The sequence below is a fragment of the Streptomyces sp. NPDC048664 genome (assembly GCF_040650555.1).
Classification (GTDB): Bacteria; Actinomycetota; Actinomycetes; order Streptomycetales; family Streptomycetaceae; genus Streptomyces.
Map to the genome: position 1 here is coordinate 1 of NZ_JBEZHK010000015.1, position 54,904 is coordinate 54,904.

Genomic DNA, 54,904 nt, shown 5'->3' on the forward strand with positions numbered 1-54,904 from the left:
TCATCGGCCAGGTCCGCTTCCCCCCCATCGGAGAACTCCCCTACCTCCTCACCCTCGCAGGCCACGGCTTCTACTGGTTCCGCCTACGCAAGGACGTCCCCGCCGCCACCAAGGTCAACCTGTTCGTCGGCAGTTGACACCTGGCCGCCACTGATCCGACGGCCGCCACGGAAAGGACGTGACGCCATGCCGAAGACCCAGACCGCCACGCTCCGCCCGGACAGCCTCGACTCCGCCGCGCTGCTCCCCTCGCTGTCGGGCCTGCTGCGCCACTGGCTGCCGCGCCAGCGGTGGTTCGCGGGCAAGGGGTGCGCCGTCACGGACCTGGCGCTCCTGTCGGTGACCGAACTGCGGCCGGACTGCCTGCATCTGCTCCTGCGCGCCGAACACGCCGAGCTGCCCGGGTCGGGACGGCCGGGCGGCGGCGCGGCCCATGACTGCTACCAACTCCTCCTCGGCATCAGGGAATCGCTGCCACCGCGGCTCGCCCCGGCAGCCGTCCTCGGCCGGGTGACCGAGGGGCCGCTCGCCGGACTGCTGGTGTACGACGCCCTGCAGGATCCGTGCTCGGCGTCTCTGCTCCTGGAACTGCTGCGCGCCCCGGGCACCACGGGCGCCCTGCGCTTCGAGAGCGACCGGCGCGTGGCGATCCCCTCCGGGCTCCAGCCGCGCCTTCTCGAAGCCGAGCAGTCCAACTCCTCGCTGGTGTACGGCGACACGTACATCCTGAAGATCTTCCGCCGAGTGCGGCCCGGCATCAACCCGGACCTGGAGGTGCCCTGGGCGCTGGCCCGTCAGGGCTGCACCCGGGTGCCCGCGCCGGTGGCCTGGTTCCGTACGTCGAGCCCGTGGGACGCGACGCTCGGCGTGCTCCAGCCGTTCCTGCCCGGCGGGGTCGACGGCTGGGCACTGGCGCTCACGGCCCTGGCGGCGGAACGTGACTTCACCGAGGAGGCGTACGAGATGGGGCGGGCCACGGCCGAGGTGCATCTGGCGCTCGCCGCCGCGTTCCCCGTCCAGTTCCAGGGCGCGCCCGAGAGCCGACGGCTGGCGTCCGGCATGGCCGGGCGGCTGCGGGACGCCACCCATGCCGTACCGGAACTGCTGCCGTACGCCTCCGGGTTGCGCTCGGCCTTCACCGAACTGGCCTCACTGGCCACGCCACGGCCCGCCCAGCGCATCCACGGCGATCTGCATCTCGGGCAGGTGCTGCGGGCGGAACGGCATTGGCACGTCATCGACTTCGAGGGCGAACCGGCGCGCCCGCTGCCCGAGCGGCGCCGCGCGCAGTCACCCGTACGCGATGTCGCGGGCATGCTCCGCTCCTTCGAGTACGCCGCCCACGCCCGCCGCCCCTGGCGCCCGGACTGGGCGCTGCGCTGCCGCGAGGCCTACTGCGCGGGCTACGCGGCCGAGGCCGGCTGGGACCCCCGGGCCGAACCGGAACTGCTGCGCGCCTACGAGACGGACCGTGCCGTGTACGAGGTCCTGTACGAGGCCCGGCACCGCCCCGACTGGCTGCCCGTGCCGATGGCGGCGATCGAGCGCCTCGCCGAACGCCCCGCCCTGAGGAGGCTGACACCGTGACCGCACCCCTCGCGGACCGACCACCCTTCACCTCGGCACGGCTGGCCACCCCGAGCCCCGCCCCCGTCGAGCAGGGGGACAGGGACCGGCTGCTGTCGGGAACCCACCACGATCCGCACGCGGTGCTCGGCGCGCACCCGGTGCCCGACGGGGTGGTCCTGCGGGTGCTGCGTCCCGGCGCGCTCTCGGTCACCGTCGTGATGGGCGACGCGTGGTGCGAGTTGTACGCCGACGGAGACGGCTTCTTCTCCGGGCTGCCGGCGCTGGCGGGCGTGCCGGACTACCGGCTTCTGGTGGCCTACGCGGACGGCGTGGTGGAGAGCGACGACTCCTACCGGTTCCTGCCGGCGTTGGGGGCGCGGGTGATGACGCACGCCGGGGTGTCGGGGCCCGGTTCACGGTGTGGGCGCCGAACGCCCGCGGAGTACGGGTGTGCGGGAGTTTCAACTTCTGGAACGGGACCGGGCACCCGATGCGGTCGCCCGCCTTCCTCTGCCACGACGCCACCGGTACCCTCCCCCCACTCACCACCCTCTGGCTCACACCAGCATGAACGCGTGCACCTCGGAAGCCGCGTAAGGAAAGTCGCGTACGGAATCCGCTTGAATTCACTCGGTAATCGCCCGGTAATGCGGCGGGAATTCCCGTGGGAATCGACGTGGAATTTGTTTGGCGCGGCGGTATTCGGGAATATGCCGGGCAGTGCTTCGGACAGGAGGCACGTCCGTGGGAGCCGGCCCATCAGGCCCCGGGTGTGCCCCGTGTGCGCGGTGAGCGCGTCCTCCCATGGCGACTGTCCCAGTCACCCCCCTGGGGAGTTGAGCACCATGCGCATCACCGTCAAAGCGAAGCAGCACCCGCACGACGACGCCCCCGACACCACCGCCGCCTTCGAACGTCTGCACGAGCTGGGTGAGGGACCGGAACGGCGGGCGCAGCGCGACGCCATCGTCCGGTCGTGGCTCCCCATGGCGGAGCGCATCGCCCGCCGCTACCGCGGCCGGGGCGAGTCCGTCGAGGACCTGTGCCAGGTCGCGGCGCTGGGCCTGGTCAAGGCGGTCGACCGCTACGAACCGGCGCGTGGCTACGCCTTCGAGAGCTATGCGATCCCGACCATCACCGGCGAGATAAAGCGCCACTTCCGCGACCACATGTGGGTGCTCCATGTGCCCCGCCGCGTCCAGGACCTGCGCAACCGGGTGCGTACGGCCATGAAGGAGATGTCGCAGGAGCCTCCGGGGCGCGGCCCGACCGTCGCCGAGATCGCCGCCTACGCGCAGCTGAGTGAGGACGACGTCCGGGTGGGGCTGGAGGCGATGGAGAGCTTCACCGCGCTCTCCCTGGACGCGGAGGTGTCGGGCAGCGACGACGGATACGCGCTCGGCGACGCCCTGGGCGACTCCGACTCGGGGTACGACCTGATAGTCGACCGCGAGGCCGTCAAACCGTGCCTGCGGGCCCTGCCGGAGCGTGAACGCACCATCCTCTACCTGCGCTACTTCCGAGGGATGACCCAGAGCCGCATCGCGGACCAGCTCGGCATCTCCCAGATGCACGTCTCACGTCTGCTGACCGGCTGCTGCGCGCGGGTGCGGGAGGAGGCCCTCGCCGACCGCTCCTGAGGGCGGACGGCTCCTGGGGCGGGGACGGCGCAGCCCGCGCGGCCGACGCCTGGGAAGGCGGGGCCGGCGGGCATCCGGCCGTCCGGTCCGCTCGCCGACCGGGCGGCCGTTTGCGGCGGGCTCACTGCCGAACCCTCCCGGGAACGGTTGGGCCAGTGTGCCGACACCTTCCGGACTATCCGCGAGGGGACTTTTGAAACACGGGGCCGCGGCGCGCAACGAGGTGGAACCGGAAGCCGATTGGCCCGGCGGGTCGGGCGGCACCCCCGGTCTCAGCGCGCCGGCGGATCCTCCGGAAGCTGCGCGGGACCGCAGCGGTCGAGGGTGTCCTCCAGGAGGGCGCGGAGATCCTCCGGCAGGCTTCCGCCCCGACCCCAGACGAGTATCATCTCCGCGACATTGCGCAGCTTGATGTTGGCGTGCTGGGAGACCTCGCGGAGCACCTCCCACCCCTGATCGGGGGTGACGTGCCCGAGGGCCACGAGCATCCCGATGGCCTGGTCCACGACCGCGTGCGAGGCCACCGCCTCCTTGAGCTGGCCGACCTCCTCCTCCAGCTGGAGGATCCGCGACGCCTCGGCGTTCGCGGTGGTGTCCGGCTCATCCTGTCCCGGACAGGCATTCGAGGTCATCGTTCCCTCCGGGTGGCCGTGGCGATCGACGAGGGCGAAGCCCTGTTCCTGCTCATCGTCACCATACGACCAGGTGCGCGCGAGCCGGGGGAAGGGGCACATCCGGACACGCGCGGTCCACGGCGCCCGGTGACGCCCCAACGGGCCAGCCCAACGCGCACGCCCGGTGACCTGCCGGTGCAATGGACCCGTGAGCACGCCCCCGCGGGACTGCCTCGCCCGCAACGACTGGATCTGCGGAGCCTATCTGCGCACCCGCCGCCACATCCTCCTGGACGCGGCGCTCCAGCATCTGCGGCTGACCGCCCTGTCCGTGCTCATCGGCCTCGCCGTGGCCGTCCCGCTCGCCCTGGCGGCCCGGCGCTGGAAGTGGGCCGCCCCGCCCGTCCTCGCCCTCACCACGGTCCTCTACACGATTCCCTCGCTGGCGATGTTCTCGCTGCTCCTGCCGCTGTACGGGCTCTCGGCGGCGCTGGTCGTCGCCGGTCTCGTGCTCTACTCGCTGACCCTGCTCGTACGGAACATCCTCGCCGGGCTGCGGGCCGTTCCCGAGGAGACCCGGCAGGCCGCCCGCGGCCTCGGATACGGTCCCGTCCGGCTGCTGCTCACCGTCGAGCTGCCGCTCGCCCTGCCCGCCGCCATGGCCGGCCTGCGCATCGCCACCGTCTCGGCCGTCTCCCTGGTCACGGTGGGGGCCATCGTCGGCTTCGGCGGCCTCGGGAACCTGATCTACGCGGGCATGAACACCTACTTCAAGGCGCAGGTGCTGACCGCGTCCGTCCTGTGCGTGGTGATCGCGGTGGCGGCCGATCTGCTGCTCCTCGGGGTCCAGTGGCTGATCACCCCCTGGGCCAGGGGGAGACGCCGATGAGGACGCTCGGCGACACCTGGCGCTGGCTCACCGACCCCGCGCACTGGGCGGGCGACGACGGCATCGGGCACCGGCTGGCGCAGCACGCCCTCCTGACCTGCGGGTGCCTCGTGATCAGCTGCCTGATCGCCCTGCCGGTCGCCCTGGTCCTCGGGCACCTCGGCAAAGGAGGCGCGCTCGCGATCAACATCTCCAACATCGGCCGTGCGATCCCCACCTTCGCCGTGCTGGTGCTCCTTCTGCTCACCCCCGTCGGTGCCTGGGGCCAGGGACCGACCGTCGTCGCCCTCGTGCTGTTCGCCGTGCCCCCGCTGCTCACCAACGCGTACGTCGGCATGCGGGAGGTCGACCGCGACGTGGTGCGGGCGGCGCGGGGGATGGGCATGACCGGGCGGCAGGCGCTGATGCGGGTGGAACTGCCCCTGTCCCTCCCCATGCTCCTGAACGGGGTACGGCTCGCGGCGGTGCAACTCGTCGCGACCGCCACCCTCGCCGCGCTCGCGGGGGGCGGGGGACTGGGCCGCATCATCACCGCGGGTTTCAACCTGGCCAGTACGCCACAGGTCGTGGCCGGGGCCGTCCTGGTGGCCGTGTTCGCGCTGGCCGTGGAAGGAGCCTTCGAGACCGTCGAGAGGCTGGTGCCGCGCCGGTCGGGAGGCCCGCGGTGAGGCGGCGGGCTGCGCTCGTGTGCCTGCTGCTGGTCTGCGGGTGCGCCTCCGGCCCCTCGCTGGAGACCCGCGACCGGGTCACCGCGCCCCCCGGTGACAGCCGGCATCTGACCGTGGGATCCGCCGGGTTCACCGGCAGCGACCTGCTCGCCCACATGTACGCGCTGCTGCTGGACCAGGCCGGCTACACGACGTCCCTGACCACCGTCGCCAACCGCGAACTGTACGAACCCGCCCTGGAGTCGGGGCAGATCGATGTCGTCCCGGAGTACGCGGCCACCTTCGCCGACTGGCTGAACGCCAAGACCCATGGCGCGCGGGCCGCTCCGGTCGGCTCGCCCGACCTGGCCGCCACCATGAAGGCCCTGCGCAGCCTGGCCGCACCCCGCGGACTCACGGTGCTCGACCCGGGCCGTGCCATGGACCAGAACGCCTTCGCCGTCAGCCGGGCCTACGCCCGCCGGCACCGTCTGAGGACGCTGAGCGACCTCGGGCGTTCAGGGCTGCGGGTGCGGCTCGCGGCCGGCGACGAATGCGTACGGCGGGCGTACTGCGCACCGGGTCTGAAGGCGGTGTACGGCATCGACATCACCGGTGTCGACCCCAAGGGCGTCGGCACCACCCCGGCCAAGCGCGCCGTGCAGGGCGGCCAGGACCAGATGGTGCTCACCACCACGACGGACGCGACACTCGACGACTTCGGCCTGGTCCTGCTCGACGACGACAGGCATCTGCAGAACGCGGACCACGTCGTCCCGGTCGTCAACCGCTCCCGCGCCGGCGCCGCGCGCGCCACCAGGGCACTCGACGCCCTCAACGCGGTCCTCACCACACAGGACCTGACCTCGCTGACCAGGCAGGTGGACGACTGGCGGCGCCTGCCCGAGGACGTGGCCCGCACCTACCTCCGGGACAAGGGCCTGCTGAGGTGACGGCGTCCTCAGCCGACCGCCGGGGTGGGGGAGGGGGAGGCGGTCCGGATGTTCAGGTCGGGGCGGGGGGTGAGGACGACCATCGGGGCACCCGGCTGCGGCGGGGGCGGGGTGACCTGGTCCTTCGGGAGCTTCGGCGGAGTGCTCTGCTGGAACAGCACCTGCTCGAAGTCGACCGTGCCCGTCTTCTCCAGCACGGTGATGTGGTCCAGGACGGTGTCGTTGGCCAGGTCGGCGAGCTGCCGTACCAGCGTGTTCTTGGTGGTGGCCCGGACCTTGGCGATGGCCGGGAAGATCTGGCCGTGCGTGATCCGCATGATGGTGGCGGCGGTGCTGTCGAACTCCTTGCCGGAGGCGGCCGAGGACGTCGCCACGAACTGCTGCTGCTGCGGGGTGGCCTGGTTGGGCAGGGTGACGCCCAGCTCCGGGGCGATCTTCCGGCACATCGCGTCCAGCCCCGCATGCCCCACGATCAGGTGCTTGCCCGCCTCCCGCATCTGAGGCGTGGAGCCCTTGCGCAGCGCGATCTCGCCCAACGGGTACTCCCACAGTCCGGCGGACCGCACCTTGACCACGAAGTCCCGGTCGGTCTCGGTGAGCGGGCCGTAGCGGGTGTCGGCGATGACCCGGTCCGGTGAGCTGGACGCGGTCTGCACGCCGAGCATGGCGGGGTAGACGAGGGCGGCGACGGTCAGTCCCAGCGCACCGGCCACGAAGACGGTTCCTGCCATGCTGCGGGAGATGGGCATGCTGCCTCCATGAGCGAACGTTCCTACGCCCCTGGATACGTACGCCGAGCCCGGATCGATCACTCCCCGGCAAAATTTCTTCAAGCCCCGGCAAAGCCCGGTGGGGGTGCGGTGCCGACGACCCGGGGTCGGGGCGTATCCCCGTCACACGGTCCGCCGTACGTGGTCGCGCACCACCCCGCCCGCCCCGAGGTCCCCGGACCCCACCCACCCGCACAGCTCCCCGTCCTCGTCGACCACCACCGCCCACCGCACCCCCTGCCCCCGCATCCGCCCCACCGCCCGCCCGGCGGTGTCGTCGAGCCGTACGACGGCCGGCCGCCGCGGCTCGCGGTCCGTGCCCAGGAAGCGGGCGACCTCCGGCGTCGCGGGCGCCCCCAGCACCGTGCCCGGCGTGTCGAACTGCGCGATCCGGCCCTGCCCGTACACTGCGACCCGGTCGCCGAGCCGCACCGCCTCACCGATGTCGTGCGTCACGAGCAGCACCGTCCTGCGCAGCGTGGACTGCATCCGCAGGAACTCGTCCTGCAGTTGCTCCCGCACCACGGGGTCGACCGCCCCGAACGGCTCGTCCATCAGCAGCACCGGCGGATCCGCCGCCAACGCCCTCGCCACCCCCACCCGTTGCCGCTGCCCGCCCGACAACTGGTCCGGGTAGCGCGGCCCGTACGTCGCGGGGTCCAGGCCCACCAGGGAGAGCAACTCGGCCGCGCGCTCCCGGGCCTTCGCTTTCCTCCAGCCGAGCAGGGAGGGCACGGTCGCCGTGTTGTCCAGCACGGTCCGGTGCGGGAACAGGCCCACCTGCTGGATCACATAGCCGATCCGGCGCCGCAGCCGTACCGGGTCGAGAGCCGCGACGTCCTCGCCGTCCACGAGGACCCTTCCGGCGGTGGGCTCGATGAGCCGGTTCACCATCATCATCGTGGTCGTCTTGCCGCAGCCCGACGGCCCCACGAGCGCGACCAGCTCGCCCTCGGCCACCTCGAAGGACAGATCCGCCACGGCCGTCGTGCCGTCCGGATAGCGCTTGGTGACCGCCTCGAACCGGATCATCCCCTCACGCTAGCCGCGGCGCCCGCTCCCCGCTCACCAGCACCACCTCCAGGGTGCGCGGACCGTGCACCCCCTCCACCCGGTCCAACTCGATGTCACTCGTCGCGGACGGCCCCGAGATCCAGGTCAGCGGGCGGGTCGCGGCGAGCCGCTCCAGCGCCTGCGGGACGGAGTCCACGACCTGGTCGGGCACCCGTACGACGCACACGTGGTGGTCGGGGACCAGGGTGATGCGGCGGCGGCCCTGGTCGGGCGAGCCGTCCAGGACGAGGGTCCCGGTCTCGGCCACCGCGACCGCGCAGCCGGTGACCACGCTGTCGACCAGGTCCAGTTCGCGAGGGGTGCTCTCCAGGCGGTCGGGAACCCGCTCGACGCCGGTCAGCCAGTGGGACGGCAGCCCCGGCGGCACCAGCACGGTCCGTGCGCCGCGCGCGGCGAGCAGCCGCGCCAGCACGCCGGGCAGCCCGGGGCCGTCGGCGCGGTGCACGATCGCCCGGTAGTCCGCCAGGTTCTCCGCCAGCAGTTCCACCGTCTCCCGGGCGGTGCGCTCACCGTGCCGGCGCAGGTAGTCCCGGGACACGGCACGCGCATACGGCGGGTCGTCCGCCGCGTCGCCGTCCCCGGTGCCCGCGAGCGCGCGCCGCACCCGGCCGAGCACCAGCTCCCTGCCGTTCATCGCGGTCCTCCTCCGCTCTCCTCGCGTGTGCGCCGCCACCAGTCCCGGAAGGGTTCCGCGGGCAGCGGGGGCAGATCCCGGCTCGCGCTCCACGCCCGTCCGGGGCCCGGCAGCGTCCGAGGCGCGAAGCGACGCGACCGGGACGCCATCCGCTGACCCGCGCGCAGAACCCCCGGATGGCTGAACGCCCAGCGGGCCGCCCGCATCGCCGCCCGCTCGGCGGCATGCCCCTTGGCAGGCCGCAGCACCACCTTGTTGCCCGCCCGGGTCACGGGCCCGCCCTCCACCACCCGCTCCCTCAGGTGCACCAGCACCTCGGGGATGTCGATCGCCACCGGGCACACCTCGTAGCACGCGCCGCAGAGCGAGGAGGCGTACGGCAGCGAGGCGTCGATCTCGCTCCGCGTGCCGCGCAGTTGCGGGCTGAGGATGGCGCCGATCGGGCCGGGGTACACCGAGCCGTAGGCGTGGCCGCCCGCCCTCTCGTACACGGGGCAGACGTTCAGGCAGGCCGAGCAGCGGATGCAGCGCAGCGCCTGGCGCCCGACCCGGTCGGCGAGGGTGTCGGTGCGGCCGTTGTCGAGCAGGACCAGGTGGAAGCTCCGCGGGCCGTCGCCGTCCGGATCGTCCACCGTCCCCGTCCACATGCTCGTGTACGGGTTCATGCGCTCGGCGGTGGAGGAGCGGGGCAGCGTCTGCAGGAACACCTCCAGGTCCCGCCAGGTCGGCACGACCTTCTCGATGCCGACGACCGCGATCAGTGTCTCGGGCAGGGTGAGGCACATCCGCCCGTTGCCCTCCGACTCGACGACGACCAGGGTGCCGGTCTCGGCGACCATGAAGTTGGCACCGCAGACGCCCACCTTCGCGCGCAGGAACTTCTCCCGCAGGTGGAGTCGGGCCGCCTCGGCCAGTTCGGCCGGCGAGTCGGTGAGGCCCTCGGGTGCCGGCCGGCCCCAGTCGCCCATCTCGGAGGCGAAGATGTCGCGGATCTCCCCGCGGTTGCGGTGGATCGCGGGGACCAGGATGTGGGAGGGCCGGTCCCGGCCCAACTGCACGATCAGTTCGGCGAGATCGGTCTCGTACGCCCGGATGCCCCGCGCCCGCAGCGCCTCGTTGAGGCCGATCTCCTGGGTGGCCATCGACTTGACCTTGACGACCTCCGACTCGCCGGTCGCCCTGACCAGGTCGCCCACGATCCGGTTGGCCTCCTCCGCGTCGGCGGCCCAGTGCACGACGCCGCCGGCGGCGGTCACCGCCTCCTCCAACTGCACCAGGTAGCGGTCCAGGTGGCGCAGTGTGTGGTCCTTGATCTGCCGTCCCGCCTCGCGCAGCGCCGCCCAGTCGGACAGCTCCGCGACCGCCTGGGCGCGCTTGGCGCGGATGGTGTGCGTGGCGTGCCGCAGATTGCCGCGCAGGGTCGTGTCCCGGACCGCCTCCCGTGCCGCCTCGGGGAACGCGGGCATGCCGAGGAACGTCCCGCTCATGCGCGGACCTCCTGGCCGTCGAGGCGGCTCATCCCCATGGCTCCTCCTCCGTGCTCGCCAGGATCTCCGCGATGTGCACCGGGCGCATCCCCGCCTCCATCCGTGCCATCGTGCCGCCGAGGTGCATCAGGCAGGAACTGTCGGCAGCGCACAGCACCTCGGCGCCCGTGGACCGGGCGGCGCGGACCTTGTCGGCCCCCATGGCGGCCGAGACGTCCGGGTTCTTCACCGCGAACGTGCCGCCGAAGCCGCAGCACTCCTCGGCGCCCGGCAACTCGGCCAACTCCAGCCCCCGCACGGCCCGCAGCAGCCGCGCCGGACGGTCGCCCAGGCCGAGTCCGCGCAGTCCGTGGCACGTCGGGTGGTAGGTCACCCGGTGCGGGTAGTAGGCGCCCACGTCCGTCACGTCGAGCACGTCCACCAGGAACTCGGTGAGTTCGAAGGTCTTGGGGACCACGGGGGCCAGGGCGTCCGCGAGGGACTCTCCCCGCCCTTCCTCCCGCGCCCGCCGGCCCAGGCGCGGATACAGCTCCCTCACCATCGCCGCGCAGGAGCCGGACGGGGTCACGACGGCGTCGTACTCCCGGAAGACGTCGGCGTACCTCACCGCGAGCGGCTCCGCCTGGCGGCGGTATCCGGTGTTGTAGTGGGCCTGCCCGCAACAGGTCTGCGCCATCGGGAAGTCGACGTCCACGCCCAGCCTGGTCAGCAGCCTCACCACGGCCCGGCCGGTGTCCGGACAGAGCGTGTCGTTGACGCAGGTGAGGAACAGAGCGACACGCATCGCGCCCCCGCTGGTCGATCGACGGACGAGTGCAGGGTAGTCGGTCGGTGCGCCCTGGTGCCGGACACGGCGCGGCGAGCCGGGCCCGGGCGTTCCACCGCGCCCCGGGGAGCCGTTCGAGACGTGTTCGCCCCGCATGGGCGGGTTCGCCGTAGGGGTGGTGACGGTAATGTGAAGACAGCCCGCCGCTTCTAGCCGCTTCGCTTCCTGGAGGTCCCCGCTCGATGACCCAGTCGGTGGGTATCAAGGACGTCGCCCGCGCCGCCGGAGTCTCCGTGGGCACGGTCTCGAACGTCATCAACCGCCCCGAGACGGTCGCGACCGAGACCCGGGCCCGGGTGCAGTCCGCGATCGACCGGCTCGGCTATGTGCGCAGCGAGTCGGCGCGCCAGCTGCGGGCCGGCCGCAGCCGGATCATGGGGCTGCTCGTCCTGGACATGGGAAACCCGTTCTTCGTGGACGTGGCCCGCGGCGCCGAGCGTGCCGCCCGCGGCGCGGGGCTCGGCGTGATGGTCTGCAACAGTGCGCAGAACCCCGCCGAGGAGGCCGACTACCTGGCGCTCTTCGCGGAGCAGCGGGTGCGTGGGGTCCTGCTCACCCCGGCCGACGCCACCGGCCGCAACATCGAGGCGTTCCGGCGCCACGGCATCCCGTTCGTGCTGGTGGACCGGGTGGCGGAGGGCACCACCGAGTGCTCGGTGTCGGTCGACGACATCGCGGGCGGCGCCCTGGCCGTACGGCATCTGATCGACGCCGGGCACCGCTCCCTCGCCTACGTCAGCGGGCCTCCCGGGCTCCACCAGGTCCGGGACCGTCGGACGGGCGCCCTGAACGCGCTGGCCGAGGCGGGGCTCGGCCCCGAGGTGCTGCGGGAGCTGCCCACCGAGCGCCTCGACGTCGCGGCGGGCCGGGACGCCGGTGCCCGGCTCCTCGGGCTCGTGCGGCGTCCGAGCGCCGTCTTCTGCGCCAACGACCTGCTCGCGCTCGGCGTGCTCCAGGCGATGTACGCGGCGGGTGTCAGCGTTCCCGACGAACTCGCCATCGTCGGCTACGACGACATCGAGTTCGCGGCGGCGGCCGCCGTCCCGCTCACGTCCGTACGGCAGCCCGCCATCACCATGGGCACGCTCGCCGCGGAGCTGCTGCTGGAGGAGACGGCGGCGCGCCCCGGGGCGCGCGCGCACGAGCACCGACGGGTCGTGCTCCAGCCGGAACTGGTCGTACGCCGCTCCAGTCTCGTGCCGCGCCAGGCTCCCTGACGCGTGGCACCGGGCGCGGGCGGCGTGCTTGGATCGGTGCGGCACCCGCGCGGGGCGGGTCGGGGAGACGGGGGACCGATGGGGGACGAGGATCTGCTGGCCGAGCGCTTCGAGGAGCACCGTGGGCAGCTGCGCGCCGTGGCCTACCGGATGCTGGGCTCGCTGAGCGAGGCGGAGGACGCGGTCCAGGAGGCCTGGCTGCGGCTCGGCCGCACCGACCTGGCCCAGGTGCGCAATCTCGGGGGGTGGCTCACCACGGTCGTCGGCCGGATCTGCCTCGACACGCTCCGTTTCCGCGGCGCGCACCGCGAGGAACCCCTCACGGACACCTTCGTGCCGGACCCGGTCGTCACCGACCTGGGGCGGGTCGACCCGGAGGGCGAGGCGCTGTTGGCCGACTCGGTCGGGATCGCCCTGCTCGTGGTGCTCCAGGCGCTGGATCCCGCCGAGCGGCTGGCCTTCGTGCTGCACGACATGTTCGCGGTGCCCTTCGAGGACATCGCGCCCATCGTGGACCGCACGACCGCCGCGACCCGGCAGCTGGCGAGCCGCGCCCGCCGCAGGGTCCGCGGCGCGCAGCCCGCGGCCGACCCGGATCTCGGCCGGCAGCGGGAGGCCGTGGAGGCGTTCCTCGCGGCGTCCCGCGCGGGCGACTTCGAGGCCCTGGTCGCCGTCCTGGACCCGGACGTCGTCCTGCGCGCGGACTCGGGACCTCTGGTCACCGGTCTCGCCGCGTCCAAGGTGGCCCGCGGCGCGGAGACCGTGGCCAGGGGCGCGTTCCTGTTCCGGCAGTACTCCCCGCACGCGCGGCTCGTGCTGGTCAACGGCGCGATCGGGGTCGTCACGGCGCCCGAGGGCCGGGCGATGTCGGTCATGACCGCCACCGTGGCGAACGGCAGGATCACCGCCCTCTACATCCTGTCGGACCCCGAGCGCCTGAAGCGGCTGGACCTTCCGACGGCGGCGTGATCGCACGTCCTCGCCCGCGTGTCCGTCCGCGACCTCGGATCGCCGTGGGCATGAGCTTGGCGCGCACCTCGAACTCCGATAAGTTAGGCAAGGCTTACCTAAGGAGGTTGGGATGGCTGACCGTCATGCCTGGACGGCCGCGCCCTCCGCGGCCCAGCGTGCCCGCTCGGTGTCGGCCGTGGCGTCGTCCTGCGCGGTGACCGCGGAGAGCGGGCGGGAAGAGCTGATCGCCGCGCACACCGTCACCGAGGACGGCCGGATGCTGCTGCGCCCGCCCGCGGACAGCGTGCTGTTCACCGCCGCGATCTGCACACCGCGCTCGGAGCCGTGCGCCGTGCTGGAGTTCGCCGATGTGGCGCCCGTCCCCATGCGGTCCCGCATCCGTGCCCGACTCTGGCTGGCCGGCCGCCTCGTGCGCGAGGACGACCGGCTCGCCTTCGAACCGACCCGGGTGGCGCTGCGCCGCTCGAACGGTGTCGCCGTGGTGGATCTCCAGGAGTACGCCACCGCCGAGCCCGACCCGCTCGCCGAGGCCGAGGCCCGGCTGCTCACCCATCTGGCCGACGCCCACCCGGACGCCGTCGAACGGCTCGCCGGCCTCGTCGACCCCGACTGCCTGCAGGGCGCCGTCCGCGTACGGCCGCTGGCCGTCGACCGCCATGGCCTGACCCTGCGCGTCGAACGGGCCGGGGACCACGGCGACGCCCGGTTGACGTTCCATCAGCCCGCCGAGGACGTGGCCCAGCTGACCGAGCGCATGCAGGTGCTGCTCGCCCAGGCGGGACGGGCCGCCTGCCCCCGTGCGCTCCAGCGGCAGCGCACGGACGACGAGTGGTGAGGTGAACGGCCGGCGCGCGGTCTCTACGGTGAACGCCCGGGCGGGGTCGCGCGGTTGCGGCCGCCCGGCCACAGCCCGCGCAGCCGTGCGAGGCGCGGGGTGCCGACGAGGTCCCGCAGCCTGGCCAGGCGCGGGTTGCGCTCGCGCTGTTCGCGGCCGCTGCGGTCCAACTCCTCCAGCAGGCGGCGGGTGCGGTGCTCCGTGTCCAGCTCGTCCAGGATGCGGTTGACCTCGGTCAGGACCGCGCCGTGGAACTGCCACTGGCGGGGGTCGTGCCGGACCTCCTCCAGCAGCAGCCGGGCCAGGGCGTCGCGGGTCGCGCCCGCCGTGGCCAGTTCCTCGGCCAGTCGGCTCTCCGCCGACTCGGCGCTGCGGCTGACGTCCGTCGTCACCAGCACCGCGAAGCTGACCACCGCGTCGCCGATCTCGGACAGCAGCCGCCCGAGGACGGGCCCGATCTCGGGTCCGAACAGGGGCTTGGGCTCCCGTGCCTTGGCGAGGTCGGCGAGTGTGCGGGCGATCACCCGCAGCACGACCGTGACGATCTCCAGTGTGTCGAGGCCGGTACGCAGCACGATGCGGTGCAGCAGGCCCTCGCGGACCCGGGGGTTGAGCTTGAGGCTGTCCTCCGCCTGCCGCAGCGCCGCGTCCACCTCGACGATCTCGTGGTCGAGCCGGCGCGCCTCGTACAGCCTCGCGGTCGCCTGAACGGGGGGCGCGGTGCCCGTGGCGTCCTCCGCGACCCTCAGCATCAGCTGGCGCACCCGGCGGGCGAGGCCCTCGATGGACTCACCGGCGACCCCCACCCACACGGGGGGCGCGAAGAACAGGTTGGTCCCCAGGCCCACCGCGGCGCCGATCAGGGTCTCCAGGACCCGCGCCCAGGCCGCGCCGCCCACCTGGGTCACCCCGAGGATCAGCATCGCGCTGATCGCCACCTCGGGCACGAACTCGTGGACGCGCACCAGATGGCCGACGGCCAGCGAGGCGAGGATCACGAGGGCGAGGCTCCACCAGGTCAGGCCGACCAGGCCGCTGAACCCGATGGCGATGACGACACCGGCGACGACGGAGTTGACCCGCCGCACCCCGCTCGTGATCGTCGCGTACAGGGTCACCTGGACGACCAGCAGGGCGGTCAGCGGGGCCGTCAGGGGAGCGGGCTCCGGGCTGACGCGTACGGCGATCACGTACGCCACGGTCGCGGCCGCGGTCGAACGCACCGCCTGGACGACCTCGGGCAGCCGACGCCACCTCGCGATCCGCTCCCTGACCTGGCTCAGGATCCCCGAGAGGGCCGCGGCCCTCGTGTCACGCACATCTCGCATCCCTTGGGCCCTTCCCGCTCACCCGGTCCCTGAACGTACCCGCGGTCACGAGGACTTCCGGTGAGCACCGCCCGTGTCAGGAGTGGAGCTTGTCGAGGAAGGAGGACAGGTTGCCCACCGTCCGGGCGATCCGCTCCCGCGTGCTCAGCGTCTCCTCCATGCGCAGCGTGGCCTCGGGCGTCCTTCGGCCGCGCACGTAGAGGGAGCACGCGAGGTCGGCGCACATGTAGACGCCCACCGAGTTGCCCTCGCGACCCGCCGTGCCCGCCTTGCGGGCCGTCATCAGCGACACGCCGCTGCCGGGATGGGTGGTCAGGCACAGGGAGCACATGCTCCGATGCAGAAACCCGCGCTGCGACGAGGGAAAGCGCAGCGCGACCGCGACGAGCCGACCACCGTGCTCGGCCGCCAGGTAACTGCGATCGGGTGCGCCCGGATCCCGCCAGCCGAGGAAGTCCAGATCGTCCCAGGGGCGCTCCTCCAGGTCGCGGGGGATCGACAGGCGCTTGGCCTCGCCCTTGGAGCAGTTGATGAACGAGCTGCGGATGTCCTGCTCGGTGAGCGGCCTCATGACGGGTGTCCTTCCGGGTGCGGAACCCAGGGGTACGGCGGGGTGTGACACCCAGGAACCTAGGATCATTAGCTTCGGGCCTAAGGTATCCAGCCCCTTCGGGCGGGGCCAACGGGTTTTCGACCCGGCCGTGGGCCCCGCGGGGGAGCGGTCGCGCGGGAGCGATGTCGGACCCTCGTCCTAGGGTGAGCGCCATGGAGAGCACCGACGTGTGGCGGGTGAGGCTCGACCCGTGGGGCGAGGACGACTTCTGGCTGCTGCGCAGGAACAACAGCGCGGAGATGACGGAGCATCTGGGCGGCCCGGAGACCGAGGAGCGACTGGCGGCGCGGCACCGGCGCTACCTGGGGCTCGACTCCGGGCGGATGTACCGCGTCACCCTGGCGGACACCGGCCAGGCGGTGGGGGTCGTCGGCTTCTGGGAGCGGACGTGGGAGGGGGCGGCGGTCTGGGAGACGGGGTGGGGAGTGCTGCCCGAGTTCCAGGGGCGGGGCCTCGCGGCACGGGCGGCGCGCGCGATCGTGACGGAGGCGGCGGCCGCCGGCTCGCGCCGGTACCTGTACGCGTTCCCGAGTGTGCTCCATCACGCCTCGAACGCGGTCTGCCGGAAGGCCGGCTTCGAACTGATGGGGACGGCCGACTTCGAGTACCCCGAGGGGCACTGGATCACGTCCCACGTCTGGAGGGCCGACCTGGGCCCTCGGTGACGGGCCTGCCCCACGCGGCGCGGGGCCGCCCAGGACGGCGGACACCGACTCGGGCCTCCCGCCGGTGCCGGCGCGACGCGTCAGGCGCCCTGGGTCGGCTTCCCGGCGTGCGCGCTCACCTCCTGCTCCACCTCGCCGCGGATCCGGCCGTGCTCCTTCGCGTACTCCGTCATCTCGCCCTGGAGGTCGCGCTCGAGGTCCCGCCAGGCACGGATCGCGGTCTCGTACATGTCGCTCTGCTGCCTGGTCCACGGGGTGACGGTGGGAGGGCCGTACTGGTCGCGCAGCTCCGAGGCTCTCGCCTGTGCCTCGTTCGTCGCACGCTGCTTCTCCACGAGTACTTCGAAGGTGGTCGCCACGGCCCCGGATCCTAGGCGCGGTGGACCCTCGGTCCGGGCTGCGACCCGCGGGACCACCCCGCGGATCGACCGGTCGGCTCCGTGGGGCCCGGTCGGCCGCATCCGGCGGTTTCGCTCCCCGGGCCCCGCGGTACTCGGCGGCTGACCGGGGACAGGCCCGCGCCCCCGCGTGCGGCACGTCGCCTCGGCCGAGGAGGTCTGCCGTGACCGATCGACGTCACCGGGATCCTGGCCGGAAGAAGGGGCCGATCCCCCGCGACATGCCCGATCAGCAGGCCGGCGGGGGTGATGAGCGGCGGCGGGGCGAGGGCGACCGCGGCACGGAGCCGACGGAGCCCGTCGCACGGGCCGAACCCGAGGAGCCCTCGGACTGAGCAGGCCGTGCCCGGCCGGAAAAGGGCCTCGGCCGCGACGGGGGAATCGCGGCCGAGGCAGTCCTTGGTGGTACAGCTTGTTCAACTCAAAACTACCGGTCGGTGTTCCGGGAGACGGAACGCGGGGCTGTGACGTGTGTCACCTGTCGTGACTCAGGAGGCGGGCGTCGTCCGATCGCGTGTCCACTCCCGCACCTGCTCCGCGGTCCAGGCGGTGATCACCCGTTCGGGGGGCACCCCGCACTCCTCCGCGCGGGCGCAGCCGTGGATCTGCCAGTCCAGCTGGCCCGGCGCGTGCGCGTCCGTGTCGATCGAGAACAGCACCCCCGCGTCGACGGCCCGGCGCAGCAGCCGACGCGGCGGATCCAGCCGCTCGGGCCGGCTGTTGATCTCCACCGCCGTGCCCGACGCGGCGCAGGCCGCGAACACGGCGTCGGCGTCGAACCGGGACTCGGGGCGACCGCGCCCGGTGACCAGCCGTCCCGTGCAGTGCCCGAGCACGTCGGAGCGCGGATCGCGGACCGCGGCGATCATGCGGCGCGTCATGGGGCCCGCGTCCATGCGGAGCTTGGAGTGCACCGACACCACCACGACATCGAGGCGGTCCAGGAGATCCGGCTCCTGGTCGAGGGAGCCGTCGTCCAGGATGTCGCACTCGATACCGGTCAGCAGCCGAAACGGCGCCCAGCGCGCGTTGAGCTCCTCCACCACGGCGAGCTGCTCACGCAGCCGCTCGGCGGACAGCCCCCGGGCCACGGTGAGCCGGGGCGAGTGGTCCGTGAGCACCGCCCACTCATGTCCGAGCCGTGCCGCCGTACGGCCCATCTCCTCGATCGGGCTGCCGCCGTCCGACCAGTCGGAGTGCAGATGGCAGTCACCGCGCTGAAGGGCCCGCAGCCGCTCCCCACCGGCCCCGGCCGGATACCGGGCCTCTTGCTCCGCCTTCGCCAGGTAGGCCGGCGTCGTCCCGGCCAGCGCCTCACGCACCACCTGGGCCGTCTTGGGGCCGATGCCCCGCAGGGACTCCAGCGTCCCGGCGGCCGCGCGGGCGGCGACCTCGTCCGCCGGCAGCGCCGCCAGCACCCCCACGGCCGTGCGGAAGGCCCGCACGCGATACGTCGGCGCCCCGGCCCGCTCCAGCAGGAACGCGATCCGGTCCAGGGCCGCGACGGGATCCATCCGCACCTCCTCCACCCAGCGTTGCCCAGACGTCCCGGGTGCGCACCCGGGACGCGGCCGGGTACGTCCCGTCCGTCGAGCCGCTGAGTCGCGTGAGGGGCTCTACGCTCTATGCATGACCGAAATCTCCAGCCCGCACATCTCCCATCCGCGAATCATGGTGCTCGGTGTGCAGCCGGGCGAGCCGCCGTTCCGGATCGTGCAGGTGGACGGTGAGATGGTGGGTCGGGCGACGTCTCTGGTGGATGTGCTCGACGTGGCCTCGCAGGCCGGTGTCCCGGTCCATGACCTCGACGACCCCGACGTGGTGCGCTGGGTGGGCGGCGACAAGCTGACCTGGACACCGCGCCACGAGCCCGGACACCACGAGCGCGACCGCGGGGAACACCGGCCCCGCGGGTTCGGCCGCCGTCAGGAGCCCGCCGGTCCCGAGAGCGGGTGACGGCGCGCGGCCGCGCGCGGTCGGGGACGCAGGGTCAGGCCGTACGCGGCCTTCGGGCGTGCACGGCGCGCCCGAGCCGGCGGCCCAGCAGGAGGTAACCGAGCAGCGCGCCCGTGGTGTTGAGGATGACGTCGTCGATGTCGAAGGCGCGGCCGGTGATGAGCGCCCCCTGGACCAGTTCGACCGCCAGCATCACGATCGCGGTGATGAGGCCCACGCGCAGGAAGCGACGGGTCGCCGGGGCGAGGACCGGCAGGATCACCCCGAAGGGAACGCCGAGCAGGATGTTGCCGCCGATCTGCTTGACCGCGTCCCGCAGGGCGGGCTGCTCCAGATAGGCGCGCATCGAACGCCCGGGATGCAGATTGCTGTGGACCAGGGCCTGGGAAGCGGGCGAGGGTTCCAGCGTCGCCCGGGCCAGCGCCGCGGCGAAGGCCACCATCGCGGCGAACGCGACCACCATCGCCAGCAGGCGCAGGGGGAGCGGCAGCGGCCGCCGCTCCCCGGCCGCCGGCGCCGGGCCTCGCCCGCGGCCGGTCTTCGTGAGGCGGGCGCTCAATGCCGTGCGTGCCATGCGATCCTCCTGGTTTCACCATGGCCATGGACAACAGCGGATACCCGCGACACGGGCTCTGACTCCGGGCCGGTGAGGGGGCCCTGTGGAGGGGGCGCTCAGGTGCCGTACGACACCTTGACGTCCGTGAAGCCGAGGGACTTGAGGAGTCCTTCGAGCATGCTGGTGGTGTTCGCCTCGGCGCGGGTGGTCAGTTCGCTCTCCTTCGCCGCCTCGCCGATGTGCCGGACCGCCAGTTGCTGCACCGCACGCTCGTTGTTCGGGTTGTCCGAGAACAGGTCGCCGATCCGGTCCAGCAGGCCCCGCTGCTTGGACACGGCGTACGAGTGGTCGGGGTCGAGGGCCGCCTTGCCCAGCACCGCGTGCGGAAGCCGGAGCGTGGCCGCGGTGCGGTCGCCGTTGACGGTGACGTCCCGCCCGCCGACCTTGCCGAGGTCGACGTACGCGTCGACCGAGCCGGCGCCCACGTACAGCGTGCGGGTGCCGCGGATCGCCGACGGCAGGTACCTGGAGTCCTTCTCCAGGTCCACCACCACCTGGAAGTTGCCCGAGGCGGCCTCGTAGCGGCTCATGTCCTGGATGGACCGCAGGAGCGCCGGTCCCGAGCGGTCGTGCGTCTGCTCCCCGAACAGGTCGCGCAGACCCAGGGTCACGCTCAACCCCAGCCCGGCGACCAGCACGGCCAGAACCGCGACAAGGGCGATGACCGCCTTGACCCAGCCGGGCACCGGCCGCCTCGCGGTCGTCGGCGAGGGGTCACGTTTCGTGGACGTCGTCATGTCGAACGCCCTCCCTTCCCTTCCTCGATTGCCCACCATCTCCACCTCCACAACGCCCGGTTGGCTGAATTCACGCGCCCGTCGCGCAGCCGCCGCAGCGGCCGGCCGGCGTATGGGGTTGCGGTGAATCCGTGAGGCGTTTGAACACGGTCGCCGCCGGCTCCGTACACAGAGCAGGGATTCATCTGCCGTGACGGCCAGGACGTGGAGGAGTACTCCCTTGACACGCAATTCGCGCAGACGCCCAACAGGCGCGCGCCGCGCGACCTTCGGGGCGATCGCGCTGATACTGGGCGGAGGCGGCCTGGTGGCGGCCAATGTCTACGCCTCGGCGGCCGAGGGCGGCTGGGGCGGTTCGGGCGACGGCGACCAGGTGAAGTCGGCGACCGCCACCATCGACTGCCCCGACGTGGGCAGCAGGTTGACCGCGGTGCCGCAGCGGGCCAAGCCCGCCGTCGACAAGGAACTCGCCCTGCTCGACCAGCAGATCACCGAGGCCTACGCCCGGCTGGCCTCCACACGCCAGGCCCAGGCCGGCGACACGGGGTATGTGCAGAACGCGATCCTCGGACCGCTGCGGGACAAGCGCGGCGCCGTGCTCGACCGGATCGAGGCGGACTACCAGCAGGCCGGCGGCAGCGCGCCGGGCGACATGGACGGCCTGGCTCCCTGCACCGGGATGCCCGCCGACCAGGCGCAGCCCGGGGCCGGCGGCCAGAGCGCGTCGGGCGCGCCCGGTGACGGCGCCACGCAGCCGGGCGAAAGCGGCCAGAACAACGGCGGTCAGGACAACGGCCAGCAGCAGGGCACCGGCCAGCAGCAGGGCACCGGCGGCCAGGCGGCGGCCAGTGGCCCGGTCGCCTCGGACTTCGTGGACATCACCACCGTGCAGCCGAACGTCCGCAGGCCCCAGCAGCAGGCGAACGCCTCCACCGGTGGCTTCGTCACCAGGTGCGGCGTGAACGAGAACGGCAAGCACAACACCGACAACGTGATCGTGGCACCCGGCGTGACCAACGGCGCGCACCACCTGCACGACTACGTGGGCAACCAGTCCAACGACGCCTTCGCCACCAACGACACCTTCGCCGCGGCGCAGACGAGCTGCGAGAACCAGGGCGACAAGTCGTCGTACTACTGGCCGGTGGTCCGGGTCCAGGACGGCACGCAGGACTTCGACCAGAACGCGGACGGCGGCGGCAAGGAAGGCAACGTCGGCCGGATCCTGGTCGCCAAGCAGGCCGAGATCAAGTACGTGGGCAGCCCCACCGCCAAGGTCGTCGCGATGCCCCGGTTCCTGCGGATCATCACCGGTGACGCCAAGGCCTTCACCAACGGGCCGGGCAACGCCAACGCGCACTGGAGCTGCACCGGCTTCGAGGACAAGGTCCAGCTGACGGACAAGTACCCGATCTGCCCGCAGGGCAGCCAGGTGGTGCGGTCCTTCGCCTTCCAGAGCTGCTGGGACGGCCAGAACATCGACAGCGCCAACCACCGCACGCACGTGGCGTTCGCCGACGCGGACGGCAACTGCCAGAACGGGTTCAAGGCGATCCCGCAGCTGACGATGCGGCTGGTGTACGACATCCCGCGGCCCACCGTCGAGAACGGCCAGGTCAAGAACCCCTACGCGGTGGACGGCTTCCCCGAGCAGCTGCACAAGCCGATCACCGACCACGACGACTTCATCAACGTCATGGACGACGGCCTGATGAACCAGGTGGTCGACTGCGTCAACACCGGCCGGCAGTGCGGCGGCGGTTCGGACGGCGGCGGCTCCGGCAACGGTGACAACGGCGGCACGGGCAACGGTGGCGACAACGGCTCCGGCTCCGGCGCCGGTGACACCGGCAACGGCACCGGCACGGGCGGCAACGGCGCCGGTACCGGCACCGGCGCTGACACCGGCAACGGCGCGGACGGCAACGGCGGCAGCGGCACCGGCGGCGACCAGACCGCACAGCCCCCGGCCGCCAGGCCGGGCACGGTCGTGACCGACGCCCCGGAGAGCGCGACCTCGGGCGCGGGCTCCGCCGGCGGTCATGGCCACGCCGCCGCCACCCCCAAGGCGGCCCAGGGCGGTGCGTCCGTCACACCGGAGAGCGCCACGGACAGCGGCAGCGGTGCCCGGTCGGCCCAGTCGAACCAGACCGCGCCTGCGAACGAGGCCGCCGCGGCGCCGGCCGCGTCGCAGACGGCCGCCGTCGGCGGCGGCAGCCCGGCGGTCCCGGTGCAGACCGAGCCGCAGGCGTCGGGCGGCGGCCTCGCCGAGACCGGCGCGCACCTGTGGCCGGCCGCGATCGGCGCGGTCTTCGTCGGCGCGGGACTCCTGCTCCTGCGCCGGATCGGACGCCGTTCCCTCTGACGGCCTGCCCGACCCACCCGACCCGCACGCGCACGCCGAGGCGGCGCGCCCCGTTCACTCCCGGGACGCGCCGCCTCGGCGTGCGCCATGAGCCGCCTCAGTCCATCAGCAGGACCAGCTTGCCCGTGGTCCGGCCGGTGTCGCCGAGCTCGTGCGCCGTGGCGGCCTCGGCCAGCGGGAACGTCCCGGCGAGGGTGGCGCGCAGCTCGCCCCGCTCCACGAGGTCCGCGATCCGTGTCATGCCGTGGTGGTCGGCGTCGACCAGCATCTCCGTCGCCCGCACCCCGAGCTTCTCCGCCTCCAGCGGCAGTTCCTTCGAGCCGCGCGGCAGGATGGTGACCAGGATCCCGCCCTTGCGCAGGGTCCGCAGGGAACGCTGGACGTAGTCGCCGCCGATCGTGTCCAGGACGACGTCGACGTCCCGGACCGCCTCGGCGAAGTCCGTCTCGCGGTAGTCGACGAGTTCGTCGGCGCCCAGGCCGCGCACGAAGTCGTGCTTGCCCGCGCTGGCCGTACCGATCACATACGCGCCCCGCGCCTTCGCGATCTGCACGGCCACATGGCCGACCCCGCCGGCGGCCGCGTGGATCAGGACCCGCTGCCCCGGCTGGACGTCCGCCGTCTCGACCAGCGCCTGCCAGGCGGTCAGCGCGACCAGGGGGAGCGCACCCGCCTGGGCGTGGTCGACGGACCGGGGCTTGTGGGCGAAGGCGTGCGCGGGGGCCGTGACGTACTCGGCGTGGGAGCCGTGCCCGAACGGATACGCCAGCATGCCGAAGACCTCGTCGCCGGGCTGGAAGAGGGCGACGCCGATCCCGGTCTCCTCGACGACCCCGGAGACGTCCCAGCCGAGGACGAAGGGGGGCTCGCCGAGGAATCCGCCGTTCTCGCGGTGCTTCCAGTCGGTGGGGTTGACGCCGGCGGCGCGTACCCGGATCAGGATCTCGTTGGGGCGCGGGGCGGGACGCTCGACCTCGACGACCCGCAGGACGTCGGGACCGCCGAGGACGTCCTGGCTGATGGCGCGCATGGTGTTCACAGTGCTCATGGTGAACCAGCCTGCCCGGGTCCGCCCGAGGGGAAAATGGCAGAATGGACAACCTTCGATATGATCCTGCCATGCATGTGGAACGGATCGTGGTCCTGGCGCTGGACGGCGCGTACCCCTTCGAGCTGGGCATCCCCAGCCGGATCTTCGGCGCCGCCGACGGGAGGTACGAGGTGCTCACCTGTTCGGTGGACGGCGGCCCGGTGCGGACGAACGCGGACTTCTCCGTCGTGGTCGAGCACGGCCCCGAGATCCTCGCCACCGCCGACACGGTGGTGGTCACCTCCATGCCCACCACGCACATCACCACGGAGCTCCCCGACGAGGTCGCCGCCGCGCTCGCGCGCATCCGCCCCGACGCGCGCATCGTGTCGATCTGCACGGCCGCCTTCGTGCTGGCCGCCGCCGGGTTCCTCGACGGCCGCAGGGCGACCACGCACTGGCAGGTGGTCGACCTGTTCCGCCGGATGCACCCCCAGGTCGACCTCGACCCCGACGTCCTCTTCGTCGAGGACGGACGGGTGCTCACCTCGGCCGGCGCGGCCTCCGGGGTCGACATCTGCCTGCACATCGTGCGCACGGACCACGGCAGCGAACTGGCCAACGCGGTGGCCCGCCGCTGCGTGGTGCCGCCGTTCCGGGACGGCGGCCAGGCGCAGTACATCGAGCAGCCGGTTCCCGCGCAGGGTGTCGCGAGCACGGCGGACGCCCGCGCCTGGGCCCTCGACCACCTCGGCGAGCCCATCGCGCTGTCGGAGCTGGCCCGCCGGTCGGGTATGAGCCTGCGCACCTTCGCCCGCCGGTTCAACGAGGAGGTGGGCCTGAGCCCCGGCCGCTGGCTCATCCAGCAGCGCGTCGTGCGGGCCCGCCATCTGCTGGAGTCCACCGATCTGCAGGTCGACCAGATCGCGGGCGAGGTCGGCTTCGCCACGGGTGCCTCACTGCGGCAGCACCTGCATTCGGCCATCGGTGTTTCCCCGCAGGCCTACCGGCGCACGTTCCAGGCGGCCCACTGACCTCCGCCCCCTGCTCGCGGGTAACGTGGCAGCGTTTTGCCGTTGTCACAGGGGGAGTCGACGTGTCGGGCAGCCTCGCGCCGGTCGGGTGGGGACAGAGCGAGCAGGCGATGTGGGCGGCCTACCGCCGTGGCGAGTGGTACGCGGGCGGCCCGGACATCCGGGCCGAGGCGATCCGGCGGCTGCTGCTCGCGCCACCGCCGGCCGAGCCGGGACACCTGGCCCGGCTGCGCCTCGAGGGCGTCCGAGTCACCGGGCGCCTCGACCTCGCCGAGGCGCACGTCGAGGGCACCCTGAAGTTCCGCGACTGCCGGTTCGAGCGGGCGCCGCATCTGGAGGGGGCGTCGCTCGGCGCGCTGGAGCTGCGCGACTGCGAAGTGCCGGGCGTGTCGGCGGCGGGTGTGTCGATCGGCTGGAAGTGGGAGCTGACCGGCTGCCGGCTGACCGGCCCCCTGAACCTGTCGGGCGCGGACATCGGCGGCACGCTGCGCCTCACGGACAGCGAGCTGGACGGCGGCGTCGATCTGCGGGACGCCTCGGTCCAGGGCAGCGTCGACCTGCGCGCCAGCACCCTGCGGGTGCCGCGGGGGACCGCGCTACGGGGCAACCGGTTGCGCGTCGGAGGGGATCTGGACTGCCGGGGCGGGCTGGTCGCCGAGGGCGCGGTGGACCTGTGCGACGCCCGGCTCGGCGGCGGCGCGCTCTTCGAGGGCGCGACCCTCAGCCGCGCGGACGGACCGGCGCTGCGCGCCCACGGCATAGACGTGGGCGCCGAGTTCGACTGCCGCGGCGGTTTCACCGCGCACGGCAGGATCTCACTGAGCAACATCACCGTGCGCAGCCGTATCTCCTTCGACGACGCCGTCATCGACGTCCCCGCCGGACAGCCCGCGCTGACCTGCCGGCGCACCGTCGCCGCCGAACTCGACCTCGGCACCCGCGAACCCGTGCACGGTACCGTCGACCTCAGCCACACCCGCGTCACGGTCCTGCGCGCGGCACCCGGGCGCGGACCGCGCGCCCTGCGCCTCGAAGGGGCCGTCTACGACACCCTGCTGCCCCAACTCCCCGCCGCCCAGAGGCTCCCGCTGCTGGCCGGCGACCCCGAGGGCTTCACCCCGCAGCCGTACGAACGCCTGGCGGCCGTGTACCGGCAGCACGGCAGGGACGCCGACGCGCGCACCGTGCTGCTCGCCAAACAGCGCCGACTGCGCGGCACGTTGGCCCGGCCGGGCAGGGTGTGGAGCGCGCTGCAGGACATCACCGTCGGCTACGGCTACCAGCCGCTGCGTGCCGTGTGGTGGCTCGTCGCCATGATGCTCACCGGCACGCTGCTCTTCAGCACATGGCCGCCGCGGCCCGTCGAAGCGGGCAAGGGGCCGCACTTCCAGGCGGCCATCTACACCTTCGATCTCCTGCTGCCGCTCGTCGACTTCGGGCAGGAACAGGCGTACGCCTCCCGGGGGCCGCTGCAGTGGGCGGCCGTCGCCCTCGTCTGCCTGGGCTGGCTGCTCGCCACCACGGCCGCGGCCGGGGCCAACCGCATGCTGCGTCGCGCCGACTGAATCCGGGGGACCGGGATATCCGGGGTACGTACGCGGGCGGGGCGCCGCCCGCCCCGAGACCGTACGGAGGAACCATGGCACTGGTGGTGGCGGGCATCGTGGTCCTGGACTGCGCCGAGCCCGAGAAACTCGCCGCGTTCTACCGGGAACTGCTCGATGCCGAGGAGAGCCACGTCAGCGCGAACCGCGTGGAGATCCGGAGCGCGGACGGGATGCGGATGGCGTTCCGCCGGGACGCCAACGCCACGCCGCCGAGCTGGCCCAGGCCCGAGAACTCCCTTCAGGCCCATCTGGACTTCGTGGTCGAGGACCTCGACGCGGCCGAGCGCAAGGTGGTCGCCCTCGGCGGCCGCCCGCTGGAGGCGAAGGACGCGCCGGGGCCGTACGAGGAGCGCGGCTGCGCCGACCCCGCCGGACACTCCTTCACCCTGATGACGAACAGGACCGCGGCACCCAAACTGGGCTGAGGGGACCGGCTTTCCGGCGCCCCCGCCGTGTGAGACGCACCCTCGGGGGGCAGTCGGGCCGTGTGAGCAGGACATCCTCCGACACGCAAGGGCCGCACGGGACGGTGGACCGTTCTCCCGTCGGCCATGACCCTTCGAACGCGGACGGATCCGGGGACGGTGCCGCGGCGCAGCGGACGCCCGGATCCCCCGACCGCAGGACACGGATCACGGTGCTCGTGGCGCTGGCCGCGAACCTGGTGATCGCCGCCGCCAAGGCCGTGGGCGGCGTCGTCGCGGGCTCACCCGCCCTGCTGTCGGAGGCCGCGCACTCGGTGGCCGACAGCCTGAACGAGGTCTTCCTGCTCGCCGCGTTGCGCCGCAGCCGCCGTCCGCCCGACCGGCGCCATCCCTTCGGCTACGGCAAGGAGCGGTACTTCTGGTCGCTGCTGGCGGCGGTCGGCATCTTCGTGATGGGCGGCTGCTTCTCCGTCTTCCAGGGCGTCGAGGCGCTGCACGGCGGAGCCCGGGAGTCGCACCAGGGCTACGTGGTGGGGCTCGTCGTGCTCGGGGTGGCGCTGGTCTCGGAGGGCGCGTCCCTGCTGCGCGCCCTCCACCAGGCGCGCCGGCAGCGCGGCACCGCCTCGCACGGGCTGCGGGACCCGGCGCTGCGCACGGTCGTGGCGGAGGACGGCGCGGCGGTGCTCGGGATCCTCCTGGCCGGCGTCGGCATGGCGCTCCACATGGTCACCGGGAACGTGGTCTGGGAGGCCTCCGCCTCGCTGGCCATCGGCGTGCTCCTCGTCTACGTCGCCTACGTCCTCGGCCGCGACGCCCGCGACCAGCTGATCGGCAAGGCGGCCGACCCCGAGACGCGCCGCCGCATCCAGGACGTGCTGGACGGGCAGCCGGAGATCGACAGCGTGGAGCAGCTGCTCACCATGGAGCTGGGGCTCGACACCTTTCTGGTGGCGGCCCGCGTGGATCTGGTGCCGGGGCTGGAGAGCGAGGAGGTGGAGGAGGCCGCGATACGGATCAAGCGCCGTGTCACGCGCGCCGTCCCCGAGGCCCACCAGGTCTTCCTCGACATCACGGACGCCCCGACCCGGGCGGCGGCCGGCGGCGAGGAGGGCCCCGCCGAGACGGGGGAGCGCGGCGAGGTCTGAGAGGCGGCGGCCCGGCCGCGAGAGCAGCCTCGCGCGGCTTCCCCGGCCCTGTCGGACAGGGGAGCCGTCCCAGGGCCGGGGCGGGATGCGGGCCCGGCCCCGGCCCCGGCCCCAGTGCCGGACCGCGCCCGGCCGGGTTGAGGCAACGCACACGAGGGATCATTCTGGAGCATATGGAGCAAGTCGCCGCTGCGGCGATCGTCGATGCCCGGGGCACGGTGACGGGATGGAGTGACGGTGCCCGGGAGCTGACGGGCTACCCGGCCGAAGAGGCCGTGGGGCGCGCGGCGCGGGACCTGCTGGCCGAGGACGTGATGGCTCCGGCGCTCACCGCGCTCACCGGCACCGTGGTGGTGCGGCACCGCGACGGACATCCCGTGCCGCTGTGCCTGACCGCGTACGCGGTCACGGGTGCGGACGGCGCCGTGCAGGGCTTCGTCGTCACCACCGCCCCCGAGGCCGCGGACGCCATCCTGGTGGCCCGCGCCTTCCAGCAGGCACCGGTCCCGATGTCCGTGTTCGACACCGGGCTGCGCTATCTGCGGGCCAACGACCGGGCCGGGGAGATCCTGCGCGTCGACGCGGCCGGTCTGGCCGGACAGTACTACCCGGGCCACGGCGCAGAGGGGAGCGCCGCCTCCGACCGGCGCTTCCACCACCATCTCTCCCAGGTCGCCGAGACCGGGCTGCCCGTGCACTACGAGAGCTACAACCGGGGGCCCGACGACCACCGGGAGCACGCCTGGACCATCGACATGTGGCCGGTGCACACCGAGCCGGGCGAGGTGACCGCCATCGCCTTCGCCGCCGTCGACAACAGCGAGCAGCACTGGTCGCGCCAGCGCCTGGTCCTGCTGAACGAGGCCGCCACGGCGATCGGCACGACGCTGGACGTGCCGCACACGGCGGAGGAACTGCTCGAAGTCGTCATCCCCCGCTTCGCCGACTTCGCCAGCGTGGACCTGCTCGACTGGGTCATGGACCGGGACGAGCCGCCCAAGGGGGCCCTGGACGACCTGGTGCTGCGCCGCATCGCCCACCGCTCCGTCAACGAGGGCACACCCGAGGCAGCCGTCCCGCTCGGGGACACCGACACCTGCGCGTCCTACTCACCGCCGGCCCGGGCGCTGCGGGAGGGCCGGGCCGTGCTGCGGCGCGGGGGCGAGGCGGACTTCGACCGCTGGATCCAGGAGCGCAACTCCCGGGGCGTCGGGGACGCGGAGTACCGCAAGGGCGCGCACTCCCTGGTGACCGTGCCGCTGATGGCCCGCGGCACCACCCTGGGCGTGGCGGTGTTCGTGCGGATCACCAACCCCGACCCGTACGCGGCCGACGACGCGGTCCTCGCCGAGGAACTGGTGAGCCGGGCCGCCGTCTGCGTCGACAACGCCCGCCGCTTCGCCCGCGAGCGCTCCAACGCGCTCGCCCTCCAGCACAGTCTGCTGCCCCGGGGCCTGTCCGAACAGGCGGCGCTCGACGTCGCGCACCGCTACCTGCCCTCCGGATCGCTGGCGGGCATCGGCGGTGACTGGTTCGACGTGATCCCGCTGTCCGGCGGCCGGGTCGCCCTGGTCGTCGGCGACGTGGTCGGGCACGGCATCCGCTCCTCGGCCACCATGGGCCGGCTGCGGACCGCCGTACGCACCCTGGCGGACGTCGACCTGCCGCCCGACGAACTGCTCACCCACCTGGACGACCTGGTCACCCATCTGGCTGGGGAGAGCGGCGAGGAGGTCGGGGAACTGGGCGCGACCTGCCTGTACGCGGTCTACGACCCCATCTCGCGCCGCCTGGCCCTGGCCGCCGCGGGCCACCCCCCGCCCGCGGTCCTCACCCCCGAGGGCGGCGCCCGGCTCGTCACGATGTCCGCCGGACCGCCGCTCGGCGTCGGCGGACTGCCCTTCGAGGAGACGGAGCTGGAGCTGCCCGAGGGCTCGCTCATCGCGCTCTACACCAACGGGCTGATCGAGGGCCGCGACCGCGACCCCGACCACGGTGCCTGCGCGCTGTGCCATGCGATGGAGAGCGCGCGCGGCTCCCTGGACGACCTGTGCGACAAGGTCGTCAAGTCGGTGCTGTCCGACGAACCCGGCGACGACGTGGCCCTGCTGCTGGCCCGCACCCGGGCCCTGGGCGCCGAACAGGTCGCCACCTGGGAGGTCCCGTCCGACCCCTCCTGTGTCGCCACCGCCCGCCAGCAGGCCATCGAGCAGCTGACCGAGTGGGGCCTGGACGAGGTCGCGTTCGTCACCGAACTCGTGGTCAGCGAGCTGGTCACCAACGCGATCCGCTACGGCGGCACGCCCATCCAGCTGAGGCTCATCCGCGACCGCTCGCTGATCTGCGAGGTCTCCGACGGGAGTTCCACCTCACCGCATCTGCGCCGGGCGCACGCCTACGACGAGGGCGGTCGGGGCCTGCTGCTGGTCGCCCAACTCACCCAGCGCTGGGGCAGCCGGCAGACCAGCGAGGGGAAGACGATCTGGGCCGAGCAGCCGCTGCCTCCCGCCTGACCACGGGCACGGGCCCGACGGCGGACGGGCCGCCCGACGCGTGCCGCGCCGCACGGCCCGCCACCGCCGCACGCTCACTTCCCGGTCGGCTCCAGCACGAACACGGGGATCTCACGATCGGTCTTCTTCTGGTACTCGGCGTAGGGCGGGAACGCCGCCACCGCCCGCTCCCACCACGCGGCCTTCTCCTCGCCCGTGACCTCGCGCGCCGTCATCTCCTGGCGCTCGGGTCCGTCCTGGAGCTCGACCGTGGGGCACGAGGTGACGTTGAAGTACCAGACGGGGTGCTTGGGCGCGCCGCCCTGCGAGGCCACCACCGCGTACCGGCCCTCGTGCTCGACACGCATGAGCGGAGTCTTGCGGATCTTGCCGCTCCTGGCGCCCAGGGTCGTCAGGATGATCACCGGAAGCCCCGTGTCCAGGAGCGTCGTCCCCTGGGTGCCACCGGAACTCTCGTACAGATCGACCTGTTCGCGTACCCACTGCGTCGGGCTGGGTTCGTACTCGCCCTCAAGAGGCATGGCCTTGATCCCCTCATCGCGTACGACTGCTGTCACGGCCGTGGCCCGGATGCCCTGGCGCACGCCCGGGAACCACGCGCTTCAGGATTCAACACCAGTGGGCCACCGTTTCATCCACGCCACGCGCCCGCACCCCGCCCCCGGGCCGACCCGGCGAATCCGGCCAGCGGTCGGCCCGGGAACCGGGCGCGGGGGTGACCGATTCCCGTCAGGTCGGTGCCAGGAGCGTGCGCACCGCCAGGGCCGCCATCACCGCGCTGGAGACCAGCGCCGTCACCAGCCGCCCCCGCCGGCCGGTCAGCGCCCGCCCGAGCAGCGCACCGCCCCCGGCGAGGGCCAGCTGCCAGCTCGCGGACGCGGCGAAGGCCGCGAGGACGAACAGGCCCTGCTCCACCGGCCCCGCCGCCCCACCGGAACGGCCGCCGAGCACAAGGGCCGCGAAGTACACCACGGTCGTGGGGTTGAGCAGCGTGATCCCCAGCAGTCCCAGATACGCCCGCAGGGGCCCCGGCGGCACCGCGCGCCGTGCGTCGTCCACCGCCGTGCGGTGCCGGCGCAGCGCCGTGTGCGCACCCCGCACGGCGAGGGCGGCGAGCACCAGGGCGGACGCCCAGCGCAGCGGGACCAGGACCGGCTGGAGGGCGGCGGCGAGCGCGCTGCCGCCGACCGTCGCCACCAGGGCGTAGACGCCGTCGGCGGTGGCCACCCCGAGCGCGGCGCACACGCCGGTGCGCAGCGAGGCACGGGCGGTGAGGGAGACGAGATAGGCCGCCACGGCCCCGACGGGCACGGCGATGCCGTAGCCCGCGACGAGGCCCGCGACCAGCGCGCCCGTCATGTCCGGGGCGGCGCGTGCCTCCGCGGACGGCGGGCCCGCTGTCGGCCCCGCACCGGCGAGGCGGTGGCGCGGGAGGACGGCGGGGAGGCGTCGAACGTCGGCATGCGCAGATCCTGGAGCACCGGGGACGCCCGGACAAGCGATTTACCATGGCTCGTACGGGAGCGCGTGACGGCGCGCCGTCACGCGGCCCGGTCGGCAGGCGGCGCACTTCGGCCACCTACGGCATCCGGTGGATCTGTCCGAACTTCGGGTGGCCATGTAGATGCCTCGGGCATCTAATGAAGATCGGAAAGAGCGAATCTTCGCGGTGCGAGGTCACAGATCGTGTGAGGTCACAGATGACGAAAACCGGTACGACCACCACAGAACCCGTCGCCTTCCCCCAGGACCGCACCTGCCCCTACCACCCGCCGGCCGCCTACGACCCCCTGCGCGAGGAGCGCCCCCTCAGCCGGGTCACCCTCTACGACGGTCGCGATGTCTGGGTGGTCACCGGACACACCACCGCCCGGGCGCTGCTGGCCGACTCGCGCCTGTCCTCCGACCGCAACCGCGCGGCGTTCCCGATGATCAACAAGCGCTTCGCCGCCGTCCGCGACGGCCGCCGGCTCGTCCTGCTCGGCGTCGACGACCCCGAGCACCACACCCAGCGCCGCATGCTGGTCCCGAGCTTCACCCTCAAACGGGCCACCGCGATGCGCCCGCGCATCCAGGAGACGGTCGACCGGCTGCTCACCACCATGGAGGCCGCGGGGCCGGGCGCGGAACTGGTGAGCGCCTTCGCGCTGCCCCTGCCGTCGATGGTGATCTGCTCCCTGCTCGGTGTCCCCTACGACGACCACGACTTCTTCGAGGAGCAGTCCCGCCGGCTGCTGCGCGGCCCGTCGGCGGACGACTCCCGCGACGCCCGGGACAAGCTCGACGGCTACCTCGGTGAGCTGATCGACCGCAAGCGCGCGGAGCCGGGGGACGGACTGCTCGACGAGCTGATCCAGGAGCAGTTGCACAGCGGCGGCCTGGACCGCGAGCAGCTGATCTCCATGGCGACGCTCCTGCTGGTCGCCGGGCACGAGACGACGGCCAACATGATCTCGCTGGGCACGTTCACCCTGCTGCGCCATCCCGAGCAGCTCGCCGAACTGCGGGCCGCGCCGGAGCTGATGTCCGCCGCGGTCGAGGAACTGCTGCGCTTCCTGTCCATCGCGGACGGACTCGTGCGCGTGGCCACCGAGGACATCGAGATCGGGGGCACCGTCATCCGGGCCGACGAGGGCGTCCTGTTCTCCACGTCCGTCATCAACCGGGACGCCACCGCCTTCCCCGCGCCCGACGCCCTGGACTGGCACCGCTCCTCCCGCCACCATGTCGCCTTCGGCTTCGGCATCCACCAGTGCCTCGGGCAGAACCTGGCCCGGGCCGAGTTGGAGATCGCGCTCAGCACCCTCTTCGAGCGGTTTCCCGGACTGCGGCTCGCGGCCCCGGCGGACCAGATCCCCTTCAAACCGGGCGACACGATCCAGGGGATGCTGGAACTCCCCGTGACCTGGTAAGAGGCTGTGACCATGACCGGCGACATCTCCATCACCATCGACAGGGACGTCTGCATCGGGGCGGGCCAGTGCGCCCTCACCGCGCCCGGCGTCTTCACCCAGGACGACGACGGCTTCAGCGAACTGCTCCCCGGCAAGGAGGACGGCGGCGGCGACCCGCTGGCCCGGGAGGCCGCCCGCGCCTGCCCGGTGGGCGCCATCACCGTCTCCGAGAACGCGCCCGGGGCGGTCCCCGAGGACGTCTGAGAGCAGGAAGCCGCCGCCCCGGGGCCGCCGCGCGAGCGGTCGGTCCTGGGGCGGCGGTGTGTCCCCGCGCCGAATTCACCGTCCGCACGCGCGCCCGACGTACTGACAATTTGTCAATTCGGCTTCGCCCGGTGTGTGCGCGTCGCCGTATTGACAGCTTGTCAATTCGGCCGTGTCCTGCGGGAAAGCGGGAACCGGGCGCGCGCTTGTTCGGACAGGGTGACCTGTGCAAAAGTGGTCCCGTCGGCGCGGGGTCGTCATTTCCGCCGCAAAGGCCGGTGTCGCCGTCGCTCTCCCTTCGTACGAGCCGTATTCGGAGAGTGTTCGTAAAGCTGCTTGCCCAATGGACGCTTCCCGATTGCCGTGCGCCGGGTCGTGCGCCCATTGGTATGGACTGAGAACGGGCGCAGGGGGTTCTGGAAGACCGTGGACGTGAAAAACGGAGTCCAGCAGAATTTTCCCGGCCCCGATGCCCCCGCCTTCCGTGAGTTCACGGACGAACAGCTCGCGGCGCAACTGAAGAAGGCCGCCGGGAAGAGGCCCGTCCACCAGCCGATCGGTGAACTCCTCGGCCGCCACTGGGAGGCCGCCTACGCCTACGCCCGACTGCTCACGGACGGCCCGCACCCCGCCGGGATGCTCAGCACGGCGGCGTTCACCCGGCTCTTCGAGGATTCCGCGCGTCAGGGCGGACCGACCGCGGCCTGGCGGCCCCAGTTGCTCGTGACCATTCGGAGGCTGGCCGGGGAGTGGGACGCCGACCACCGGCACACCCTCCTGAACCCGTCCCTGCGCTCCGCCCCCGGAGCCCGCCTCGCCGTCCGGCTGCTACCCCCCGAGAACCGCAGACTCGTCACCCGCGCCTTCCAGCGGCTCTCCGAACCCGCGCGCTGCCTGCTGTGGCACGGCGAGGTCGAGCGCGAGGACGTCACCACCCCCGCCGCCCTGCTCGGCATCGACCCCGACGACGCCGCCATGAGGTGGGCGCGCTCCCGCGACATGCTGCGCGAGATATGCCTGGACGTGCACCGGGAGTTCGCCCCCGACCAGGAGTGCCGACGCTACGCCCGCCTCCTGGACGTCTCCCTGCGCCGGGACGGCGGCCTCATCGACCTCGACCTGCGCCGTCACATGGACGGCTGCCTCCACTGCCACCACGCGGCCGAGCAACTGGAGGGCTACGACCACCGGTTGCCCCTCCTGCTCGCCGAGGGAGTGCTCGGCTGGGGAGCCCAGGCCTACCTCGACGCCCGGGGCACGGCCGTCCCGCCGACCGAGGCCGCGGCGCCCGTGCCCGCGCCCGTGCCCGTCGGCGGGGAGCCGCTCGTCGACGCCGCCGACGTCCGCCCGGCGCCCCCGGCCGCGCCCGCCGCCCGGGCGCCCGAGGCGGCACCCGGGCCTCGCGCCGGCGTCGGCCCCGCGCGCACCCCCGGCGCCCAGGCTCGCTTCACCCGCGCCGCCTCCGCCGTGCTCGGCGCCCGCTGCTCCGCCGCGCACCGCGCGCCCGGCCGTACGCCGCAGCCGTGGCAGCTGGCACTCGCCGTGGCCGCGGTCGGCGCGCTGGTCGTCGTCCCCCTGGTCGCCTGGTCCGGCGACAGCTCGGGTGGACAGCCGACGGCGGCGCCGGCGGGGCCGTCCGGTTCTCCGGGGCCGACGCGCACGAGCGGATCCGGGCCCGCCCCGCGGGTGGGCACGATGGCCGATGTGCCCACGGGCGCCTTCGAGGGCCGGCTGCGCAACGAGGACAGCGGCCTGTGCGTCGGCCTCCTGCGGGGGCGGCCGGTCGCGGGCGCGGAGGCCGCCCTGGTCCCCTGCGGCTCCGCCGCGACCCAGCGGTGGTCGTACACCGCCGACGGACGGCTGCGCAGCGCCGCCGCACCGCGTCTCTGCCTCGACTCCCACCTCGGCTACTCGGTGCAACTCGCGGCCTGCGCGGGACGTTCCGAGTCCGACGGGAAGAACGTCCGGTACGACTTCACCCGCCAGGGCGGCCTCGTGCCGCGCTGGAACGAGACGCTGGGCCTGACGCCCGCCTCGTCCGACCAGGGCGCGGCACTCGTGCTGAAGCCGCGTACCGAGGACGCGACGCAGCGCTGGCTCGCCCAGGCCTTCGGCGCGCAGCCGATGGAGTCGGTCGACTGGGCGGGCTCCACCGTGCCGGCCTCCCCGAGCGGGACACCCTCGCCCGCCCCGTCCCGGACGGCCGAGCGGCACACGCCGACGCGGGCCTGGACGCCGAAGGCCGCGCCGGCGACGAGCGGACCTCCCGCGCGGTCCACCCCGGTGGGGCACGACCGCGGCGACCGTCCGGGGCACGGCGGTCACGGGGGGCGCGTCGGTTCCGGAGGGCAGGACGGCCACGGGGGAGAGCCGGACACCGGCGGGGACCGGGCGGAACACCGCGGCTGGGGCGGCGCCCGCTGACTCCCGGCCGCGGCCGGTGCCCTCCCTTCCTGCCGCTCCGCTCACTCCTCCAGCAGGCTCAGCTCCGCCCAGATCGTCTTGCCCTCGGCGGTGTGCCGGCTGCCCCAGCGCTGGGTGAGCTGGGACACCAGCAGCAGGCCCCGGCCGCCCTCGTCGTAGGTCCTGGCCCGCCGCAGATGCGGGGCCGTGTGGCTGCTGTCGGAGACCTCGCAGATCAGCGTGGTGGCGTCGTGGATCAGCCGGAGCCGGATCGGCGGGTCGCCGTACCGCAGGGCGTTGGTGGCCAGTTCACTCACCACCAGCTCGGCCGTGAACACGCTGTCGCTCAGGTTCCAGTCCGCGAGCTGTCCGACCACATGCCTGCGGACCGTCGCGACCAGCGCCGGATCGGCCGGCATCGCCCAGGTCGCCACCTGGGACGCGGGCAGCCCGCGCGTGCGGGCGAGCAGCAGTGCCACGTCGTCGTTGACGCCGCACCGCGGCAGCAGGGCGCGCAGGATCCGGTCGCAGGCGTCGTCGAGCGAGTCCGCGGCCCCGCCCGGAGCCGGCGCGGTGGACGGATCACCCGCGAGAGCCGAGCACAGCAGGCGGCGGTTGGCGTCGGCGTCCTGGCCGTGCCCCTCGACCAGCCCGTCCGTGTACAGGCCCAGCACCGTGCCCACGGGCAGGTCGACCTCGGCCGACTCGAAGGGCGGCCCGCCCAGGCCCAGCGGCGGCCCGCTCGGCATCTTGACCTCCCGGGGGGACTCGCCCGGCGCCATCACGACCGGCGCGGGACGACCCGCCCGGGCAAGCGAACACCTGCGTGAGACGGGGTCGTACACCGCGGACAGGCAGGTGGCTCCCACCTCGCCCGCGGCGGCGTCCGCACCGCTGTCGTGGCAGAGGCGGACGACCAGGTCGTCGAGGTGGGTGAGCAGTTCGTCGGGCGCCAGATCGATGTCGGCGAGTGTCTGCACGGCGGTCCGCAGCCGCCCCATCGTCGCGGACGCCTGGATGCCGCGCCCGATCACGTCCCCGACGACCATGGCGACCCGCATCCCCGACAGCGGGATCACGTCGAACCAGTCCCCGCCCACCCCGGCGCGGGCCGCGGGCAGATAGCGGGAGGCGGCGTCCAGGGCGGCGACGCGGGGCAGGGTGCGCGGCAGGAGACTGCGCTGCAGGGCGAGCACGGTCCTGCGCTCGCGGGAGAAGCGCCGAGCGTTGTCGATGCAGACGGCGGCCCGCGCGGTGATCTCCTCGGCGAGCAGCACGTCGTCGGGCGTGAAGGGGTCCGGGCGCCGGAAGCGGGTCAGCACCGTCACTCCGACCGTCCCGCCGCGTGCCGTGATCGGCACCGACATCGTGGAGTGCACGCCGAACTCGTGCACCCAGGGGCGCGGGGACCTCCTCGCCGGGGGCGAGCAACTCCGCGGCGGGGCGGCCCTCCGCCTGGCCGGGCTCGTAGCCGAGCAGCTCACGGGCGTGGTCGTTCCACCGGACCAGTACACCGCTGTCGTCGACGACGGCCCGTGCCGTGGCGGTCCCGCCGGAGCGGGAGGGAAGGACCGGGCTCATCGACGCCACTCCCTTACTCCCGGTGACCGAGCACCGTCACCCGTGTTCCAGCCTAGGGCCTCCCACCTGGGGCCGCCCGGGGTGGGGCCGGGCTGGAGAGAACCGCTGGGCGCGCCCGCTCCGGTACCGCTCACATCCTCCTCTGACCTGGTTGTATTTACCGGTGAGTACCCTCGCGGGTAGCGTGTGCCGCATGCCAGCCCTCAACGTGGAGTTCAGTGACCGTGAGCTGGAGGACCTCCGGCAGATCGCCAAGGAGCGCGGTACGTCGATGAAGGCCCTCGTACGGGAGGCCGCCGCGGCCGACATCGCGCGGCACCGCGCGCTCAAGGAGGGTGCCGAGACGTTTCGGCAGTTCTTCGCCGCGCACGCCGCGGAGTTCGCCGCCGCCTTCCCCGAGGACGAGCCCACCGCCTTCGCGCGGGACGGGATCGCGGGCAGGAGCCGGGGGCGGGGGGCCTGACCCATGGCCGACTCCGTCATCCACATCGACGTGCCCTGGCTGCTGCAACGCCACGAGGAAGTGCTGCCGGGGCAACCGGTGATCAACGACTTCTCCGCGCTGGTCGCCGCCGTCGCACGCCACCGGGTGGATCCGCCGCGCCTGGGTGTCGACTCCGATCCCGCCTGGCGCGCCGCCGCCCTGCTGCACACCCTGGCGCTGCTCAAGCCGCTGCCGTCGGCCAACGCCCGCTTCGCCTGCGCCACGGCGGTCGCCTACATGTTCGTCAGCGGTGCCGGCATCGACCCGCCCTACGGTGCCCTGGTCGACCTCACCCGCGATCTGATCGCCGCCAAGGCCGATGTCTACGCCGCCGCCGACCGACTGCGGTCCTGGCAGATATGACGCGCCGAGCGGCCCGAACCGGTTCGGGCCGCTCTCACGGCGCGCGTGCGTTTTCGAATTCCGGTACACGTGTGCGACGTTGACGCCGAGTGCTGATTGTCGTTCACATCGGTGCCGATGTTGTTCCTGTGCCTTGTTGGCCCTCCGTGACATGTGCGAGGGTTGCTTTTCCGTGCATGGGCAGTGCCGCCCGAATCGCCGCTCGTCATTCACGGCCGCAGGAGAGCTCAAAAGGCGTACCCTCCGTCGGCGGTCGCGGTGGCCTTCATCCGTGGCCTTTCCCGTGCCACGTCTGATCCGCCGATACGGGCCGCGCCGATCCGGGCCCTCCCGGCGCCAGAACTCCGTGTGCCGCCTTGCGCCGTGGAAGGAAAGCCCAGTGCACACCCCCCACCCCCCGCGTCCGTCCTACCCTCCCCGCCCCGGCATGCCCCCCGGGGAGTCCGACGAGAGTCTCGCCGTCGCGTTCCGCGGCCGTCCCGCCGGTGAGGTGACCGAGCCCGTCGCCCTGCTGATGGCCCGGCACTGGCGATCGGCGCACGACTACGCCGTCATCTGCCTGGCCTCCAGAAGCGACACCGCCTCGATGGTCACCGCCACCGCGTTCCACCGTGTGCTCGGCCACCTCCAGCGTTCGGGGTCCGCGACGGCGCTGCGCCCCCACCTGCTCGTGGCCGTACGGGACACGGTCCGGCAGTGGTCGGCGCGGGAGGGGATATCCGGCGCCCTGCCCGAACTGGACAAGCCCGCGGGCGGCCGCGGACTGCGTGCCGCCAAGACCCTGACCCGGGAGAACCGGGGCCTGGCCGAGCGCTCCTTCCAGTCCCTGCCCGGGCTCGCCCGGTGCCTGCTGTGGCACACAGAGGTGGAGGCGGAGCACGTCTCCGTCCCGGCCGTGCTCCTCGGCATGGACTCCGAGTCCGCGGCGGCGGCCCTGGAGCAGGCACGCGAGCAGTTCCGGGCGGCCTGTGTACGCTCCCACCGGGAACTGGCGCCGACCGACGAGTGCCGCTTCCACAACCGGCTCCTCGACGTTCCCCTGCGCCGGGGCGGCACCCTGCTGCCGGACGTGCGCCAGCACCTGCTGGAGTGCCGCTACTGCCGCGGCGCCGCCGAGCAGTTGAGCCACTTCGAGGGCGGACTCGGCGGGCTGCTCGCCGAAGCGGTCCTGGGCTGGGGCGCGCGACGCTACCTGGACTCCCGCCCGGGCCGTGCCGCGCGGGGTGGCGGTGGCGGCGCCCTGGGCGGCGGTGCCCTTCTCGGCCGCGGGCGGCCGGGTGGCGGGCGCCACCGGCTGCTGTCCTCGGCCCCCTCGCCCGTCCGCGGCGTGCTGCGCGCCCTGCCCGGGGAACCGGGCACCCGGGCGCTGCTGACCGGGGTGGGCCTCGCCGCGGCGGCGGTGCTCGCGACCTTCCTCGTCGTGGGCATGTGGTCGGACGGCGACGGCGCCGACCCGGTCGCCTCCACCAGCACGAGCGACGGTGCCCCCACCTCGCTGGCCCCCGGCCCGGGGGCGTCGGCTGCGTCCTCGCCCGCCGGCGCGGCCGACCGGCCCGTGGCCCCCCGGCAGACCAGACTGCGGGACCTGTCCGACGGGCTGTGCCTCGACGTCCGCGGCGCGGTGCGCCCGGGCGCCTCCACCGAGCTCGCGGCGTGCTCGTCGGTGTGGACCCAGCAGTGGTCGTACGAGAGCGACGGGCGGCTGCGCAGCGCCGCCGATCCGGGGCTGTGCCTCGACTCCCGCGCGACGAGCGGGGTCGCCACCCTCAGCCGGTGCGAGGACGCCACCGGGGCGCACGCCGACGACGTCCGCTACGACCTCACCGTGCGGGGGGAACTGCTGCCCCGGGGGAACGGGAGGCTCGCCGTCACGCCCGCCGCCGGCGAAGCGGGCGCCGACATCGTCGTCAAGGACCGCGACGCCTCGGATCTCCAGCGATGGGCGACCGACGGACGCACGCCGACGACCCGGTCCCGTTCGGTCACGGGGACGGGCGAGCCGTCGCGGACGCCACCGCCGTCCGGCGGTCCGGGCCTCGGTTTCTGAACGCTCCCGCCCCCGACGTACGGGGGCGGGAGCACCACCGCCCCGAGGTCAGGAGACCACGTCGCGCGGCTCGGCCCCGGCGACGAAGTCCGCCGCGTTCCGCACCGCCGCCAGCGCGATGCGCACCAGCGTCTCCCGGGTGACGCCGGCGACGTGCGGCGAGAGCACCACGTTCGGCGCCTTCAGCAACCTCAGTGCCGCGGTGGGAGGTTCGGGGTCGAAGACATCGATCCCCGCGCCGGCCAGAGTGCCCTGCTCCAGGGCGAGCGCGAGCGCGTCCTGGTCGATCAGGGCGCCCCGCGCCGTGTTGATCACGAACGCGGTCGGTTTCATCAGCGCGAGCCGCTCCGCGTCGAGCAGATGCCGGGTCGCGTCGGTGAGCGGCGCGTGCAGGCTCACGTAGTCGCAGGTGCGCAGCAGTTCGTCGAGCGTGACATGGCGAGCGCCGCCGAGGCGTGCCTCGGTCTCCTCGTCCAGGCGGCTGGGACCGGCGTAGAGGATGCTCATGTCGAAGGCGAGGGCGCGGCGCGCGACCTCCTCGCCGATGTGACCGAGCCCCACGATGCCGAGGGTCTTGCCGGACAGTTCGGTGATGGCGCCCTGCAGCCGCGGCAGCGCCCAGTCGGCGTCGACGAGGGCGGTGTGCGCGGGAACCAGCTGCTTGGCCAGTGCGAGCATCAGCGCGAAGGTCTGCTCGGCCACGTTCTGCTTCTCGGCGCCGCTGGAGCCGATGTTGCACACGGGCACGTTCCGGGCGCGGGCGGCCGCGAGGTCCACGTAGTCGAAGCCGTGGCTCGCGCACTGGATGAACTCCAGCTCCGGCGCGGCGGCGATGTGCTCGGCCGTGACCGGGCCGAGCCCGGTCACGATGACCTGCGCCTCGCGCAGCGCCACCGGGTCCTCGTCGGTGCGCTCCACCACGGTGACCCGCGCCTGGCCGGGAAAGACGGTGGCGAGCGCGGCGCCTGCCTCGCGTCCGCCGACGTGCGGCGAGACGACGGCGAGGACGTTCTTGACTTCGGTCATGCGGACTCCTCGATCAGATCGGCGGCCGTGAGGGTGGCGGGGGTGGCGTGCCCCGACAGGGCGAGGGTCAGGTCCAGCTCGGCGAGCAGACAGCGGATGACGTGCTCCACGCCCGCCTGGCCGTCGAGCCCGAGCCCGTAGGCGTAGGGACGTCCCACGAGCACCGCCCGCGCGCCGAGCGCCAGGGCCTTGACGATGTCGTCGCCGGTGCGTATGCCGCTGTCGAACAGCACGGTGGTCCGGTCCCCGACCGCCTCCACCACCCGCGCGAGCGCGTCGGCGGCGGCCACCGCCCCGGCCACCTGCCGGCCGCCGTGGTTGGAGACCACCACACCGTCCATCCCCGCGTCGACGGCCCGGCGGGCGTCGTCCGGGTGCAGGATGCCCTTGAGCACGATCGGGCCCTCCCAGTTCTCCCGCAGGAACGCGAGGTCGGGCCAGGTCTTGCCGGGATCGGCGAACATGCCGACGAAGTGCATGACGGCCGCGTCCGGGTCCTCGTGCACCGGCTTCGCCAGACCCGCCCGGAACGCCGGGTCGGAGAAGTAGTTGGCGGTGCCGACGCCGTGCAGGAACGGCAGATAGGCCTGGTCGAGGTCGCGGGGCCGCCACGCCAGCAGCGGTGTGTCCAGGGTGACCACCAGTGCCGTGAACCCGGCGTCCCTCGCCCTCGTCAGGAAGCTGCGGGCGACCTCGCGGTCCTTCGGCCAGTACAGCTGGAACCAGCGCTCGCCCTCGCCCGAGGCCTCGGCGACCTGCTCCATCGGCGTGCTGGAGGCGGAGGAGAGGATGTACGGCACGCCCTGGGCCGCGGCCGCGCGGGCGGCCGCGGGCTCCGCGTCCGGATGCATGATCGACAGGACGCCGATCGGTGCCAGTGCGAGCGGCGCCGCCAGCGGACGGCCCAGCACCTCGACGGAAAGATCGCGTTCCCCCACGTCCCGGAGCATGCGCGGCACGATCCGGCGGCGCTCCAGAGCCGCCCGGTTCGCCCGTGCCGTGCTTCCGGCACCCGCGCTGCCCGCGACATAGCCGACCGGACCGGGCCCGAGCCGCTGTTCGGTGAGCTCCTCCAACCGCGTCAGGTCGGTGGGCAGCCGCGGCACGGCGCCCGTCATGCCGTTCAGGTAGATCTCGTACTGGAAGTCGGCCCAGTGCTTCGCCATCCGTGCGTTCCGCCTCTCGTCCCGAGGACCGCGTTCACGCCCCTGATCCTTGCGACAGTGACAAGAGGAGTCCAGCCTGGTGCGCACATCGTGCGGCTGGGATCATCACCCTGTGATGAATCAGCCGTCATCCTCCCGGGCGCGTGTCCGGGGCGAGATCCTGGCCGACCCCCGGGTGGTGGAGGCGGTCGTCGCCGCCGTCCACGAGCAGGTGCCGGCGTACGCGGCCCTCGACGACCGCCGTCTCCCGGAGGTGCGGGCCATCGCGGCCTGGGGCGTGGACCGGCTGCTGCACCTGTGGGCCACCGGCACCGCGCTGGAGAGCGCCGATCTGCGCCGCTTCCGGGGGATCGCCGCGGCCCGCGCGGCGGACGGGCGGCCCGTGCAGGCGGTGCTGCGCGCCTACCGGGTGGCCGGGACGGTCCTGATCGACGAGGTCGCCGCCCGCGCGCGGGACCTCACGGCGGGGGACGGGCTCGCGCTCGCCCGCGTGCTGGTGACCGCGCTGGACGTCCTGTCGGAGGAGATGGCGACGGCGTACGCCGCGACCTCCGAGGATCTCGCGGGGGACCGCGACCGTGCCCGGCGGCTGCTCCTGGACGACCTGATCGCGGGACGGCACGCCTCGGCGGGCGCGCTGACGGACCGCTCCGCCCGGCTCGGCGTCCACCTGCCCGATCCGTACTGCCTGCTCGTCGCGGAACCGGCGGGCGCCGGCGGTTCCGACCTGCCGTACGAGGACGCCGCCGCACTGCTCGGCGCGCTCGGCGACGAGGGGACGTCCCTGTCGACGGTCCGCGGGTCGCGCGCCGTCCTGCTGCTGGCCGCCACGGCCGTCGAGCGGGCGGCGGGCGTGCTCGCCGAGCAGGGCTGGCGGGGCTGCGCGATCACCAAGGAGGGCCTGGACCGGGTCGCCGTCGCCCATCGGCTGGCCGTCGACGCCCTGGACACGGCGCCCGGCCACGCCCACCGGCCCGGCCGTCTCCTGGACGACGCCGACGCGCACATCCTCGCCCTGCTCGCGGGGCATCCGGCCGCCGGCCCGGACCACATCGCCCGCCTCGTGCTCGGCCCGCTGACCGAGGCCGCGCAGAGCCATCTGCTGGCGGCCCTCACCGCGTACATCGACGCGGGTTCGGCGACCGAGGCCGCGCGCGTACTGCATCTGCACCCGCAGTCGCTGCGCTACCGTCTGCGCCGCGTCCACGCCCTGACGTCCCGCGACCCGCGCGACCCCTGGCAGCGCCTGACGCTGGACATCGCCCGCACGATCAGGACGTGAACGCCGCCCGCGCGCCCGGACGCGCGCGTCCGGGCGCACGATCACGGGGTGAGGCACCGGGAGGATCCCGGCGGACCGGGCACACCGCGCGGATCGCATATCCCCGGCGGGTTTGTCCGTGGCAGGAATACCCGCCCTCCGGGGCGGGGAGCACGACACCATGGACCCGAGTCGGCGGCCGGACGAGGACCTGCGGTGTTTGCTTCAGGAGCGCACCGCCGATCTCCAGCGGGTGAAGGCCGAGTACGACAACTACCGTAAGCGGGTCCGCCGCGACCGCCTCGCGGTGCGCGAGGCCGCCGCGGAGAACGTGCTGCGCTCGCTGCTCCCCGTGCTGGACGCCATGACCGCGGCCCGTCGGCTCGGGGAGGTTGATCCCGGGCTCGACGCCGTCGCCGACGTCCTCGACGCGTCGTTGGCCTCGCTCGGCCTGCGGGTATTCGGGCTGCCGGGAGATCCCTTCGACCCCACGCGGCACGAGGCCGTGAGCCACCGGGTCTCGCCGGACGCCGACCGCCCCAGGTGCGCCGAGATCCTGAGCCCCGGATACCGGGTGGGCGACCGGCTGCTGCGCGCCGCGCGCGTCACCGTCGTCGGACCGCCCACGGACTGACCGACCCGCGCGGCGGGGCCCCCTCGGACCCCGTTCGCCGCCCTCGCGGGGCCGTTCGCAGCCTCAAATTCGGAATGTTTCAGGCCGATTGCCGAGGCGCACAAAACCGGCCATCCAGGCGTCGTTGACGTTCAGTACCCGTGCGGTTACAGGGCAGAGGCGTTCAGAATCCGTCACTTCGCGCCACTCCTTCCATACTCAAAGTTACCGAAATGCAGGGGGTCGATGTGAGATTCCCGTGAGGAGTCGGCAGACTCCGGCACGCCGATCCGGCACCGGACCGGACTGGCTCCCGGTCACCACGTCGCCGGGAACCGTGCCGGCCATCTCGAAACGAGCGGAAGGATGCACACAATGCCGAACACCGCGCGCTGGGCAGCGATCACCCTGGCGGCCACCGCCGCCTGCGGCACCCTCGCAGGAACCGCGCTCGCCGCCCCGAACGCCCCGACGTCCCTCTACGCCCCCTCGGCTCTGGTCATGACCACGGGCCATGGCCAGAGCGCCGCCGCCACCACGCCGCAGCGAGCCGTCACCCTGAACTGCGCCCCGAGCGCCTCCGGCAGCCACCCGGACGCTGCCGACGCCTGTGCCGACCTGCGCGCGGTGGGCGGTGACCTCGATCAACTGGCCCTCAGGGGCGGTGTGTTGTGTACGAAGCTATACGACCCAGTGGTCGTCACCGTGCAGGGCGTCTACCAGGGCAAGCGCGTCAACTACGAGCGCTCCTTCTCCAACGAGTGCGTGAAGAACTCCTACGGGACCGCATTCTTCGCGTTCTGATGGACGCGGATCGCATGGCGACCGTGCAACTTCGACCAGGGCTTGTGGCTGGGGAGCGCGAGCCCTGATGCGGAACGCCACGTGATCTCGCAACGGGGCCGGCCGGACGGAGTGGGGCCGTCCGGCCGGCCCCCGATACGTGTACGACGACGAGGACCTGCGCCCAGGCGCACGGTCCTCGTCGTCGTATACGATCGCGAGTTCGAAGTCCCCCAGAGAGCGAAGAGCATGTCCCTCACGCCCCCGGCCCTCCCCACCGTCCCCGAGCGCCCCGAGCGGCCCGCGGACATACGCCTCGTCGTCACCGACATGGACGGCACGCTCCTGGACGGCGGCGGCGCGATCCCCGAGGGCCTGTGGCCGCTCCTCGACCGGCTGCGGGAGCGCGGGGTGGTGTTCAGCCCGGCCAGCGGACGCCAGTACGCCACGCTGGCACGGCAGTTCGCCAGGGCGGCCGACGGCATGGTCTTCGTCGCCGAGAACGGCACCTACGTCGTGCGCGACGGCGTGGAGCTCAGCTCCGACCCCCTGGACACGGCGGTGGCCGCCCGGGTCGTGCGCACCGCGCGCCGGCTCACGGCCCGGGGAGCGGACGTCGGGGCCGTGCTGTGCGGCAAGAGGTCCGCCTACGTCGAGCGCACGGACGAGGCCTTCCTCGCCGAGGTACGGCGGTACTACGCCCTGCTGCGCCCCGTCGAGGACCTGACCGCCGTCGAGGACGAGTTCCTCAAAGTGGCCGTCCACGACTTCGGATCCGCGGAGCGCGTCACCGCACCCGCGCTCGAACCGCTCGCCGCGACCCACCAGGTGGTCGTCTCCGGCGCGCACTGGGTGGACGTCCTGAACGCCACGGCCGACAAGGGCGCCGCCGTCCGCGGACTCCAGCGGGAACTGGGCATCACCCCCGCCCAGACGCTGGTGTTCGGCGACTACCTCAACGACCTGGAGATGCTCGACGCGGCCGAGTGGTCCTTCGCCATGGCCAACGGCCACCCGGACGTCCTGCGACGGGCCCGCCACACGGCACCCGCCAACACCGACCACGGCGTACTGCGCACCATCGCCCGCCTGCTGCATCTGCCGGAGCACGCGTAGTACCCCGGAAAACCCTCAGTCCCGGGAGTCGTCCACCAGTACGGCCGCCCCGTCGAAGCGGCCCGCCTTCAGGTCGGCGAGGGCCCGCGGGGCCTGCGACAGCGGATACGGATGCGTCGTCGCGCGGACGCGGTACCGGGCGGCGAGCTCCAGGAATGCGCGGCCGTCCTCGCGCGTGTTCGAGGTGACGCTGCGCAGCTCCTTCTCGTAGAAAAGCTCGCTCTCGTACCGCAGCGCCGGGACGTCGCTCAGATGGATCCCCGCCACCGCGAGCACCCCGCCACGATCCAGCGCGCGCAGCGCCACCGGCACGAGATCGCCCGCCGGCGCGAACAGGATCGCCCCGTCGAGCGGCTCGGGCGGCGCCTCGCGGGCACCGCGCGCGGACGCGCACCCGAGGTCGAGGGCCAGGCGCCGGGAGGCTTCGTCCCGGGTCAGGACATGCACGGTGGCCCCCTGGGCCAGGGCGACCTGCGCGCACAGATGGGCGCTGCCGCCGAACCCGTAGAGACCGAGGCGCCCGCCGCGGGGCAGCGAGGTGCGCAGCAGCGCCCGGTGGCCGATGATGCCCGCGCACAGCAGCGGCGCGAGCGCCACGTCGTCCACGTCCGGGGGCAGCCGGTAGGCGAAGGCGGCCGGCACGGTGGTGTACTGCGCGTATCCGCCGTCGGCGTCCCAGCCCGTGTACCGGGAGGACGGGCACAGGTTCTCCGCCCCGCGCGCGCAGTGCCGGCAGTCGCCGTCCGTACCTCGCAGCCATGCGACGCCCACCCGCTCACCCCGCGCCCACCCGCGCACGGCCGCGCCGGTCCCGGCCACCTCACCCACGACCTCGTGCCCGGGCGTCACCCCCGGCCGGTGCACGGGCAGGTCGCCCTCGGCGACGTGCAGATCCGTCCGGCACACGCCGCACGCCCGCACGCGCACCAGCAGTTCGCCGGGCCCCGGCACGGGCAGGGGCCGCTCCGTCCAGCGCAGCGGCCCCTGCTCGATGGGCCCCGGCCGGTCCACCACCCATGCGCGCATCGCCCGTGCCCCGTTCCGTTCTCGACTGCCGGCGTCCGCCCCATCCAGTGTCGAACACGACGGCGGTTCTGCGCGCGGCGCGGGCCCGGCCTGGCTAGCGTGAGCCCGCACCCACCATCCATCCGGACGCCGCACGGGGAAGGTCGAGACGCCATGGCGGTACAACCCGAGGGAACGCCCTGCTGGGCCGACGCGATGTTCGCCGACCTCGAAGGGGCCAAGAGCTTCTACGGGGACGTCCTCGGCTGGACCTTCGGCGAGTCCTCCTCCGAGTACGGCAACTACACGCAGGCGTACGCGAACGGCAAGGCGGTCGCCGCCGTCGTGCCGCCCATGCCGGGCCAGGAGGGGCAGTCCGCCTGGTGCCTCTACCTCGCCACCCCCGACGCGGCCGCCGCCGCGGGCCGGATCAGGGAGCACGGGGGAGAGGTGCTGATGGAGCCGATGCAGGTCGGCGACTACGGCACCATGGCGCTGGTCCGTGACCCCTCCGGCGTCTTCTTCGGCCTCTGGCAGGGCGGCGTCCACGAGGGCTTCGAGGCGCGGGGGGTGCCCGGCGCCTACTGCTGGGCCGAGGTGTTCACCCGGGAGCCGGAGAAGTCCGACGCGTTCTTCCCCGCCGTCTTCCCCTACCGGTCCAAGCGGATCGAGGACGACGCCGTCGACTTCCGGGTCTTCGAGCTGGGCGAGGGGCCCGTGCTCGGCCGGATGAGGATGACGGACGACTTCCCGCCCCAGGTGCCGTCCTACGTCAACGTGTACTTCACCGTCGAGGACTGCGACGCGGCCGTCGAGCGCGCCACCGGGCGGGGGGCGGTCCTGCGGTTCGGCCCGATGACGAGCCCGTTCGGCCGGTTCGCCGCGCTGAGCGACCCGCAGGGAGCGAACTTCTCGGTCATCGACGTCACGACCACCGAGGGACGCATGCCGGACGCGACCGATGTGTCCTAGTCACTCCCGTACCCGGGCCCGGAGGGGTGCCCGCGGCGTGGCATGATCGGGGCATGCCTGAACGTGTTGTGGCCGCCTGTGACGGGGCTTCGAAGGGAAACCCCGGACCTGCCGGATGGGCCTGGGTGGTCGCCGGGGACGACGAGGTCGTCAGCAGCTGGGAGGCCGGCCCGCTGGGCAAGGCGACCAACAACGTCGCGGAACTCACCGCGCTGGAGCGGCTGCTGACGGCGGTCGACCCCGGGGTTCCGCTGGAGGTCCGCATGGACTCCCAGTACGCGATGAAGGCCGTCACGACCTGGCTGCCCAACTGGAAGCGCAACGGTTGGCGGACCGCGGCGAACAAGCCCGTCGCCAACCAGGAGCTGGTCGTCCGCATCGACGCGCTGCTCGACGGGCGCGAGGTCGACTTCCGCTATGTGCCCGCGCACCAGGTCGGAGGCGACCGCCTCAACGACTTCGCGGACCGCGCCGCCAGTCAGGCCGCCGTGGGGCAGGAGGCGGCGGGCAGCGCGTACGGCTCCCCGGAACCACCGCCGTCGTCGCCCTCCGGAACGGGTTCGTCGCCCGCCCGCACCACCCGGCAGCCACGCACGGGCGGACGCACCCTCAAGGCGAAGTTCCCCGGCCGCTGCGTGTGCGGACGCCCCTACGCGGCGGGCGAACCCATCGCGAAGAACTCCGACGGCTGGGGCCACCCCGACTGCCGCTGACCCCACCACCCGCACCCGCCGGACGTGCCGCACCACACGTGATCAGGGGCGCGGGGAACTGTGCAAAACCCCCGACGCACCCGCACCCGCCGGACGTACCGCACCACACGTGATCAGGGGCGCGGGGAACTGCGCAAAACCCCCGACGCACCCGCACCCCCCGACGCACCCCCCCACCCCCAGCCCCGAGAGGAACGCCCAGGTACGAGTCGCCGTATGCACCCCGGCGGAGTACACCGGAAGAAGGGCGTGAGCGGCGCGCGGGAGGTGGCTTCGATGGCAGACGGCACGGGGGTCCCTGCCGCCTCGGACACCGGCACGGCGATCCTCGACGCCCTGTTCACCCGCTCCCCCGTGGGCCTCGCCGTCCTCGACACCGAACTGCGCGTCCTGCGGGTCAACACCGCCGCACCCCCCTTGCAGGGCCTGCGCGAAGAGGACCTGGTGGGCCGCCGCTTCCCCCGGGCCCACCACGTGGCGGAGCCCGAGAAGATCGAGGCCCTGCTGCGTGCCGTGCTCAGCGACGGCGTCCCGATGAGGGAGCGGATCGTCAGGGCGCGTCCCCCCGTCTACCACGGCAACGAGCACGTGTACGAGGTGTCCGCGTTCCGCCTGGAGGAGCCCCTCGGCACCGTCCTCGGCGTCGCTCTGACGGTGGTGGACGTCACCGACCGCGAGAGGGGCCGGACCCGCCTGGCCGCTCTGGACGGCGTGCGCCAGCATGTGGGACGCACCCTGGACGTGGTGGCGACCTGCCAGGAACTGGTCGACGCGCTGGTCCCCGCCTTCGCGGACGTCGCGGTCGTGGAGGTGGTCGACGCCGTGATCCGCGGCGACGAGCCCCCGCTCGCCCCCCTGCCCCGCGACGCCCGCCTGCGCCGTGCCGCCTTCCGCAGCGGCGACGGGGAGGGCCGCCCCCAGGCGCACCCCGTCGGGGACGTACGGGCCCTGCCCGGACCGACGCCCTACAGCCAGGCGCTCACCGACCTGCGGCCCCGCGCCGTGGGTCTGCGCCCCAGCCTGCCGTGGCTGACCGCCGACCCCCCTCGCGCCCGCGCCATCCGCGAGTCCGGGGTGCACGCCCTCCTGGCCGTTCCGCTGGACCTGCGCGGCACCGTGCTCGGGCTGCTGAGCCTGTACCGCTCCCGCACGCCCGGCACCTACGACGAGGCGGACATCGAACTCGCCCGCGACGTTGCCCGGCACACCGCGCTGTGCGTGGACAACGCCCGCCGCTACACCCGGGACCACACGGTCGCGGCCACCGTTCTGCGGCACATGCTCCCGCTGCACCCCGCCTCCCACACCGCGCTGGAGGCCGACGGGATCGCCCGGCCCGGCGGTGGCGGCAGCGGCTGGTACGACACCATCGCCCTCTCCGGCGCCCGTACCGCCCTGGTCGCGGGAAGCGTCTGCGGAGAGGGGATCGCCGCCACGGCGACCGTCGGTCAACTGCGCACCGTGGTCCACGCCCTGGCCTCGCTCGACCTGGACCCGGAGGAACTGCTGGCGCGCCTGAACGACACGGCGTCGCTGCTGGCGGCCGAGCGAGCGGATCTGCCGCCGGCCAACCCCCTGCACCGTGAGCCGTCGTGCGCCCACTGTGTGTACGCCGTCTACGATCCGCTGACCCGGATCTGCACCGCCGCCCGCGCCGGATACCCGGCCCCCGTGGTCGTCCGCCCGGACGGGACCGTCGAGAGCCCCGACACGCCGGCCGGGCCCGCGCTCGGCAGCGCGGACCTCTCGCCGTTCGCCGCCGACTGCATCGCGCTCCCGCTCGGCAGCACGATCGCCTTCCCCGGGTCCTCGGCCCTCGCCGGCTATCTGCGCGGCACCAGGAGCCCCCTGTGCCGGGAGAGCGAGGGTGCCCCGCCCGTGCACGACCTGTGCGACGACATCCTCTACGGGCTGCCCGCCGCCATCCAGGACGGCGACGTCGTCCTCGTGCTGGCCCGTACGCGCTGCTTCCCGTCAGATCGTGTCGCCACCCTGGCCCTGGACGACACGCCCGCCGCCGTGGCGGCGGCGCGCGAGTACACCCGTGACAGGCTCGCCGCGTGGGAGGTGGGGGAGGAGACCGCGATGAACGCGGAGCTGATCGTCAGCGAGCTGGCCACCAACGCCCTGCGCTACGGGAGCCCGCCGCTGGAACTGCGCCTCATCCTGGACCGGGGGCTGACCTGTGAGGTGAGCGACGGGCGGGACACGGCGCCCCATCTGCGGCACGCCCGCACCACCGACGAAGGGGGCCGCGGGTTGTTCATCGTCGCGCAGCTCGCCCAGACCTGGGGGACGCGCTACTCGCCCGTCGGCAAGACGGTCTGGACGGAACTGGCGCTCAGCCCCTCGTGACGCCCGTGCCGACGGGTCCGTCCCCCTCAGTCCGTGTCGAAGCTGTAGAACGGCCTGTGGTCCAGCAGATCGGCCGGGCGTACGTCGTTCCACGGCTTCATGGTCTCGCGCAGATCGACGACATCGGGTGTCCCGCCCGTCGGCAGATAGCCGGAGTCGGGGTGGAGCCGCTGCCACTGGGCCCACAGCTTGTCGATGAAGGCATGGTGCAGCCAGAAGACCGGGTCGTTGGGGGAGACCCCGGTCCCCATCTGGCCGCCCACCCACACATGGACGCGATTGTGCAGGTTGACGCCCCGCCACCCCTCCAGATGGTTGCGGAAGCCGTCCGAGCCGCTGTTCCAGGGCGCCATGTCGTACGTGGACATGGCGAGCACCGAGTCGACCTCCGCCCGGGTGGGAAGCTCGCGTACGCCGGTGCCGAGGGAGCGGCGCAGGAACGTACGGGTGTCCACGCGCACGGAGACGTTCCACTTGCCGCCGGCCGCGGCGAACGGTCCGTCCATCACCCGTCCGTCCAGGGTGCGCCCCGTACCGCCGAGGAAGTCCGGCGCCCACAGCGAGGAGCGCGGCGAACGGTCGCTGGTCCAGTCCCAGTAGGGCAGCGCCACCGAGGAGTCGACGGCCTGGAGCGCCCGCTCGAACTCGATGAGGAACTTGCGGTGCCAGGGCAGGAAGGAGGGGGACCGGTGACCGGTCCGCTCGCCCGTGTCGGTGTCGCCCATGATGAAGGCGTTGTGCGTCGTGATGAAGGCGTCGTAGCGGCCGTTGCGCTTGAGCTCGAGAAGGGCGGCGACCAGCCGCCGCTTCTCGTCGGCCGTGAGGTCTGCCTGGTTCTTGCGTACGGTCATGTGCGGGTGCTCCGGAACGTCGGGGTGCGGTCGGTCAGTTGAAGGGGACGAGCGGTGCGCCCGCCAGTTCCACCACGGCCGCGCGTGCGGCGTCTCGGGGGCTTCCCACGGGGTCGTAGTGGCTGACGACGCTGATCCAGGTGTCGTCCGCGTTCCGCATCACGTGCAGTTCCACCCCGTCGATGAACACGCCGTACCCGGAGCCGTGATGGTGCCCCCCGGCACCCGGCCCGCCCTGTATCCGGCGGCCCAGATAGACCTCGTCGAAGGCCTTGGGGCCGTCGTGGTCGTGCCCCGGGGCGGCGGGGGCGGAAGCGCGAGAGGCGGGGGAGGCGGCCACCTCGGCGGGTTCGGCGGCGGCCCGGGTGGTCTCGGTGAGCGCCGCGAGGCCCGCGGTCGCGGTGACGGCTGCCCCGGCCACGAGGGCACGCCGGCGGGAGAGTTCGGACATACGAAGTCCTCCTTGAAGGGCGGAAGTTGATGACCTTCCCTGCCTATCCGCCGCCGCACCGGTCCGACGAATCGAGGACGACGGGGCAACCCCGATTCGGACAATTGCCCGCATGTTATGCAGAGTTGAACAAAGATGATCTTGTTGTGTCCGGTACCTGACAGGTGCTGGGTAGGGAAATTCCGTTCCGCCGCCGGGTTGTGGAAGGTGATCGTCCGGGGCCCGCCCGTCGGGAGTGGCGCGGGTCACATCGCGCACATGACGCGAAGTGGAGCCCGCGCGTCCGGGGCGGTGGTAGGCCGGACGGGCCGCCGCGCGCACACCCGGCGCGAGCCGTCATCTAGGTGAATGGGAATTCACTCGCTAAAGTGAACACAGGTGAATGACCATTCACCAGCATCCCCCCGCTGACCGCCGGAGCGCCCATGCCCCCGATACCCGCCCCGCCCGACGGGCCCGACGCCCGCACCGACCAGGGGGAACGGGCGACCGGGCCTGCCCGGTTCGCGGTGCCGGTACTGGCCTTCGGCGGGATCCTCATGGCGGTCATGCAGACGGTCGTCGTCCCCTTGCTGCCCGACCTCCCCCGGCTCACCGACTCCTCCGCCGGCACCGTCTCCTGGACGGTCACCGCCACCCTGCTCGCCGGCGCGGTCCTCACACCGGTGCTGGGACGGGCGGGAGACATGTACGGCAAGCGCAGGGTCCTGGTCCTCGCCCTCGGGCTGATGACGGTGGGCTCGGTGCTGTGCGCGCTGTCCTCCGACATCCGCGTCCTCATCGCCGCCCGCGCGCTGCAGGGCGCCGCGGCGGCGGTCGTCCCGCTCTCGATCAGCATCCTGCGCGACGAACTGCCGCCCGAGCGCACCGGATCCGCCGTCGCGTTCATGAGCTCCACCGTGGGCATCGGCGCCGCCCTCGGCCTTCCGCTCGCCGCGCTCGTCATCCAGTACGTCGACTGGCACGCCATGTTCTGGGTGACCAGCGCGCTGGGCGCCACCGGTGTCGCCCTGACCTGGTGGGCCGTGCCCGAGTCACCCGTCCGCGCACCCGGCCGCTTCGACGTCCTGGGCGCGCTCGGGCTGGCCGCGGGGCTCACCGGCCTGCTCCTCGCGGTCTCCGAAGGCGGCCAGTGGGGCTGGACGAGTCCCGGGATCGCGGGACTGTTCGCGGCCGGCGCGCTGATCCTGGCGCTGTGGTGCCGCCAGCAACTGCGCGCCGAACAGCCCCTGGTGGACCTCCGGCTCGCGATCCGCCCCCGGGTCGCCCTGCCGCACCTCACCGCCCTCCTGGTCGGCTTCGGTTTCTACGCCAACTCCCTGGTGACCGCCCAGCTCGTGCAGGCCCCGAAGGCCACCGGCTACGGACTGGGCCTGTCCATCGTGGGAAGCGGACTGTGCCTGCTCCCCGGCGGGGTGACGATGCTGCTGTTCTCCCCGCTCTCGGCACGCATCTCGGCGGCGCGCGGCGCGCGCGTCACCCTCGCCCTGGGGGCGGCCGTCCTCGCGCTCGGCTACGCGGTCCGCATCGCCGACAGCCGGCAGCTGTGGATGATCATCGTCGGCGCGACCGTCGTGGCGACCGGTACGACGCTGGCGTACTCGGCGCTGCCCACCCTGATCCTGCGCGCCGTCCCGCCCGGCCAGACCGCCTCGGCCAACGGTGTCAACGTCCTCATGCGCACCATCGGGCAGGCCACGTGCAGCGCCGCCGTCACCGCGATCCTGGTCCACCACACCAGCCTCGTCGCGGGTGCCCCCGTGCCCACCCTGCACGGCTACCTGCTGGCGTTCGCGATGGCGGGTACGGTCGCCCTGGTGGCCGGCGCCGCCGCCCTCGCCATCCCGCGCGACCACGCCACCGGGCGCACCGGCCGTGCTGGACGGAGCGGGCGGCGGGCGGCGCCCGCACCCGACGAAGCGATGGAAGGAGCGTGAGCGCGGTGACCGGACCGCGTGCCCAGGCGCCCGAGGGCGCCCTCGCCGAAGGGCCGCCGC

Annotated in this window: 52 protein-coding genes and 3 pseudogenes (1 of these 55 cut by a window edge); 33 read left to right on the plus strand and 22 right to left on the minus strand. The window is 73.3% G+C overall.

Translation table 11 applies throughout. The annotated features are described in order from the left end of the window. Positions 1–186: 186 nt before the first annotated feature. The 3 genes and pseudogenes from AB0C59_RS17865 (at position 187) to AB0C59_RS17875 (ending at position 3,209) form a co-directional block, all read left to right on the plus strand. The gene (locus tag AB0C59_RS17865; protein WP_363005492.1) at positions 187–1,587 is read left to right on the plus strand and encodes a maltokinase; all 1,401 of its coding nucleotides are present in this window, start codon (positions 187–189) and stop codon (positions 1,585–1,587) included. 41 nt (positions 1,588–1,628) lie between these two features. Further along, positions 1,629–2,068 (plus strand): annotated as a pseudogene (locus AB0C59_RS17870) (1,4-alpha-glucan branching enzyme); the annotation flags it as partial. Positions 2,069–2,414: 346 nt separating this feature from the next. Continuing rightward, entirely contained in the window at positions 2,415–3,209 is a 795-nt protein-coding gene (locus tag AB0C59_RS17875) for a SigB/SigF/SigG family RNA polymerase sigma factor (RefSeq protein ID WP_363005494.1), read from the plus strand. A gap of 272 nt (positions 3,210–3,481) precedes the next feature. On the opposite strand, the gene AB0C59_RS17880 is transcribed toward AB0C59_RS17875, so the two are convergent. Then, positions 3,482–3,841 (minus strand): ANTAR domain-containing protein, encoded by a 360-nt coding sequence (locus AB0C59_RS17880; protein ID WP_363005496.1) that lies wholly within the window; start codon positions 3,839–3,841, stop codon positions 3,482–3,484. A 190-nt stretch (positions 3,842–4,031) separates the two neighbouring features. Here AB0C59_RS17880 and AB0C59_RS17885 point away from each other — a divergent pair, with 190 nt between their 5' ends. From AB0C59_RS17885 to AB0C59_RS17895, 3 genes are read left to right on the plus strand one after another with little or no spacing between them, the layout of a single operon-like run. Continuing rightward, positions 4,032–4,712: an ABC transporter permease gene (locus AB0C59_RS17885; RefSeq protein WP_363005498.1), complete on the plus strand. Its 681-nt coding sequence runs from the start codon at positions 4,032–4,034 to the stop codon at positions 4,710–4,712. Then, positions 4,709–5,380, plus strand: coding sequence for an ABC transporter permease subunit (locus AB0C59_RS17890; protein ID WP_363005500.1), 672 nt, complete (start codon positions 4,709–4,711; stop codon positions 5,378–5,380). The genes AB0C59_RS17885 and AB0C59_RS17890 overlap by 4 nt, the downstream gene beginning before the upstream one ends. Then, positions 5,377–6,312 carry an ABC transporter substrate-binding protein gene (locus AB0C59_RS17895; RefSeq protein ID WP_363005502.1) on the plus strand — a complete coding sequence of 312 codons (936 nt, stop codon included), beginning with the start codon at positions 5,377–5,379 and terminating at the stop codon, positions 6,310–6,312. The genes AB0C59_RS17890 and AB0C59_RS17895 overlap by 4 nt, the downstream gene beginning before the upstream one ends. Positions 6,313–6,320: 8 nt before the next feature. On the opposite strand, the gene AB0C59_RS17900 is transcribed toward AB0C59_RS17895, so the two are convergent. From AB0C59_RS17900 to AB0C59_RS17920, 5 genes and pseudogenes are all read right to left on the minus strand, one after another. Then, positions 6,321–7,061, minus strand: a complete 741-nt coding sequence (locus AB0C59_RS17900) for a DUF4142 domain-containing protein (RefSeq protein ID WP_363005504.1) — start codon at positions 7,059–7,061, stop codon at positions 6,321–6,323. A 165-nt stretch (positions 7,062–7,226) separates the two neighbouring features. After that, positions 7,227–8,114 (minus strand): annotated as a pseudogene (locus tag AB0C59_RS17905) (ATP-binding cassette domain-containing protein); the annotation flags it as partial. 4 nt (positions 8,115–8,118) lie between these two features. Then, positions 8,119–8,790 carry an LUD domain-containing protein gene (locus AB0C59_RS17910; RefSeq protein ID WP_363005506.1) on the minus strand — a complete coding sequence of 224 codons (672 nt, stop codon included), beginning with the start codon at positions 8,788–8,790 and terminating at the stop codon, positions 8,119–8,121. Further along, positions 8,787–10,277: a LutB/LldF family L-lactate oxidation iron-sulfur protein gene (locus AB0C59_RS17915; RefSeq protein ID WP_363005508.1), complete on the minus strand. Its 1,491-nt coding sequence runs from the start codon at positions 10,275–10,277 to the stop codon at positions 8,787–8,789. The genes AB0C59_RS17910 and AB0C59_RS17915 overlap by 4 nt, the downstream gene beginning before the upstream one ends. 28 nt (positions 10,278–10,305) lie before the next feature. Continuing rightward, complete coding sequence (locus AB0C59_RS17920; RefSeq protein ID WP_363005510.1) at positions 10,306–11,061, minus strand: (Fe-S)-binding protein; 756 nt, start codon at positions 11,059–11,061, stop codon at positions 10,306–10,308. Positions 11,062–11,285: 224 nt separating this feature from the next. On the opposite strand from AB0C59_RS17920, the gene AB0C59_RS17925 reads away from it, so the two are divergent. The 3 genes from AB0C59_RS17925 (at position 11,286) to AB0C59_RS17935 (ending at position 14,127) form a co-directional block, all read left to right on the plus strand. After that, positions 11,286–12,320 (plus strand): LacI family DNA-binding transcriptional regulator, encoded by a 1,035-nt coding sequence (locus AB0C59_RS17925; RefSeq protein WP_363005512.1) that lies wholly within the window; start codon positions 11,286–11,288, stop codon positions 12,318–12,320. A 78-nt stretch (positions 12,321–12,398) separates the two neighbouring features. Next, positions 12,399–13,289, plus strand: coding sequence for an RNA polymerase sigma factor SigJ (sigJ, locus tag AB0C59_RS17930; RefSeq protein WP_363005514.1), 891 nt, complete (start codon positions 12,399–12,401; stop codon positions 13,287–13,289). Positions 13,290–13,401: 112 nt separating this feature from the next. After that, positions 13,402–14,127 (plus strand): DUF2470 domain-containing protein, encoded by a 726-nt coding sequence (locus AB0C59_RS17935; protein ID WP_363005517.1) that lies wholly within the window; start codon positions 13,402–13,404, stop codon positions 14,125–14,127. A 23-nt stretch (positions 14,128–14,150) separates the two neighbouring features. Here the strand turns inward: AB0C59_RS17935 and AB0C59_RS17940 are convergent, their stop codons facing one another. Together AB0C59_RS17940 and AB0C59_RS17945 are read right to left on the minus strand one after the other, a co-directional pair. Further along, complete coding sequence (locus AB0C59_RS17940; RefSeq protein WP_363005519.1) at positions 14,151–15,455, minus strand: aromatic acid exporter family protein; 1,305 nt, start codon at positions 15,453–15,455, stop codon at positions 14,151–14,153. A gap of 76 nt (positions 15,456–15,531) precedes the next feature. Beyond that, a complete protein-coding gene (locus AB0C59_RS17945) occupies positions 15,532–16,026 on the minus strand; it encodes an FBP domain-containing protein (RefSeq protein ID WP_363005521.1) in 495 nt (164 codons plus the stop codon). A 194-nt stretch (positions 16,027–16,220) separates the two neighbouring features. Between AB0C59_RS17945 and AB0C59_RS17950 the strand changes: the two genes are divergently transcribed. Beyond that, a complete protein-coding gene (locus tag AB0C59_RS17950; RefSeq protein WP_363005523.1) occupies positions 16,221–16,733 on the plus strand; it encodes a GNAT family N-acetyltransferase in 513 nt (170 codons plus the stop codon). 80 nt (positions 16,734–16,813) lie between these two features. Here the strand turns inward: AB0C59_RS17950 and AB0C59_RS17955 are convergent, their stop codons facing one another. Next, a complete protein-coding gene (locus AB0C59_RS17955) occupies positions 16,814–17,092 on the minus strand; it encodes a hypothetical protein (protein ID WP_363005525.1) in 279 nt (92 codons plus the stop codon). Between the two features lie 203 nt (positions 17,093–17,295). Here AB0C59_RS17955 and AB0C59_RS17960 point away from each other — a divergent pair, with 203 nt between their 5' ends. Then, entirely contained in the window at positions 17,296–17,466 is a 171-nt protein-coding gene (locus tag AB0C59_RS17960; RefSeq protein ID WP_363005527.1) for a hypothetical protein, read from the plus strand. 153 nt (positions 17,467–17,619) lie between these two features. On the opposite strand, the gene AB0C59_RS17965 is transcribed toward AB0C59_RS17960, so the two are convergent. Continuing rightward, positions 17,620–18,645 (minus strand): PHP domain-containing protein, encoded by a 1,026-nt coding sequence (locus AB0C59_RS17965; RefSeq protein WP_363005529.1) that lies wholly within the window; start codon positions 18,643–18,645, stop codon positions 17,620–17,622. Positions 18,646–18,760: 115 nt separating this feature from the next. On the opposite strand from AB0C59_RS17965, the gene AB0C59_RS17970 reads away from it, so the two are divergent. Then, positions 18,761–19,087 (plus strand): hypothetical protein, encoded by a 327-nt coding sequence (locus AB0C59_RS17970; protein ID WP_363005531.1) that lies wholly within the window; start codon positions 18,761–18,763, stop codon positions 19,085–19,087. Between the two features lie 34 nt (positions 19,088–19,121). Here AB0C59_RS17970 and AB0C59_RS17975 read toward each other — a convergent pair whose 3' ends face one another. Both AB0C59_RS17975 and AB0C59_RS17980 read right to left on the minus strand, forming a co-directional pair. Beyond that, positions 19,122–19,661: a VanZ family protein gene (locus tag AB0C59_RS17975; protein WP_363005533.1), complete on the minus strand. Its 540-nt coding sequence runs from the start codon at positions 19,659–19,661 to the stop codon at positions 19,122–19,124. Between the two features lie 98 nt (positions 19,662–19,759). Then, positions 19,760–20,440, minus strand: a complete 681-nt coding sequence (locus tag AB0C59_RS17980) for a DUF4230 domain-containing protein (protein ID WP_363005535.1) — start codon at positions 20,438–20,440, stop codon at positions 19,760–19,762. A 220-nt stretch (positions 20,441–20,660) separates the two neighbouring features. On the opposite strand from AB0C59_RS17980, the gene AB0C59_RS17985 reads away from it, so the two are divergent. Next, positions 20,661–22,805, plus strand: coding sequence for a DUF1996 domain-containing protein (locus AB0C59_RS17985; RefSeq protein WP_363005537.1), 2,145 nt, complete (start codon positions 20,661–20,663; stop codon positions 22,803–22,805). 97 nt (positions 22,806–22,902) lie between these two features. On the opposite strand, the gene AB0C59_RS17990 is transcribed toward AB0C59_RS17985, so the two are convergent. Next, positions 22,903–23,853 (minus strand): NADP-dependent oxidoreductase, encoded by a 951-nt coding sequence (locus AB0C59_RS17990; RefSeq protein ID WP_363005539.1) that lies wholly within the window; start codon positions 23,851–23,853, stop codon positions 22,903–22,905. Positions 23,854–23,924: 71 nt separating this feature from the next. Between AB0C59_RS17990 and AB0C59_RS17995 the strand changes: the two genes are divergently transcribed. The 5 genes from AB0C59_RS17995 (at position 23,925) to AB0C59_RS18015 (ending at position 30,559) form a co-directional block, all read left to right on the plus strand. Continuing rightward, the gene (locus AB0C59_RS17995) at positions 23,925–24,869 is read left to right on the plus strand and encodes a helix-turn-helix domain-containing protein (protein ID WP_363005541.1); all 945 of its coding nucleotides are present in this window, start codon (positions 23,925–23,927) and stop codon (positions 24,867–24,869) included. A gap of 62 nt (positions 24,870–24,931) precedes the next feature. Continuing rightward, entirely contained in the window at positions 24,932–26,434 is a 1,503-nt protein-coding gene (locus tag AB0C59_RS18000; RefSeq protein ID WP_363005543.1) for a pentapeptide repeat-containing protein, read from the plus strand. Positions 26,435–26,508: 74 nt separating this feature from the next. Continuing rightward, positions 26,509–26,901 carry a VOC family protein gene (locus AB0C59_RS18005; RefSeq protein WP_363005545.1) on the plus strand — a complete coding sequence of 131 codons (393 nt, stop codon included), beginning with the start codon at positions 26,509–26,511 and terminating at the stop codon, positions 26,899–26,901. A 206-nt stretch (positions 26,902–27,107) separates the two neighbouring features. Continuing rightward, positions 27,108–28,046: a cation diffusion facilitator family transporter gene (locus AB0C59_RS18010; RefSeq protein ID WP_363005791.1), complete on the plus strand. Its 939-nt coding sequence runs from the start codon at positions 27,108–27,110 to the stop codon at positions 28,044–28,046. Positions 28,047–28,219: 173 nt separating this feature from the next. Then, on the plus strand, positions 28,220–30,559 hold the full coding sequence (locus AB0C59_RS18015; protein ID WP_363005547.1) for a SpoIIE family protein phosphatase: 2,340 nt from the start codon (positions 28,220–28,222) through the stop codon (positions 30,557–30,559). A gap of 74 nt (positions 30,560–30,633) precedes the next feature. On the opposite strand, the gene AB0C59_RS18020 is transcribed toward AB0C59_RS18015, so the two are convergent. Both AB0C59_RS18020 and AB0C59_RS18025 read right to left on the minus strand, forming a co-directional pair. Further along, positions 30,634–31,080: a nitroreductase family deazaflavin-dependent oxidoreductase gene (locus AB0C59_RS18020; RefSeq protein ID WP_363005548.1), complete on the minus strand. Its 447-nt coding sequence runs from the start codon at positions 31,078–31,080 to the stop codon at positions 30,634–30,636. A 208-nt stretch (positions 31,081–31,288) separates the two neighbouring features. After that, the gene (locus tag AB0C59_RS18025) at positions 31,289–31,918 is read right to left on the minus strand and encodes a LysE family transporter (protein WP_363005549.1); all 630 of its coding nucleotides are present in this window, start codon (positions 31,916–31,918) and stop codon (positions 31,289–31,291) included. Between the two features lie 341 nt (positions 31,919–32,259). Between AB0C59_RS18025 and AB0C59_RS18030 the strand changes: the two genes are divergently transcribed. The 3 genes from AB0C59_RS18030 to AB0C59_RS18040 all read left to right on the plus strand — a co-directional run bounded on the left by AB0C59_RS18030 (position 32,260) and on the right by AB0C59_RS18040 (position 36,141). After that, entirely contained in the window at positions 32,260–33,471 is a 1,212-nt protein-coding gene (locus AB0C59_RS18030; RefSeq protein WP_363005551.1) for a cytochrome P450, read from the plus strand. A gap of 24 nt (positions 33,472–33,495) precedes the next feature. Further along, a complete protein-coding gene (locus AB0C59_RS18035) occupies positions 33,496–33,717 on the plus strand; it encodes a ferredoxin (protein ID WP_363005793.1) in 222 nt (73 codons plus the stop codon). Between the two features lie 432 nt (positions 33,718–34,149). Continuing rightward, a complete protein-coding gene (locus tag AB0C59_RS18040; RefSeq protein WP_363005553.1) occupies positions 34,150–36,141 on the plus strand; it encodes an RICIN domain-containing protein in 1,992 nt (663 codons plus the stop codon). A gap of 41 nt (positions 36,142–36,182) precedes the next feature. Here AB0C59_RS18040 and AB0C59_RS18045 read toward each other — a convergent pair whose 3' ends face one another. Further along, positions 36,183–37,604, minus strand: a complete 1,422-nt coding sequence (locus tag AB0C59_RS18045; RefSeq protein WP_363005555.1) for a SpoIIE family protein phosphatase — start codon at positions 37,602–37,604, stop codon at positions 36,183–36,185. Continuing rightward, positions 37,549–37,701, minus strand: a pseudogene (locus tag AB0C59_RS18050) (PAS domain-containing protein); the annotation flags it as partial. The gene AB0C59_RS18045 and the pseudogene AB0C59_RS18050, both read right to left, overlap by 56 nt. Positions 37,702–37,894: 193 nt before the next feature. Here AB0C59_RS18050 and AB0C59_RS18055 point away from each other — a divergent pair. The 3 genes from AB0C59_RS18055 (at position 37,895) to AB0C59_RS18065 (ending at position 40,595) form a co-directional block, all read left to right on the plus strand. Then, complete coding sequence (locus AB0C59_RS18055) at positions 37,895–38,164, plus strand: hypothetical protein (protein ID WP_363005557.1); 270 nt, start codon at positions 37,895–37,897, stop codon at positions 38,162–38,164. Positions 38,165–38,167: 3 nt separating this feature from the next. Further along, positions 38,168–38,548 carry a toxin Doc gene (locus tag AB0C59_RS18060; RefSeq protein WP_363005559.1) on the plus strand — a complete coding sequence of 127 codons (381 nt, stop codon included), beginning with the start codon at positions 38,168–38,170 and terminating at the stop codon, positions 38,546–38,548. A gap of 427 nt (positions 38,549–38,975) precedes the next feature. Beyond that, positions 38,976–40,595: an RICIN domain-containing protein gene (locus AB0C59_RS18065; RefSeq protein WP_363005561.1), complete on the plus strand. Its 1,620-nt coding sequence runs from the start codon at positions 38,976–38,978 to the stop codon at positions 40,593–40,595. Positions 40,596–40,643: 48 nt separating this feature from the next. On the opposite strand, the gene AB0C59_RS18070 is transcribed toward AB0C59_RS18065, so the two are convergent. Both AB0C59_RS18070 and AB0C59_RS18075 read right to left on the minus strand, forming a co-directional pair. Continuing rightward, a complete protein-coding gene (locus AB0C59_RS18070; protein WP_363005563.1) occupies positions 40,644–41,621 on the minus strand; it encodes an NAD(P)-dependent oxidoreductase in 978 nt (325 codons plus the stop codon). Next, complete coding sequence (locus AB0C59_RS18075) at positions 41,618–42,787, minus strand: lactate 2-monooxygenase (RefSeq protein ID WP_363005565.1); 1,170 nt, start codon at positions 42,785–42,787, stop codon at positions 41,618–41,620. The genes AB0C59_RS18070 and AB0C59_RS18075 overlap by 4 nt, the downstream gene beginning before the upstream one ends. A 115-nt stretch (positions 42,788–42,902) precedes the next feature. Here AB0C59_RS18075 and AB0C59_RS18080 point away from each other — a divergent pair, with 115 nt between their 5' ends. From AB0C59_RS18080 to AB0C59_RS18095, 4 genes are all read left to right on the plus strand, one after another. Continuing rightward, positions 42,903–44,069 carry a helix-turn-helix domain-containing protein gene (locus AB0C59_RS18080; RefSeq protein WP_363005567.1) on the plus strand — a complete coding sequence of 389 codons (1,167 nt, stop codon included), beginning with the start codon at positions 42,903–42,905 and terminating at the stop codon, positions 44,067–44,069. Between the two features lie 118 nt (positions 44,070–44,187). Further along, positions 44,188–44,682 (plus strand): nucleotide exchange factor GrpE, encoded by a 495-nt coding sequence (gene grpE, locus AB0C59_RS18085; RefSeq protein WP_363005569.1) that lies wholly within the window; start codon positions 44,188–44,190, stop codon positions 44,680–44,682. A gap of 354 nt (positions 44,683–45,036) precedes the next feature. Further along, positions 45,037–45,465: a subtilase-type protease inhibitor gene (locus AB0C59_RS18090; RefSeq protein ID WP_363005571.1), complete on the plus strand. Its 429-nt coding sequence runs from the start codon at positions 45,037–45,039 to the stop codon at positions 45,463–45,465. A 228-nt stretch (positions 45,466–45,693) separates the two neighbouring features. Beyond that, positions 45,694–46,560, plus strand: a complete 867-nt coding sequence (locus AB0C59_RS18095) for a Cof-type HAD-IIB family hydrolase (RefSeq protein ID WP_363005573.1) — start codon at positions 45,694–45,696, stop codon at positions 46,558–46,560. A gap of 15 nt (positions 46,561–46,575) precedes the next feature. Here the strand turns inward: AB0C59_RS18095 and AB0C59_RS18100 are convergent, their stop codons facing one another. After that, complete coding sequence (locus tag AB0C59_RS18100; protein ID WP_363005575.1) at positions 46,576–47,586, minus strand: zinc-binding alcohol dehydrogenase family protein; 1,011 nt, start codon at positions 47,584–47,586, stop codon at positions 46,576–46,578. A 153-nt stretch (positions 47,587–47,739) separates the two neighbouring features. Between AB0C59_RS18100 and AB0C59_RS18105 the strand changes: the two genes are divergently transcribed. The 3 genes from AB0C59_RS18105 to AB0C59_RS18115 all read left to right on the plus strand — a co-directional run bounded on the left by AB0C59_RS18105 (position 47,740) and on the right by AB0C59_RS18115 (position 51,605). After that, positions 47,740–48,537, plus strand: coding sequence for a VOC family protein (locus AB0C59_RS18105; protein ID WP_363005577.1), 798 nt, complete (start codon positions 47,740–47,742; stop codon positions 48,535–48,537). Positions 48,538–48,590: 53 nt separating this feature from the next. Continuing rightward, the gene (locus tag AB0C59_RS18110; RefSeq protein ID WP_363005579.1) at positions 48,591–49,250 is read left to right on the plus strand and encodes a ribonuclease H; all 660 of its coding nucleotides are present in this window, start codon (positions 48,591–48,593) and stop codon (positions 49,248–49,250) included. A gap of 276 nt (positions 49,251–49,526) precedes the next feature. Further along, positions 49,527–51,605, plus strand: coding sequence for a SpoIIE family protein phosphatase (locus AB0C59_RS18115; protein ID WP_363005581.1), 2,079 nt, complete (start codon positions 49,527–49,529; stop codon positions 51,603–51,605). Positions 51,606–51,631: 26 nt separating this feature from the next. On the opposite strand, the gene AB0C59_RS18120 is transcribed toward AB0C59_RS18115, so the two are convergent. Both AB0C59_RS18120 and AB0C59_RS18125 read right to left on the minus strand, forming a co-directional pair. Then, positions 51,632–52,456 (minus strand): tyrosinase family protein, encoded by an 825-nt coding sequence (locus tag AB0C59_RS18120; protein ID WP_363005583.1) that lies wholly within the window; start codon positions 52,454–52,456, stop codon positions 51,632–51,634. 34 nt (positions 52,457–52,490) lie between these two features. Continuing rightward, a complete protein-coding gene (locus AB0C59_RS18125; RefSeq protein WP_363005585.1) occupies positions 52,491–52,907 on the minus strand; it encodes a tyrosinase cofactor in 417 nt (138 codons plus the stop codon). Between the two features lie 425 nt (positions 52,908–53,332). Between AB0C59_RS18125 and AB0C59_RS18130 the strand changes: the two genes are divergently transcribed. Together AB0C59_RS18130 and AB0C59_RS18135 are read left to right on the plus strand one after the other, a co-directional pair. Beyond that, positions 53,333–54,844: an MFS transporter gene (locus AB0C59_RS18130; protein ID WP_363005587.1), complete on the plus strand. Its 1,512-nt coding sequence runs from the start codon at positions 53,333–53,335 to the stop codon at positions 54,842–54,844. Positions 54,845–54,849: 5 nt separating this feature from the next. Next, positions 54,850–54,904, plus strand: partial view of a TetR family transcriptional regulator gene (locus AB0C59_RS18135; RefSeq protein ID WP_363005589.1) — the 5' portion only. 542 nt of this gene lie beyond the right edge of the window; the window shows 55 of its 597 coding nt (coding positions 1–55); its start codon is at positions 54,850–54,852; its stop codon lies beyond the right edge, outside the window.

Excerpts from the sequence above, each read along its gene's own strand:
- AB0C59_RS17900 (WP_363005504.1), bottom strand. The coding sequence starts at position 7,061 with ATGCCCATCTCCCGCAGCATGGCAGGAACCGTCTTCGTGGCCGGTGCG.
- AB0C59_RS17940 (WP_363005519.1), bottom strand. The coding sequence starts at position 15,455 with ATGCGAGATGTGCGTGACACGAGGGCCGCGGCCCTCTCGGGGATCCTG.
- AB0C59_RS17990 (WP_363005539.1), bottom strand. The coding sequence starts at position 23,853 with ATGAGCACTGTGAACACCATGCGCGCCATCAGCCAGGACGTCCTCGGC.
- AB0C59_RS17995 (WP_363005541.1), top strand. The coding sequence starts at position 23,925 with ATGCATGTGGAACGGATCGTGGTCCTGGCGCTGGACGGCGCGTACCCC.
- AB0C59_RS17965 (WP_363005529.1), bottom strand. The coding sequence starts at position 18,645 with ATGGATCCCGTCGCGGCCCTGGACCGGATCGCGTTCCTGCTGGAGCGG.
- AB0C59_RS18105 (WP_363005577.1), top strand. The coding sequence starts at position 47,740 with ATGGCGGTACAACCCGAGGGAACGCCCTGCTGGGCCGACGCGATGTTC.
- AB0C59_RS17970 (WP_363005531.1), top strand. The coding sequence starts at position 18,761 with ATGACCGAAATCTCCAGCCCGCACATCTCCCATCCGCGAATCATGGTG.
- AB0C59_RS17975 (WP_363005533.1), bottom strand. The coding sequence starts at position 19,661 with ATGGCACGCACGGCATTGAGCGCCCGCCTCACGAAGACCGGCCGCGGG.
- AB0C59_RS18115 (WP_363005581.1), top strand. The coding sequence starts at position 49,527 with ATGGCAGACGGCACGGGGGTCCCTGCCGCCTCGGACACCGGCACGGCG.
- AB0C59_RS17915 (WP_363005508.1), bottom strand. The coding sequence starts at position 10,277 with ATGAGCGGGACGTTCCTCGGCATGCCCGCGTTCCCCGAGGCGGCACGG.
- AB0C59_RS18030 (WP_363005551.1), top strand. The coding sequence starts at position 32,260 with ATGACGAAAACCGGTACGACCACCACAGAACCCGTCGCCTTCCCCCAG.
- AB0C59_RS18090 (WP_363005571.1), top strand. The coding sequence starts at position 45,037 with ATGCCGAACACCGCGCGCTGGGCAGCGATCACCCTGGCGGCCACCGCC.
- AB0C59_RS18125 (WP_363005585.1), bottom strand. The coding sequence starts at position 52,907 with ATGTCCGAACTCTCCCGCCGGCGTGCCCTCGTGGCCGGGGCAGCCGTC.
- AB0C59_RS17890 (WP_363005500.1), top strand. The coding sequence starts at position 4,709 with ATGAGGACGCTCGGCGACACCTGGCGCTGGCTCACCGACCCCGCGCAC.
- AB0C59_RS18095 (WP_363005573.1), top strand. The coding sequence starts at position 45,694 with ATGTCCCTCACGCCCCCGGCCCTCCCCACCGTCCCCGAGCGCCCCGAG.
- AB0C59_RS18025 (WP_363005549.1), bottom strand. The coding sequence starts at position 31,918 with ATGACGGGCGCGCTGGTCGCGGGCCTCGTCGCGGGCTACGGCATCGCC.
- AB0C59_RS18065 (WP_363005561.1), top strand. The coding sequence starts at position 38,976 with ATGCCCCCCGGGGAGTCCGACGAGAGTCTCGCCGTCGCGTTCCGCGGC.
- AB0C59_RS18130 (WP_363005587.1), top strand. The coding sequence starts at position 53,333 with ATGCCCCCGATACCCGCCCCGCCCGACGGGCCCGACGCCCGCACCGAC.
- sigJ (WP_363005514.1), top strand. The coding sequence starts at position 12,399 with ATGGGGGACGAGGATCTGCTGGCCGAGCGCTTCGAGGAGCACCGTGGG.
- AB0C59_RS17910 (WP_363005506.1), bottom strand. The coding sequence starts at position 8,790 with ATGAACGGCAGGGAGCTGGTGCTCGGCCGGGTGCGGCGCGCGCTCGCG.
- AB0C59_RS18070 (WP_363005563.1), bottom strand. The coding sequence starts at position 41,621 with ATGACCGAAGTCAAGAACGTCCTCGCCGTCGTCTCGCCGCACGTCGGC.
- AB0C59_RS18060 (WP_363005559.1), top strand. The coding sequence starts at position 38,168 with ATGGCCGACTCCGTCATCCACATCGACGTGCCCTGGCTGCTGCAACGC.
- AB0C59_RS18015 (WP_363005547.1), top strand. The coding sequence starts at position 28,220 with ATGGAGCAAGTCGCCGCTGCGGCGATCGTCGATGCCCGGGGCACGGTG.
- AB0C59_RS18110 (WP_363005579.1), top strand. The coding sequence starts at position 48,591 with ATGCCTGAACGTGTTGTGGCCGCCTGTGACGGGGCTTCGAAGGGAAAC.
- AB0C59_RS17950 (WP_363005523.1), top strand. The coding sequence starts at position 16,221 with ATGGAGAGCACCGACGTGTGGCGGGTGAGGCTCGACCCGTGGGGCGAG.
- AB0C59_RS18120 (WP_363005583.1), bottom strand. The coding sequence starts at position 52,456 with ATGACCGTACGCAAGAACCAGGCAGACCTCACGGCCGACGAGAAGCGG.
- AB0C59_RS17945 (WP_363005521.1), bottom strand. The coding sequence starts at position 16,026 with ATGAGGCCGCTCACCGAGCAGGACATCCGCAGCTCGTTCATCAACTGC.
- AB0C59_RS18005 (WP_363005545.1), top strand. The coding sequence starts at position 26,509 with ATGGCACTGGTGGTGGCGGGCATCGTGGTCCTGGACTGCGCCGAGCCC.
- AB0C59_RS18020 (WP_363005548.1), bottom strand. The coding sequence starts at position 31,080 with ATGCCTCTTGAGGGCGAGTACGAACCCAGCCCGACGCAGTGGGTACGC.
- AB0C59_RS18100 (WP_363005575.1), bottom strand. The coding sequence starts at position 47,586 with ATGCGCGCATGGGTGGTGGACCGGCCGGGGCCCATCGAGCAGGGGCCG.
- AB0C59_RS17920 (WP_363005510.1), bottom strand. The coding sequence starts at position 11,061 with ATGCGTGTCGCTCTGTTCCTCACCTGCGTCAACGACACGCTCTGTCCG.
- AB0C59_RS17880 (WP_363005496.1), bottom strand. The coding sequence starts at position 3,841 with ATGACCTCGAATGCCTGTCCGGGACAGGATGAGCCGGACACCACCGCG.
- AB0C59_RS18055 (WP_363005557.1), top strand. The coding sequence starts at position 37,895 with ATGCCAGCCCTCAACGTGGAGTTCAGTGACCGTGAGCTGGAGGACCTC.
- AB0C59_RS17865 (WP_363005492.1), top strand. The coding sequence starts at position 187 with ATGCCGAAGACCCAGACCGCCACGCTCCGCCCGGACAGCCTCGACTCC.
- AB0C59_RS18075 (WP_363005565.1), bottom strand. The coding sequence starts at position 42,787 with ATGGCGAAGCACTGGGCCGACTTCCAGTACGAGATCTACCTGAACGGC.
- AB0C59_RS17875 (WP_363005494.1), top strand. The coding sequence starts at position 2,415 with ATGCGCATCACCGTCAAAGCGAAGCAGCACCCGCACGACGACGCCCCC.
- AB0C59_RS17980 (WP_363005535.1), bottom strand. The coding sequence starts at position 20,440 with ATGACGACGTCCACGAAACGTGACCCCTCGCCGACGACCGCGAGGCGG.
- AB0C59_RS18080 (WP_363005567.1), top strand. The coding sequence starts at position 42,903 with ATGAATCAGCCGTCATCCTCCCGGGCGCGTGTCCGGGGCGAGATCCTG.
- AB0C59_RS17925 (WP_363005512.1), top strand. The coding sequence starts at position 11,286 with ATGACCCAGTCGGTGGGTATCAAGGACGTCGCCCGCGCCGCCGGAGTC.
- AB0C59_RS17935 (WP_363005517.1), top strand. The coding sequence starts at position 13,402 with ATGGCTGACCGTCATGCCTGGACGGCCGCGCCCTCCGCGGCCCAGCGT.